The sequence below is a fragment of the Enterobacter cloacae complex sp. IR5441 genome (assembly GCF_049238215.1).
Lineage (GTDB): Bacteria > Pseudomonadota > Gammaproteobacteria > Enterobacterales > Enterobacteriaceae > Enterobacter > Enterobacter hormaechei_C.
Genome location: NZ_JBMKIA010000023.1, coordinates 1 through 56771 on the forward strand (window position 1 = coordinate 1; position 56771 = coordinate 56771).

The window sequence follows — 56771 nt, forward strand, 5'->3', positions numbered from 1 at the left end:
CTGTCAACGCTTCGCCCCATACCTCGCGGTATGCAACGCATGACTCGGGGACCTTGTGGATTGCTGGTCCTTCAATGGTCGGGGACTTTCACCCCTTGATCTCTACCGGTCTCCCGGCGCACACTGTTTATACATACAGTACAAGAATTCGAGTGTAGCTATGTCTGTTATCCTTGAGCACATTAGCAACAAGCCTTACGAAATGGCACCTTTTTTCAGTGATTTACTAAGCTGTGGAGTGATGAGTCCGTGCGCCGGGCATGAAGATAATGAATTAAATTTGCATGAATATGTAGTCCGCAACCGCCCCTCAACCTTCTTTGTCAGGGCGGCGGGCCTCAGTATGATCAATGCCGGTATCAATGATGGAGCAATACTGGTTGTGGATCGGTCTTTAACAGCACGACACGGCTCTATCGTCGTTGCGCTGGTGGATGGAGAGTTTACGGTAAAGATCTTACACACGTATCCTGAGCTGCTTTTGATGCCTTCTAATCCAGCCTATAAGCCGATACGTGTAAATCCTGAATCCCTTGAGATATGGGGCGTCGTCACCTTTGCACTGAATCAGTTCAGCCATGTACATGCACGTTGATATTAACGGAGCCTATGCGGCATTTGAGTGTGCGATGGATCCCAAGCTGTCAAAAAAGCCGCTCATCATAGCCAGCAATAACGATTCGTCCGTCATTGCAATGAATAAACTGGCTAAAAGCGTTGGTATTAAGCGTGGGACCCCAATTTTTAAGTGCAGGGATTTGATTCAGCAACACCGGATCGAAGTCCGGAGCTCTAACTTTACTTTGTATGAAGACTACTCAAATCGCTTCCATGAAACGCTGGAAAGCTTCGCGCCTCAATCGAGTCGATATAGCATAGATGAAAATTTCATGTTATTGAAAAACATGAACAAGATAATAGATTATGAAGATTACGGCCGGTTGATCAGAAGTACACTTCTTCATAATCTGTCCCTTACCTGTGGTGTGGGTTGTTCAAGCACCAAAACCCTCGCTAAATTATGCACCTATGCGAGCAAACGATGGGCAGCTACAGGCGGGGTTGTAGTTTTGACTGATCAGGCCAGGATCAGGAAGCTCCTGAGCCTGATCAGTACCAGAGAAATATGGGGTATTGGTCGAAAGATTAGTGAACGCCTGTCGGCTTTCGGGATCATCACTGCCGGTGATTTTTATAATAGCGACGTTCGCTTTTTACGTAAAAGCTTTGGCGTTGAAATCGAGCGTACCTGGCGGGAACTGCATGGCGAACCATGTTTCCGGCTGCACGAGTCTCCTCCTGTCAGGCAACAGATTATCGTTTCCAGAAGTTTTGGTCAGCGCCTTAATGAGATAGGCAAGCTACATGAGGCAGTTTCATTTTTTACCGCCCGGGCGGCAGAGCAGCTGCGCAAGGATGGCTCGTGGACCCGTCAAATCACAGTCTTCATTCAGAGTAGCAATTATGCGCAAGGTGAAAACCGCTACAGCAATTGTGGTATCGAGCCGCTTACCGCTACACAGGACACCCGCGATCTGGTTGATGCAGCCATGACCATCCTGAACCGCATTTACAGACCCGGGATAGCGTATGCGAAAGCAGGGGTAATGCTCTCCGCTATGACTGACGGCACAGAGCAACTCAGCCTGTTTGATACTCGCCCGGCCAGGCCTGGCAGTCAGGCACTGATGAAAGTTATGGACCGGTTCAATAAAGAAAAGCGCGGAGCTCTGTTTTTACTGGGGGAAGGCATTCAACAGGATTTTCGTATGAAGCAGGCCATGCTATCACCGAGATATACGACCCGCTGGGATGAATTACTCGTTGTAAAAGCGTAGCGGCCATGACCGGCATGGCCGTACTCATCAAATGTGAAAGTAACTTTAGGCCCCGCGAGCTTTTTCGATTGCGCCCTGCAAAGTTGCTGCGTCCATAGCCCCGGGGATAAATGTGGTAGTCGCCGCATTCGGCTTTTTCATATTCATAATGATGAAACCGGGTGTGCCGGTGATCCCGAGCGCTTCGCCCAGCTGCATATTGCCGGAGATCACGTTTTCATACCGGTTTTTTTCCCTGTCAGAAAACGTGCTGTTAAACCCTGACTTTTCCACCACAGTATTAAAGTCAGTGAGTTCGAATTTGCGTTGAGAGGTCATGAAGGTATGAGCCACAGCCATCAGGTTGTTGTGGTACTTACGATAGGCTTCAGCACCGAAATTCTGATAGACGTGCAGACCCGTAGCGGCCCCCATGGCAGATACAGGTTTTGAACCGGCAAAAATCGGGAATTCTTTAAAGAAGAATTTTACATCTTTGCTCTGATTCATTACCGATTCAACAACAGGTGTAACCCGCATGCAGTAAATACACTGATAGTCGAAGAACTCGATTACCGCGACGTCGGCGTCATCAGGGCCGATGTTTGGCGTCTCCTTGGTATCCAGCAGAGCTGGCGCATATGGAATTATTCGTTCCACTGAGGCACTCACGTTCTGATTTTCCAGCGCCTTACCTGCTTCCACTAAATAATGGGGATTTTTTACCAGGTAAGTAGCGGCAATTTTGCCAATTTCTTCCTCACTGAGCACCTTCGGTTTAAAATAAGTTGCCGTGATTAACGCCGAGGCAGCGGTAGCAATAACCGCAGAAATTAAAATCGTGGCCATCGGTTTTAAATAAAATTCTTTAGACATAGCTACCTTTATGCTTTTCAGCCTGTTAGTTATTAACCTGCGATGGATTATACTGGCCCGGTAAATCGGAATTATTCGTGAAACAATGCTTTTTGGAGATTAAAGGATGATTAGGCAGGGCTTTATACTCACAACCGCAATGCTTTTGAGTGGATGCGGATATCATTTCGCAAACCAGGTAGATGCGTACGATCTAATGCCTCGTCCTGTTACAAATAAAAGGTTTCAGATAGTCCCTCCGGACGAAAGTATTCAGTCCAGAATGTTTTCAGGCCGTTTTGCTGATGGATTAGCAAAAAAAGGAGTCATTATTTCCACTCACCAGCCAGATTATGTGCTCAGGTTCCGAATCAGCAGCTCACAGGAGAACATGCAGTATAGCGAGCAGCTTCTTACTGGGGTGACAGGCTACGTTGTAGATAAAAAGACAACGAGAACTGACAAGCATGGCGAATTGCATACTGACTATGACTACAAGCCAGTCGATGGGGTAATAGGCACTGAGACGATGTCGCAGATGCACTATATGCGACAGCTGGATGTCGAGGTATACCCGTCAGCGAAAGGAGCAAAGCAGGTTCTGAAAGTGAGTATGCAAAGCAATGCACCTGTGCCGTCAGACAGCATTGCTTATTCAGCAATGATCGACGCCTTTACTGATAAATTTGATGCGCCGCTGCGTTCCGGAAATTATGTTGCAGTGATCCCCTGGAACTGAAAGCAGACGGCGGGAAGAGAATGTTCAAAAGTGACTTTTGGACACGCACATTAACGTGGCTATCGCCCTCCCCCATTAAAATCATAAAGTCGGTAAAGATCGCCCATCGTGATGGAATTGGGCTTATTAATGAACAGATACTGTAACTGTTCTTTATGTTGAGTACTGGCAGCTGCATTCATAAGCACTTCCAGGTAGAACTTGTAGCCTATGCTTCGCTCTGAATACATATACTGGAACTGCATCAGTAAAATGCCTGACATAACATACAACAGCAGCAGACTGAGTAATACAGTGCTATCAGGCTGTTCCAGTGCCATACTGACATACCCTGAACCCAGAATGCACAGAAGCCACCCCGTCATTAGAGCAGGCACCCTACGACTCAGACGTTTATAACAACGTTTTATTACGGGATCCCGGAGATACTTTTTGTCAGGTATCCCCGTTGCTCTGATGACGAAGCTACTGAGTATCGACATCTTTTTTCCTTCTGGACGCTCTCAGTCAATAAATCAGGCCAGGCGCTCATTGAAAGCTACCACGAGCTGCGAATCGGGATTTTTTACCAGTTCGGGCCGGATAACTTTTAGTTGCCTCGTTGGGGCGAGCTCATCTGTAGGCCTGATGGTGGTATTACCCGGCCCCTTGCGGGTACTGTCGGTGTTTACCTTGAGCTTTTTATTTCCCAGGTAGCTTTCCATCTTTTTAGAGATGGTGTCACCTGTGGTCGCAACACCAGAGAGTTCCTTTAGATGTTCACCTTTATCCATTTGTACCGATGACATCAGAAATCCGATTCCGGGATCGTTTTCCGTTCCACAGGCTCCGTACTGACATTGTGCAGCGAAAACGGGCTGTACACCTACAGCAACCAGCATTAACGTACTCAGTAAAGTAGATTTCATACACACCTCTTACAGTCGGAAAAGTTACTTTTGCGCAGCGCCCATTTGGGTCACCAGGTTTTCCGGGCTCAGCCACCCCGTAAATAACTGCGGTTTGCCGCTTAGTGTCACCATGGTAGGAGTACCTTGCAGCGGGATTGTTGAGGCCACCTGGAAATGCGATTTGATAATGTTTAAGCAAGCCTCATCAGGACGTCCTTCCGGGATAGTTGAAACCGGATTCATCGCTGCATCCAGAGCTTCGTTTGGCTTTGCTGAACACCAGATTTTGGCCATGTTCCCGGCTACTACCGAGTTCAGTCCTGCACGTGGGAATGCAAGAAACTTAATCGAAATACCGGCATCAAGATAAGACTTCAGATCATGATGCAGTTTTTGGCAGTATCCACAGGTTATATCGGTAAAGATAGCAAGCCGGTATTTTTCGTTTGGTGATTTGTAGTCGATGGATTTTGTTTTGGATGCGAATTCCCGGACGCCCATTAAAATGGCCTGCTCAGTGGTGTTTACCACATCTTTACCTTTCACGTGGAATAAGCTTCCGGTAAAAATGTAATCTCCGTCTTTGCTCACGTAACTTACCCCCTCCCTGGAAATCACCGTAAAAATATCTTTTACTGGCGAGGGTTCGACGTGCTCGATTGAAAGCCCAATGGCTTTGAGCTTATCCCGGGCTGCATCTGGCAGTACCATTGTATTAACCGGCTCGGCATTCATCGTGAAGGCGGTACTTAATGAAAGAAGTAATACCGATGCCTTAATAATTTTTTTCATTTCCGCTCCTTAAATCGAGCACTAATATTATCACGCCCCAAAATTCCAGAATTTTGCTTAAACGCTTAAATCAACGGGTAAAGCCGAAAGAAAGTCGATAGATATATGGGAGAATAGATAAAACGTAGATTCAGTGGAGAAATCGTTGTGTTTACACCACCAGCAGATGATGTGAAACCTATTCCCGTTCCTGATGAGATTTACACTCAGTGCATTACGGATGCCGCCCGCTACTTCGGAATTGATGCTGAACTGGTTTTTACGTTGTTTGACAATGAAGGCGGTAAGGTTGGTACTTTCAGCAGGAATACTAACGGCACTTATGATATTGGCCCAATGCAGATCAACTCATCCAATCTACCTGAAATAAAAAAGCATTTCCCGACGGTAACGTGGCGGGTTCTGGCTTACGATGCTTGCGCAAGTTTCTGGGTTGGAACATGGTGGCTCTATAGAAAAATTGTTGATCGCAAGGGCAATGTGTTTGAAGGGATTGCAGATTACAACAGCAAAACCCCAAAGGTACGTGCAAAGTACATATTTAACTTCATGGTAAAGTACAATCGCCGGATCCAGCAGCGTAACGGGATGGGTGAGCTTTATCAATGGACCCAGCAACCTCCTCGATACAATGGCCATATAGCTAAAAATGTCCCGGAGCAAAACCCGACTCCTGTTGTTAAATAAATACAACCCGATATTACAGAAGATCATCGAGTGGCTTGGGTAAACCACCACAAATATTTCACACTGACTCAGGAGTAATATATTGTCTTCTTCTGCAAGAAATTTATTTAAGATTCTCTCTTCTTTCTTGATCCAGAAAAACCCTCATCATGAAGAAGTATGTGTTCATGAAGAAACAACAGCTGGTTTATGGGCCCCTCTCCCTGATTCGCATGTCGTGCTTTTCTTAGATTTCGATGGGGTTTGCCACAGGTGTAAAAATGAAACCTTTGAGCGAATGCCACTGTTAGAGAAATTGCTGGATAACTGCCCTGCCATGGTGATTGTTATCTCCAGCTCATGGCGTGAGTGCGCTAATACAAGTTATCTGAAATCTCTGTTCCGGGTGCCTTATAGAGACAAAATCATAGGTGCAACCGGTTCGGTATATTTAAAACACGGACAGACTGGTGTGCGGGCTGCCGAGTGTGAGGACTTTGTCTTTTCACATCGAGTTAAAGCATTTATCTGCCTTGATGACGACGAATCATTATTTCCGGCCGGTTATCCGCATTTGCACAAAACCGATTATTACACGGGCCTCACCGAATCTGACCTTGCAGCTCTTAACGCAAGGTACCATCAGCTCATGGGACGCTGATGAACAAAGTAACTTTCCTTTTACCCTGTCACTGCTGATCTCGTACGCCCATCCACTTTAGGATTGATTGTTTTATACCATACGCAATAATGTCTCATATGAATTCGACAAGAAAGGGACATTATGCTGCATCACTGTCAGGCTAAGTCACTGGATGACATATACCTTGAGGATATTCCCCACATCATACATCCGGCCACGGCGGTACATGACCTCGAAGATACCGCCCTGCCAAACCGGATTATTCAGGAATGGAATTTACCGCAGGGATATACACAGTTTGTCAGCCGGTATCACCAGTTCCACCATCAACGCCCCTGGCTCGCTTACCGCGATACGCTTGACGACATCAGATACGGTAAGATCGTTCTGCTTAGAAAAGACATAACCGGCAATGCCGGGCCGGGGGTTATATCAAATGGCAACCTACGCAATGACCTGCCCCTGTCCCTCTTTACCCGTCTGCGCGATATCATCTCTCGTCAGTTGAAACGCCCGGGGTATTACGTTCGATCAACGACACCAGCACAGCACGCCCAATCAACAAAAACCATTAATTCCAAAGCGGCTGGTCGTCTTCTCGCAGCTGGCGGGCTTTATAATGGAAATGTGGAGGGATTTCGACATACGGCTGAACAACTTGGCGGCGAAGCTGTTGAAGGCTATGACCAGGTATTGAACGAAACAACTTCAGGTATGCTGGTTGCAGCGGCTTCACTTCTGGTTATCCGAAATCCAAGGTCTGCGGATGAATTGACAAGTTATCTCGGCAAGTACAAAAAAGCACACGTTTTGCTCGATGATATGAATGTTAGCGAATTGAACTACATGCGCCGAGACAGAGCTGAATATTTAGCTCTCCGTGGACAATTCAACAATACTGTACGCCCTAACTTCCTTAAATCACTTTCAGACCACCCAGATGCCCTGGCTACGTTTGAACCTAACGATTTGATGAAACTTGCAACAGGCAAGGTCCCCTCTGGGTGGCAGGTTCACCACAAGATCCCTCTTGATGATGGTGGCACAAACGCTATAGACAACCTGGTACTTATTCAGAATTCACCATACCATTCAGCACTGTCGAAAGCACAATCCATCATTACGAAGGATCTACCGTATAATTCAAGCACCAAAGTTCTATGGCCATCGCCGAACGGTGTTATCTACCCGGTAGGAAAGTAAGAGGCGCTCATGAAAGATTTAACTCAACTACTCAGCAGCTTAAAGAGGTTGATGGTTGCAGATCACTACCCTTTAGCCAGCCCGGTAGCCCCGGAAGTCTTGAAAGACTTAATCTGCAATCCGCCTCCAGTGGAGTGGGCAGATCACAAAAAGAGCGCCTATATAGATATACAGAAACTCATTAAAACCAGGCTTGATTATGCCCAAGTGTTTAATGCTATGGATGGTTTTGAGTACAACGGACTTACGTTTTATAACCTTGTTCAGGCAGAGAACGAAAATCTATTGTGGTCAAATATTTACATACGCAACTTTGAAGCACGAGACAATGAAATCTACGTTGACCCAAATCTCACTGATAAGGTGTTAATCGGAGAAGATGGCATGTCACTTTTCGCTTATAGTTTTGCAGACGACTGCTTTCAGATAAGAGACAAAGCATCTACTGATTATGTTATTGAATCTCATACAGAGTTTGATAGATTTTTGTCTTCACTGATTCAAACCGTCAGTTGAATGTTCCGCAAGAGCGGTACTTCTGAAAAAAAGGCCGCAAACACATACTTTGCGGCCTTAATTGTTTAGCAGTAATTTACAATCTATTGATAGTCATTTCAGGAGGTTATATTCAACCTCCCTTATTTTTTATTTTCATTAAGCCACTGATCCGCTTTATCGACACGTGACTGGTAAGGCTCATTTGTGTTGCTCAGCTCTGACTTCATGTACTGAATGAATTCATCTGCTTTCTGAGGCCCAAAGCGTGGGTCATCCGTCAATTGCTGCCGGATAGCCCTTTCAGAGTTCTGCGCTGCATTCGCATAAGTCGAAACGCCGTCGCTGCTAATACTCTGATACCGGTCACTTACAGCTGCGACGCCATCAGACATCTGCATGTGATTAAGGACTTTACCCTGGAGAGAATCAGGCATATTTGCAGGGTTAGAGGCATCATTTGCTATCGATGTCTGGGTTTGAAGGATGCCCGCTCCCGTAAGCATCTCATTTACCGGTTTCGCCCCAACGCTGGTTAGCGTATCCGAAACAAATTGCTGGCCCCCGAGTAGCGCACCAGAAATCGCGCCCCGCTCAGTGTTGGCCTCTATCTTTTCCCCAACCAAGCGATCTGTGACGGTCTGAGTGCGGTTACCAACGAGACCACCGCCCGACCCACCTTCTCCCAGGTTTGCCCGTACGACTGACTCAAGTGAACCATCAGCTCTGTTATGAGTGTTGAAACTGCTATGGATGCTCTTAACGTCATTCATACTCCAGTTAACGTTATAGTTACCCAGTTCATTAAGGATCTTCTGGGTATCCGCTTTGAGCTGCTCTCTTTCGGCACCGGTAGCCATGGTGCTGGCACCATAGGTAAAGACAGCTTGCTGTGCCAATTCAGCTCGCTTATCGTCCCGGCTTAAGTTCGGGTTGTTGGCAACACGACTAAAGTAGTTATCAGTGTTATTAGATAAGCCACGAACTTGCCCGCTCTGATACATACTGTTCAAAGCAGTGGCTCGTTGATCCATTCCATCACCAACCACCCGACCTCCAACCTTTTCCAGATCGTTAAATGTGCCTTCTGCATTTCTGACATCCTGACCCGAATTGACGACTTTCTCTACACCCTGATTATTCAGTACAGGTCCATTCTTTTCGAGAGAATTAAGCACATTCCTTTCTTCATCAGAATAAGTGCGGCCCACGTTGTTGTTATGTATTCCCTGAATATCGCCTTTGCCCGCGTTATCAAGGTTATACGGAGTAAAGCCAGCTTCACTTTTTCCAGGGACATGCTGTGTCGCGTCCTGAGCGTTGGAGGAAAGACCGAGTTTAGCCTGCGAATCTACACTTCCACCCAGTTCCCCTACGCGTGACGCACTCATCACGCCAGACGTATTTACGCTGTCAGGAGTTCTATCCTGTGCCTGAGTGATAGTATTAATTCCTGACCCGTCACCTGAAATTCTGTCGAGCTGATTGGTGATAGGTAGCAGCTGCTGTGCATTACCACCGAAGTCGGAAACCAGACTTTTAAGCAGGCTGGAGGTTTCACGGAGATCCTGTTTATTACTTTCGGCCGTCTCTCCCCGGGCGGTATCAATCGCAATTTTTTGCTCACTGAAATCTCGGGTTGCAGCCACAAGCGCGTCAGTACGTTGAAGCTGCGATCCAAGCTGATTACTGGCCTTGAAGGTATCGTTATAGGAGTTGAATTTCTCCATAAACGCATTCTCATCCAGCCCATTCTTACGAGCAAAATTCCTTACATCATCATCACTGAAGTTTTTGTTGCGAATAGAATCGGAGAACCTGTCCAGGTTAATGCTTTGTTTAGAATCAAGGCTCATTCCACTATTGGAGCTTGCGTTAGTCGAAACCGATGTAGAAATATTTTGCGCCATCGTCTGTGTCGCCTGGTTCATTTTCGACGATGCTTCTTTAAACGCATTAGTATTGGATATCTGATCGCTGCTTACCTGAGACGCCGCTTTACTGAACTGGTCAGTTAACGCAGAATCCTGGCTAAGCTGATTCGTGATTGCTTTTGAAAGGTCATTTGAAAGCGAGTCACTGCCTGTATTGGTCTTAGATGCACCGCTACTCAATTGCCCTGCTACAGCCGCTTTCAGCCCGGCTCCATTGCCAGTTCCAACACCTCCATTAAGCCCAGCGTTGAGAATAACATTTGAAGCAATGCTGGCCATCTGAGACGCACTCACCCCATGTTTCGTTGCAATACCTTCTGCTACAGAGGCACCAATCTTATCCGAGATCTGCTTCATTGTTTGCAGGTTGGTTGAGAACTGCTGGCTCGACTGTCCTGACCTTCCAATTTCGCTCATCTGACTGTAACCAGCCTGGAATGAATTACTTGCCGCACTCATAACTGATGAGGTTACAGCTGATCCTTGTCCCTGGCTGTTAGCGATACTTGAACCAGCATTCCACATTCCAAGACGGAAATTACTTGAATCAACTGCGCCGCCATCGCTGTATCCCTGACCGGTACTGGTTAAGGCGGTTCGTGTCACGTCACCAAATGAAGATTTACCGCTGTTAGGGCCATCCCATACTTTGGGCGTTACATGACCAGTATCCACCGGCGCATCGGGGGTCACTCCCTTAACCGCATTCATCATCGGGTGAATCGACTGTGTCATCAGGAATAATGTGAGTACCGGAATCAGAGCATAGAGGGCGGAAGCAACAGACAGGTATGAACTGTATGTTTCCGCAAGCCCTGGGAGTCCCATCCACGTGACGGCATTATTCTGGCTGTTGAGGGTGCTCCAGGTATCCAAGTCGGCCGTCGCGACTTTCTTCACATACGCGTTGACCATTACTGCCGTAAGCGGCCACATATTCACGAAGAGGATAAGTTGCAAATATTTCGCCGCAGCGGCAACACCATTACCACCTAACGCCAGCAGCATAAGCAAAGCAAATGGAGCAACCATATAAGCAAACATTTCAAGGAATGCGATTGCTGCTCCCGACAGTTGTAACCACAACTGGCCCTGTGAAGCCATTGTGTTGGTTCGCTTCAGAGAAGCCTCAAACAACTGCATATCGGAAGCCAGACCGAGTGGGGTCTTATATTTGCTTGCGCCATTTCTGAGCTCATTCATAATGAACAGGTTCAGGGTGGCGTCATACGAACCAATAGCCTTACCGTACATACCATTTGCTGACGCCATAACATCAGTAAAGCTTGCGCCGGTAGGTGCACCATTTGCTTCGTCTGGAGTAAGGATGCCGTTTGTCTGTCCTATAAGGGAAATAGTCTGGCGAGCTTCAGCTGTACTGGTAACCTGTTTCACAGTTGACCAGACCTCATCACACGTACCAGATTTTGAACCGTTAGCGCCAACAATACTGGCAGAGGCATTCTTCAGTGCGCCTTTCATCGCCTGATTAATCCGGTCCATGCTATCTGCCAGATTAGCTGAGAAAATATCGTTAAAAATAGTTTCTTTACCGGCAATATTTGCGCTTGAGTTTTGGGTAGCCTTCAGGCAGTTGTATGCAAGAGACTGAACGGTAGCACATACGTTCATTGGCCCTAGCCCGCTGGCCGGTTCAGGAAATGCGGAACAGTAGCCCTGGCTATCGCCGCCCCATTGCAAAAACTTCACGAATCGGATCATCGGACCGAGGGTGATGTCATCGTCCAGAGTTGTTGCAGACAGGTCCACCGGAGAAAGCGGATCAAACGCTGTTTTATAATCCTTCAGCAAACCCTGGCTTAAGTTAGTGGTGACGGTTGCCATCGCAGCAATAAAAATTGGAATTCCGTCGACGTTTCTGACCTCTCCCGACTTTACAGATTCAATAGTTACATCCACTCGAACCATTGCCATCATGAAAAGGATCAACCCCAAAAACCAGGAGAAAAACGGTAATTCATTTTTGGTCGGAGCCTGAAGCCATAGCCACGTTTTATAGAATAGGCTCACACCTGCTACAACGGCGGCCGTGGTCAGGAACTCTTTTACACCAGTATATTGAGAAAAGATCAGGGCAATACCGGTAAAAGCCGACCAGACAAAATCAATATCACCCAGGGTATATATGTTGTAATCCATGTCAGACCTCAGTTACGTGTGCCACGAATACTTTCAGTGAAAGCCTTCCGTTGCAGGCGACGGTTATCCCAGGTTGAAATGACGTCCGAGCTGGTACCGACCTGGCTGTGCGATAGCTCATAGGCGGCTTTAACCTGTTTTGAGAGATTGTCTGTTAATCGGTTGAGATCATCCCTTTTACCCGACAGCGACTCACTCGGTATGCTCATGGTTGAAATTTTGGCCTCAACCTGGCGCAACATGTTGATTACGAGGCTCGTCGCAGCAATAGTGCTGATGTCCTGAATGTATGCGTACCCTTCCGGTGCTTCGAATGTTTGCAAAGAGTCGATAATGGTCGGGATGCCGATATAGGAGATAATGCGTAATTCATCATCTGAAACACGAACGTCGTTGATGATTTTTTTCTGTACGTTTAAAAGAAGATCAGAAATGGTATCCTTCAATCCCTTAAAACCACCGTCATTAACTTCTGACATGACAAGGCACTGAGCCTTTCGTGGGGATGATGGATCTGGTGCCGGAGAACACTTGAGCATTTTAATTGATCCGCCAGCTGGTGGCCCCATGATGTAATCCGTGACAGTCATGGTAGACGGGCGGACTTCCATTCCCGCTTTTTCGCCTTTGCTATCCCAGTTGATAATGACAGTACCTACGAGAGACATAAGTTGTTCTGCCAGTTTATAACCGGATAACTCCGTTACCCCTCCGATGTTCATCGTTCCCTTATCAATATCCATGAACGACATATAGAAGAGGTTACCACTGAATTTTTCAGCGAACTCTTCGGGATCCTTTGCTTTAACCTGAGAAGTGACAGCTTCAGGTGACTTTGTCATCGATGAGCCAAAATCAGGAATAAGACCATTAATCGATCCCAGAATTGAGGCTGGTCCAGAGCTAACTGAGTTAGCGAACTGGCTTGGCGTACCCACGTTTTCAGAAAGGAAAGAGTAAGTTGCATTGCATGAATCTTTCGCAAATTTATTTAGCGCTTGCAGTTTGTTTTGGATGTCATTAATCGTTGCAGCACAGTCAGCACAAATAGCTGAAACAGCAACGTTAAAAGCATAGATAGCCGCACCCTGGGCAATACCACGGGCCACCTGCACAAGCTGGTCCCCGTTGATCATGCTGAAGGACCCAAGAAAAACGTCAATACCGTTACAACCGACAGAAGCTTTTGGAAACGACATGGAAACAAGGTTGGTATTAACGTTTGTTGTTCGGTAAGACATTGACCCGCCAACTATGCCTGTACGGGTTGCTGTGGAAAAGGTGGCCGGGCTGGTAGACGTCATCATGCCATTGAAAATGTTACGCATTGCGTTGTCTGCATTTGCAGTCGGGGCTAAAATTGCAGCACAAACAGAAAGAGACAAAAGTAACTTTTTGAAGTTGAAAACGGCATTACTGCGCATAAGTGCCTCCAAAACTGCCGCCAGCATTGAGATAATTGACCGGATCGGCCGTAGGCATGTCATAGCCTTCGAGTTTTTGGTCCATTATTTTTTGAAGTAGGAATGGGTCTGATTCCATTTCGGATTTATTAACGGTAATAACGCCATCATCGCCGATGGTATATTGCCTTTTAATATCTAGAGTTGACTGGAACGAAGCGTCATCGATCAGATTCATGCCCTTCGCGGCAAGTATAATAGTGTTCTTTAATTCATCAGCGGAGATCATGCCTTCACTAATGCGCTGAGCTGATGTCCCATCCTTTGAAACCAGGAAAATTGTAGGTACCTCTCGAATTTTAAATTGATCAATAATTTGTGCGTTGGGGATGTTAAAATCCTGAAAAAGGCCATTATGCAATGGCCTTCCATCCATACTGATTGGAAGAATATCTACCGAATAATAGTTCTGCATAAATTGAAGTATTTGGCTTTCTTCGTGGCAAAACTGGCAAGTACTCTGGAAAAAGAAAAATAAACCTGACTTAGTAAAGATATCTTTCATTACCGTTTGCTGATTTTTTTCAACAACAGTGCGGTGAGCATCCAGTGCCACCTTTTCCACTGGTTGCCTGCGTTTTTCAGACATCATCGGGTTTTTAAGAAAATAATCTTTTGATTTGTCAGAAAAACGCGTACTGATATCCAGCATTAACCTTTGCGCCGTGTAATAACGTGATAGATTTTCTGCGGTAGGGTTATCCATTGCCTGCGTTAACAGTCGAGGCATATTCTCTTTTAGCCATTTTGAATTTAAATCTACCATTTCCTCTTTTGAAGGCGAGCTAGCAGCACCGGTTGGTGGCAAAACCTCTTCTTCTTCAGCTTCGCTTTTTTTAGCAGGATCGTCATACCAGAAGAAACCCTTCTTATAAGCCTGGCCAGATACAAAGGGCGTATCTTTTATTAGGGGTTGCTCAGGGCTGGCGTGGGCACCAGTAATTACCAAAGACATAAGCAAAACCATCTTTGAAGGCGCTAATGCAATACGAGTCATAGACCGTTCTCCTTTTCTGATGCGGTTATGATGGCATACAAAAAAAAGGTTAGAGCTCGTATAGCATGGTCGTTTTTATGTTGAAAAGGACGGAAAAGGAGTGCTGACTAAGAAGATAGTCTCGGTGATGGAAAGATCATCCATCTTGCACGTTGTCAAAAATCCGGTGTAACAAAAACATGGTTTTATCGAATATCTAAAAGCAAATATTGCTTTGAAAACAGGTGTATTTAGAGCTGAAAAAAATCATCACAAGTAATGCTGTTTCTATATTTCAAAAAAGGAATAGCTAAGGATCAAAGAAGCGAACTTAGACAAGAATATAAAATATATTAATTGAAAGCGATTAAGAAGTCGTCATGCATAGAAGGTTTTGAGAACCTAAGTAGTTTTACGTTTTCAACAGAAAAAAAGGTGCACATTTTTGGAACGAAGAAAAACTGAATAAAGAAAAATCAAATTATATCTTTACTTGTCAAGAGTTGATATTTAAGTTGTAACTAATATTTGATTGTAAAGCAAACAACAGAATTTGACTTAAGTCAATATTTAGATTCAGACAAGGCAAGTTTCGCGATATCTTTTTTAAATTTAATCTAATTCTTCTTGAGAATACCTCTCTATGGCTGAAGCAGTTGAAGATAATCTGCAACGTGGACAATGAGCATCATTTGTCACTGGCACAATGTATGGGCGTTTACATTTTTCGCAGGCACCTAGTTCTTCAATTTCTTTCATAGAAGTAAGGATTTCTATTATTTTATTAACTTCCGGTGCGCATACAAAGTATCCCAGATTATGAAGGACACTCATTATTCGGTTGAAGTCAATTTGCCGAAAACTCGCTTCCGGATTTATTGGATCAAAACCAAAATAGTTAACTGCGACATCAATAACAGCAGAAAAGGCTCGGCGGTTATCTGTGCGTTTGCTCCAGCCCCGGATACCTTTTTTGAGTTTTGTTTTTGCACCAGGCTCAAAATCGATATTTTCAGCAACATGATTACCGTACAAAATTCGTATTGTATTTTTATTTGCCCCAAGCGACATAGTTCTTGCTGCTCGCAATAGAGCATTAGCTTTTGTTTGATCGACCTTTGCCATATCAATAATCCTTTAACATAACTTTATTTGTTAAAGTGTTGAACACATCCTGACAGTGACTGGTGAACATAGTGTCATAACGTAATAGTTCCATCAAATCATCACTAACTTTTCCTAACCGGATGTCAGCAGACAATTCATAAGCCCAGGCAAAAACTTTCGTTTTAAGTGAAACACTCTCTTCAATATGCCCTTGTGAGAAAGCAATTGTACGTGGGAAAAGAACGACATCGTTAATTGTTTTTAACGATGAATAACCAATGTCTTTAATAGCATCAGCTGTAGTTGGTTTTAAACCAAAGAAAATACTTACAAACTCTGGTGCGAGCATTGAGATAAAGAACACCTGCATAAAGTAGTCATTCTGTATATCAACACATTTAGAACGCAACTCATGAATCTTCTTGGGATTATAGATATCCACTGTACCATTCAGAAAAGTCACTTTTTCACCGGCATCGTAAATACCATAGTCAATATCATTTGTATCATATTCACGAATTACATTGGAATCACCGTCCAAGACCGCAGAAAAAAACCTCTCCCATGTAATTTCCTTTCCGAGTGTACGCGGAACCAAAAAACTACCTGGACGTGTTTCCACTTCAAAAGCTAAATCAGCGGCTGTACTAAATCCTTTCCCAAATAGGCGACGCTGGAGAAGAGGAGTCCCAGTTTGATATGCAGAAGATCCATGCACAGGCAATAACATTAAAAATGCACGGTAACTACGAATAAGCGAAATCTCAGTGCGGAAAAGTTTACCGAGTAAGCTACGAGTTAAATTATCAGATTCTGACATGTGCTGATTGTCCTTGCGCCATTACAATTGTTCAAATCTTCAACATGGATTTTTTGTTAGGTGTTCGGTAGGGTGAAAAGTAACTTTTAGTATTTTCTTAAGGCTTGAATAAGCCTTAAATCTATCCCTTCAACCACACCGCTTACTTGTAACACTTTTTAACCAAACTAACCAGAATTTTATCAAAAATTCCTGCGCATGCTAACGAAATGTGAAGCGATTAAAAAAAAACCTAAATCCAGCCCCTCCCAACGTTGGATTAGAATAACGACGTCTTTCACTGACCGTCATAAACTGACATTTTTACTTTTCATCAACCTCATGCTTACATAGGATCACTAAACAAAGAAAAGTGACCCTATGAATGCCTCACATAGGGTCACTTATGTTTGAAAAGTGACCCTATGTAATGTCGTCATAGGGTCACTTTTTATAAAAGTGTCACTATGGACAAAGTTCCATAGGGTCATTTTTTTTGGAAAAGTGGCACTAGATATATGTATAACTTTAATAGAGCAATGCACATTATCAAAAGCAATAATCCACAATGGTCATTCTGTCAAAAGTAACTTTAGGGGGTAGCGATGGAAGTGAGGCTAAACTCGCTGTTACTGTTTCTGAAGGCCCCTCCCGAATGGGGGAAACAGCGAGTGCATTACATCTGTTCAATTCCCTCATCAAAGAGCATTCAAAAATCTTCTGTTCGTGAAAAAAAACGGAAATTTCCTCCGGTATAGTAATTTCACATCAGGAGGCGTCATGAGTAATTCAAATCTTATAAGTTCTATAGAGCTAACACGTAAAAATTTACGTGCTCAGATTGAAGGTTTGCGTGTTGAGGCTGAAGATCTCATTACAAAATACTGGATCAAGTGGAAGGAACGAAACCACCAAGAGATTAACCTTACCCGACATAGCAAAGTTCCAAAGAGGGAGTACCTGGGTTCTTACGCACCAAAAGTTGAGCTAATTGGTAATGCCAGAAAAGTAACGATCACTTGGCATCAGTTCAGCCCTTATAAAACAAGAGCGCCTAGCCACATGTCAAAACGGGTGCAACCAATGAAAAGTGGAAAATATTCTAAGAACTGTTTTGTAAACCATGCCAGCTGGGAATACGAAATGATTTCTGAAACGGAAGCATTGCTGGAGCCTTACAGAGAAATGCTTGAGCTCTATCATTCAGCATATATCGAACTTGGACGAAAAATCCGTCAATACTCAAAAACTAAGGTGGCACAATGAACGACGCAATTATCACGGACAATGAGCGTATTAACATTGAACCAAAAGATGTAATGGTAAAAGGTTCAAATAAAAAGCAAGGCGTAAACGCTCAAACTTCTACTCAACGTAGACCAGAGCACCAGGGTATGGCCAAAGTTATTATTAACCCCGGCACCCCAGACTTTAACCGGTTTTTAACTGCCAGAAATGGAGCAGTCATCAGAGGTTTTGATGATGTGAGTATCGCTATTTCCTCTCTCTTTAAAACGGTTGATGCAGTTAAACATCCTGACCTTGTTCAGGCTATTCAGGATTGGTTCAACGAGCTGCATGAAGAAAACAATAAGATGAAAGAAAATCTTGTTGCTTATATTAAGTCAATTGAGTTCGACAAGAATGACTCATTCATGTCATCAACTCAGTTTGTACCTTTCAGTTTTGAACCAGTACAACTCAACTTCAATAACCACAACACCATGAGGTTTTACAAGTACATCTTCGAGATGAACCAGCTCATGAACACAATGTATGAGTACAACTCATTGGGTTTACTGGCTGTAAGCGACTATCCGGTTATGTCTCACAACATTATAAAGAGTATTAATTTATATGTTGAGAATGTGAAAAAGACTCTGAATGTTTCTCGCCGTAAGGATGGGCCATACAGTCCAGCAGAGTTCATCACCAAAGTAATGCAATATAAAAGTGTGCAGGCATACATTGCAGCCGAACTGTCAGGCAAACGTCGATAAGGTATGATGATGAATTTCAGGGCGCTGTATTTATGTATTAAACGGATTTTGGGGATATTCTCATCTCAGGAGAATGATGCAACCTCTGTAATGATTGAGGATATATCAAGCCTCTCTCCTTTTGCGCAGATTCTAGGAGATCAGAAGTACACTGTTCCTGATCATCCAAATCCAGAAGTCCTGAAATTCATCGAGTATCCAACTCGTCCGACGGGCATACAGACATTTAATGAACAGTCAATCCTGTCTCTGTATCGGGAAAAGCTGCACTCAATTTCAATGATGTTAGCTATCAGCGATAGCGACATCAGGGACGATGCATATACATTTACTAATTTAGTTTTAAAGCCCTTGGTTGAATATGTTCGCTGGATACATCTTTTGCCAGCTTCCGAAAATCATCATCATAATGGTATTGGTGGGTTACTTTCTCACAGCCTGGAAGTGGCCATACTCTCTTTAAAAAATGCGCATCACTCAGAACTGAGACCAATCGGATATCAAGATGAAGAAGTAGTCCGTAGAAAAGTATATCTCTATGCTGCGTTTATCTGTGGTTTAGTCCATGATGCCGGAAAGGTTTACGATCTCGACATTGTAAGCCTGAATTTAGCTAGTCCGATCATTTGGACGCCAAGCTCACAAAGTCTTCTTGACTGGGCACGTGAAAATGACGTGGTTGAATACGAAATCCACTGGCGAAAGCGTATTCATAATCAACATAATATCTGGTCCAGCGTTTTCCTTGAGCGAATCCTAAACCCGGTATGTCTTGCATTTTTGGATCGGGTAAATAAAGAACGTGTTTATTCAAAAATGATCACCGCCCTAAACGTTTATACTGATGGGAATGACTTTTTGTCTAAATGCGTGAGGACCGCTGATTTCTATTCTACTGGTACAGACCTTAATGTTTTACGTGACCCTATCATGGGTCTGCGTTCTAATGATGCAGCAGCAAGGGCCATTAGTACCATCAAGCACAACTTTACCAGTATCAATATCAACAATTACAATGCTAAGCCTATGCACATCATTATCGTAAATGGTGAGGTATACCTTAACGAGAACGCATTCCTTGATTTTGTTCTCAATGATTTCGAATTACATAAATATAACTTCCCTCAGGGAGAGGCTGGTAAGACCGTATTGGTAGAATCCCTAGTTCAACGTGGTTACGTCGAGCCCTATGATGATGAGCGTGTCGTTCACTACTTCATTCCGGGTATCTATTCGGAAAACGAAATATCAAACATCTTTAGAAATGGGATAGGGAAACTAGAATTCTATAACCTTCTTAAGCTAAGGTGGATTGGTTTAATCTTTGATTCCTATAAAATCCCTGACTCAGTGCCGGGTCTTTTTAGCGTTAATGCCAATAAAGACTTTATTTACATTGACGAGCAAAAAACAGTTACTGAATACAGAAGACCAGTGCCCGGTCGGGACGTTATAACTAAAATTACTGATACTGTTGAGACGGCTGTTCTTAAGGTTAATGATTTAGGCCGCTCCTCTGCCTCTATTGATGTTGATATACATTCTAAGAAAAATGAAGGCTCATCCGACGATTTTGAGAAGAAAGCCGAAAGTGATAATGAAATTGATAATGACACGCAGATAGTTAAATCTGAGGGTGAGGAAGCAGCTGATCCTGTCATTCCTGATATAGAAGAAAGTGAAGATGAATCGGCAAAGGACACGGAATCCCATGTCCTGGTCAACCAACTTCATGAACTCCTTTTAAGCGCTCCACTTTCCAATGACTATATAGTGTGTGTTGATGCTGTCCCCTACCTCAACATAGATACCACTATGGCATTGCTGCCGGGATTAGATGAAAAAGCATTCAGTGAAGAGCCCTATTTCCAACTGACATTCAGAGAAGGCTCTCTCGATGGAATGTGGATAGTAAGGGACATTGACGATCTGCGTTTAGTCCAGCTCGGCGATAACTGCGCCGGGTTCCAGCTCACCTATCATGAGCCAAGAAGGCCAACAACTTTAAAGTCACTTTTCAATACTTCTATGTATCAGGCATTAGTGATTAATGATGAGTCTTCTGTTGAAAACTCTGCCCCACGTCCAAAGCAAACGCTTGAGCTGCCTCCCCCACGTGTAAATGCAGTCGAAGAACATTCTGGCGACGTGGAATATCATGGAACCGATAGTGCATCCGCGACTGGTCCGCTGAAAACTGAGGCTGTGGAATATGAACATTATCAACATCTTTTTGAGAAAGAAGATGAAGAGCATGAGATCATTGATTATACCGATTTCTCACAGCTTAGTGTTTCTCGGCCAGAAGTCGGTAGTTGTGCAACAAGCTCTTCGGTCCATAATGAAAAGCTTCTCTCCGAGCCGTCAGAATTACCAGAACTTAACCGAGAACAGAACGCTGATCCCCAGGGTACGAATGAACGCTCTATGGATGTTTCTGTAGGACAAGAAAACTCAGAACCAGATACTGAGGGTAACTGCCCACCACCAGCTGAAGTTGTGTATTCCCAGACCGAAGCAGCCGCAACCAGTGTGATGGCAAGTGAAGAGCCCGCCTTACCTCCTGTACTTGAAGAATCAAATGGAGAGCATGCGCCCACAGACGCTAAGGGGCATCATCTTTCGCCAGCACTGGCCAGACTGTTCGCCCCAACAGCACCGGTAGAAAAACAAAATCCCAAGCGCAACCGGAATAAATCATCGGACAAAGCAGAAGTACAAAAACCAGCATCACCTGTTTCTGGTCACAATCTGAACAGTAAAGTCTTTGCATCTACTGAATCAGACCAAAATGGTGAATTCTCGCTTATAAGCGAAGGTGACGTTACAGAGCTTGAATTTGTAGAAATTGCGTTAGTACTGCATCAAATTCTGTCCAAAATGGAGGTGGCGTTTAAAAGAAAGCGCAAAAACAGATTTATGGTAAGTACTCCTAATACTCTCTATCTGACCCAATCTTGCGTGGAAAAATTTGGGTCGCAGTTAGAGGCTCAAGATCTTTTCAATAAGCTTCCTCAGTACCTCGTTAATTCTGGTGCTGTGATCAATACAAAATGCCATGCATTTAACATGCCTACTTTGCTGGCCGCATCAGACCGGGCGAAAGTGGACATTGAACGAATTATCAATAACCTGAAAGAGGCTGGGAACCTATAATGTCAGATTCGAAGAGGACTAACCTCCATGCACAAGAGAATTTTTATCGGCCTATTCTTGAGTATCGTAGTGCCTCAATACTTTTGATTTGTTCGGTTTCTATGCTTTATATGGGACTTTCTTCAGACGGACTGGACATCGCCCCAATAGTTCTGTTCACCTCAATATTGCTTTTTTTGCTGTGCCTTTATCGTTGCAAAACAGCAGCGCCATTTTTGATGGCTCATTGGCGTGTATTCAAGCGACATTTCATGTTCGTTAGTCTTGATTCACTGCGTGTAATTAACAAAAGTAACTTTTTCTCCAATGAGCGAAAGTATCGTCAACTGGTTCAGGATTATCAAAATAAAAATAAGGATATACCCGAGCGAAAGTCCTATTTTTGTGATGGGTTTGAGTGGGGTCCGGAACATGCGGATCGGGCATATCAAATAGCTAACCTCTCCAGTGATAAACGTGAGATCGAGTTGCCATTCGTCTTCAACCCAATTAAGAGACATTTTGACGCAATGGCTCGTAAGATGGGCGGCAGCAATGCAATTTTTGCTGTGGAACGTAGGGAACCCATATTTGTAACTGAAGACAATTGGTTTGGTCATACTCTGATAACCGGAAACGTGGGTACCGGGAAAACGGTGCTACAGCGTTTACTAAGCATTAGCATGCTTCATCTTGGTCATGTTGTTGTTGTCATAGATCCAAAGAACGATGCAGAGTGGCGAGAATCTCTAATGGAAGAGGCTAAGACCCTCGGTCTTCCTTTCTATAAATTTCATCCTGGCCAGCCAGCATCTTCGGTCTGTATTGATGTCTGCAACACCTATACTAATGTTTCTGACCTAACATCTCGTCTTTTGAGCTTGGTGACAGTTCCCGGTGAGGTTAACCCATTCGTTCAGTATGCCAAGGCTCTCGTTTCCAATGTGATTTCCGGGCTTTCTTACATAGAGAAAAAGCCTTCTATTTATCTGATTCACAAGAACATGAAAAGCCACATGTCTATTGTGAATCTTACAGTCAAGGTAATGGAGTCATGTTACGCGAGATATTATGGTTACGATGTCTGGACCGAAAAAGTTAAGTACGTCGCTAACGATACCTTGCCGGTACGTTTCAAGCGTCTCGCTGAATGGTTTACGGCTCATTTCATGAATTACGAGGGGTCCGAACAAATAGACTGGTTAGATACTGTTTCCCAGCTTATTGATTACTCAATGTCCGACCCAGAGCATATGGCTAAAATGACCGCAGGTATTATGCCTGTTTTCGATATGCTCATTGAAAAACCTTTAAATGAGCTTTTATCTCCTAACCCGAACTCAGTATCATCAAGAGAAATTGTAACAAGCGAAGGGATGTTCAGCACTGGCGGGGTGCTATACATTTCGCTTGATGGCCTTTCAAACCCCGATACAGCAGCTGCTATTTCTCAATTAATAATGTCAGATCTGACCTCCTGTGCCGGTAGTCGCTACAACGCTCAAGATGGTGATATGTCAGCTAATTCCAGGATAAGTATTTTTGTTGATGAGGCACACTCAGCCATTAACAACCCTATGATTAACCTTCTGGCGCAGGGTCGTGCAGCGAAAATTGCACTGTTTATTTGCACCCAAACCATCTCCGACTTTATTGCTGCGGCAAGTGTTGAAACTGCCAATCGAATTACGGGGCTCTGCAACAATTATATAAGCTTGCGAGTCAACGATACTCCTACTCAGACGCTTGTTGTAGAGAACTTTGGTAAGAGTGCGATAAGCACAAATATGGTCACTTATACGACCGGTTCAGAAACATCTTTGCCGCATAATAACTTCTCAGGTTCAATCTCAGAAAGAAAGCAGACAACTTTAGAAGAGAGTATTCCAAAGGATCTCTTGGGTCAGGTCCCTATGTTTCACATAGTTGCCAGGCTTCAAGATGGCAGGAAGGTTGTAGGCCAAATCCCTATTGCTGTTGCTGAGAAACAAATGAAGCCAAACACAACTCTGTCGGAAATGCTTTTCAAGAAGGCCGGAAAAGTTACTTTGCGTCAAAATCTCGATATCAAAAATCTTAATAAATTTCTAAGGAAGTTGCATTGATGGATGAAAAAATTGTCCTGACGCGCCAGCAAATTTTAAGCTCTGCACTAAAAGTCAGCAAATGTCGCTCGCTCGTAAAAAGGCGCTTTCAGTCTTTGGGTTTAAAGTACGCAGATTCTCAGGAAGTTCGAGATCGGCTAACTATGATAGAAAAAAACGCGTTTCATCATTTGGGAAAATTTTGTCAGAGCAACGATATCGATTCCCTATTCTCCATGGCAAATACCCTGTCTGAGCTTTTCCTTTTAAAGGGAGAGTTGATCACGACTGATCCCTTTGGGGACCGTGAAACCAGCTACTGGTCGGTACCACAAGGATCATGCCATGAATGGATTCAATCACTGACCACCAGCGAAGGTCCTGAACGTAAATTCGTTAGTTTCCGTATTTCTTTCGATAACAATGACGTACGGTGTGATCTTGTAAAAAAGAATGCCCGTATGCTTGGTTGTTATCTTTTGCCTTATTTCGTCGATTTAACACGCACGGTGGGCGCATTCATTAATTTGCCAGGTAGTGTCTCTTTTAAACAAGTACAGCGCATCAAACCCCAGATTCATCCAGAAACAACACATAGTCATATAGTTACTATTGAGGACTCTCCCTTTCTTTCTCGGTTAAAATTTAAAATCATTACTGCCATAGATCAGCTTCCTGACCCTAATGGCCTTTATACAAACACCTTTAACAGCATTATTGACCGTGCACTGCTGACTCATCTCAAAACCGAACAGGAAAAAATAGATAGTCCAAGAGTCTGCAAAAATGTGATTTCGGCTTTTGCCGACTCAACTCTTTCTCTGCCGGTGTTTAACATCGGCCTAAACGAGCAGTACAGATACTGGACGCCGTGGGGCATCAACTTTATAGAATTTTCCCGCCAGGCCGCAAAAGCAAGGACCGCTGTATTTGTTCCTGATGTGGGACAGATCGAGTGGAAAAGCGCAGAGCATAAAGAACTGGCGGAGTTAAGCCTCATCGACCAAATCATACCTAAACAGTACCACTGGCTCCTGGGTATCCCGACGATGTGGCGTAACAACTATTGCAATCACGATCAGAGGCTAGCTCTTTTTCGTGAATGGAGGGAAAGCAATGGCTGCGGATAATACAAGCAGGGCAGCAGTGCTCAGAACAATGCTTTTTTTTGGCATGGTCATTTATTTTGGTTACAGCTTGGCTTTCCAGAATACTGAGGAGCTCAAATATCAGATTACTCAGGAGGTTAATGCAAGCCGGTCCATCATATCAAATGACCGTTGGAAGTCTGTCATTGCAAATAGTGAAGCGACTTTAAATTGGTTGGTACATGACTATAAGTTAATTGACTATCTGAATACTATTCTGATCCCTGACACCAAAAAACCAGCCAGAGGTATTAACATTGTTGCTGAAAAATTTACCTCTATTAATTACACTATGGCCAAAAACATACCCCTCTTACTTTATCAGTCCATTTTCCGGTGGAACTTAATCCTGGGGTGGCTAATCGTTTTTCTGCCCTATCTATTTGCCATGCTAGCAGATGGAATGTACCAGTGGAAATTGAAGAGGTACGTATTTGGTAAGGTTACAGTTCAGTTTTATCGTATTTGGTTTCGAGCATTTTGGGTGATCAGTGCTTTAACGATGGTCTACCTGGTCATGCCAAATATGTCACTATTTAACAATATCGCTCAACTTTTCCCACCAGTCGCTTTATTGATACTGGGAATTGCATTGAATCGCTTGTGGTCTAACTTTCAAAAACTCATGTAAAGGTGGTCAGATGTTAAGCAGTAAAAAAAGGAAGTCCCCTACAAATATCAAAGAATCGCTCAATGATAACGCTGACCGTTTTTATAAGATGTTTCGCATTCATACCACGGCAAAAGTTGCTATGTCGCTAATTGCCATGACCGCTGTAGGGTTTTCTTTCTACAATCTTTACGAACAATGGCAGGACGCTGAAGGGAAGAAAGACCATATAGCTGTAATACGGATTTCTGGCGAGATGGGTACCGGCTCGGAAACGGGCGATGGAACAGTGATCGCAACAGCTCTTGCCAAAGCTTACAATAATCCCCATGCCAAAGCAGTTATTATCGAGGCAGAGTCAGGTGGTGGTGGTCCCTCTGACGCCATCATTATTTACCGCCAGATAAACGCGCTTAAAAACCACCAGCCACAGATTGAACGCGTATCAGATGCCGGTGGCTCTCTTTCATCTGTAGCCGCTGACAAGAGTAACAAAACCGGGAGCACAGAACGTGGCGATGAAGCACGGTCGAAGCAAAACTCCCTCGAAGTACTCTCCAGCGGTACCGGTCGTTTTTTCTCTGATATCGCAGACTCATATAAACCAATCATCGTTAGTGTGAAAGGCATATGCGCATCCGCATGCTATTACGCGGTATCGCCCGCTGATGCAATTTATGCCGACAGTAATGCCCTGATCGGTTCTATCGGTGTGCGTATGGACCACTGGAATCTGTCAGAGATCATGAGCACAGTAGGCGTCAAGAATGAGCCCCTTACGGCCGGTGAGTTCAAAGATGCTCTTGACCCCTTCCACCCATTGTCCGATTCAACGAGGGAGTTCATGCAGAAGGAGATCCTGAACACGATGCATGAAAAATTTATAACTGATGTTGAACTTGGACGGGGTAAAAAGCTTCTCTCGCGTCATGATGCCGATGCTGTTTCTCTCTATTCAGGCCGTGTATGGCCAACACCTCAGGCAGTTAAGTACGGCCTGGTGGATGGAGATCTTACGTCAGTAGAGATCCGTACACGTCTTTCAAAAATGTACTCCACTGACACGTTCAAAAACTACAATGAGCCTCATCGTAATCTCCGTTCTGCACTCGGCATGCTGATGAGCCTGTCTTCAAATATTGAGAGCCTTACCGGTACCACTACCCGCTTAGTAGAATCTGTTAATGCCACCAGCTACCCCTCTGTGAGGTAACATGGATGCTTTCAATCTGCTGTGGAGCATTACGGGGGTAGCTTTCATTATCCTTATTTTCGTCGTGTTGCTGTGTCTGTTGGGATTTATGACCTCTGCCATAGCGGAACGGCGGACTGCAAAGGCAATTGAATCTGGGCTTCCTGAAGAAGCTCAGGGGCTACTTAGTGATCTCACCTTTCAGTTGTCGGCTCATAGCACTACGCAGGTTGATCACATTCTCGTAGCCCCACATGGTATATACGTCATAGAGCAGAAAAACTACGTAGGCAAGCTCTACGGTACTCTGGAGGAAAGCCACTGGCGGAAATGGACTCAGTCCCGAACCCTCAAGTTGCAGAACCCGTTTAAGCAAAACCAGGGGCACATCAGGGCTATTCAGTCTGCTCTTAAGGCTAGAGAACTGGAATGTATCAATGTCGTCATCATAAACGGACGTTGTAAGTTTGATGGCATCAAGCCGGAATGGTTATGTATGGGGATGGACGATTTTATCCATAAAGTCAAACAACGACGAGGGCTACGGTTGTTCACACCGGAGTCTGTTCAGCACATCTGTTCGGTGTTGAAGTCAACAAGGAAGTCGCCAGGGCTCTATACGGACCTTACTCATATTCATAACATAACGACAAAGTACAAAGCCCCGATGAAATTCGAGCAACGAGTAACATACATTCTGCTCAACTTTATCCATTATCTGTGGGCAAGTCTGTTCACTAAGCAGAAGCCTTAGCGCTCTATCATTGGTAAGGCTGTAAAATGTCTGCAAAAGGCCCCATCGGTAAATTGTTGGGGCTTTTTCTTTGCGTAGTTCTGATACGGTTTATCCTGTGGAGCATTATGGCCACCAGCCAGCTGGTGACTGGCCAACGCTTTGTATGACGTAGCCTACTCAGGGCAGGCTATTTTAGAGGGACCGATTTTTATCCGGGCTAATTTAGAAAGAGATAATTTGAACTTAGGCGGGCTGACCACCAGCAGAGAGGTAAATCACTAGCCGGTGATATTGACAGAAGTCGTCAGGGGTTTAACGCCGGAATATTTTGCCAGGCCTCCTGCAAGGTCTGCAAGACTTCTACAAGTGATAGTGACGGCCACAGGACTGTTTCCGTCATTATCACTCCAGGTGGCTCGCACTCTACTGGTACCAGAATTAAAACAACACGAGTTCCTTTTACCTGGTAGGCAAGGTTTACTGCCGGTTGGCGGTAGGAGGCCAGTACACCCTCACCATATTGAGCAGGGTTACTTGCCCAGTTCCGCACCATTGCATACACCTGAGGCATATACCGACTATCCAGATCCCCTTTGGGCCGTCTGAACGGCACGATTTCTTCTGAGCGGTAGGTGGTCGTTGTTGTATTGGTTGTCATCTTTGTCACCTCCCCTGTTCGTCCATTTAGAGTTTTAAGCTGCTTTACACATCACACTCAACTGATTATTTAAGCTGGTCATCGTCTCTGGCCAGCATAGCCCAACCATTCGCCTGGTTTTCGCGGGAGTAAGGATTCATTTCAAAATAACTATCTACCGCGTCGCTGTCCGCAACAGAACTGTTGTTAGCTCTCTTTGAACCCTGAACCACTACAGCATCAACCTCTGCGGCTTTCCCGTTGCGCTGTACCAGGATTTTAACCGTATTGGGCTTACGTCTTGCGAGCAGTTTGTTGGCGATAAAAAGCACAACAATCCAGGCCAAAAGCACGTATAAAAATGTATTCATAATGCCCTCCTTTGTATGTGATTATTATACCTGCTTCCATTGCAGGCCAAACAGGTTCGGTGCATGAAAAATAGACTTCTCTCCGGCGTATAGCAATCTACTTACTGATCTGTTTTCGTATCAAACTGTATGGCATAACCGAGGGGCGTACGTGGTGAGTCAGAAAGTTACTTTTCCGTAATAGTTAATTTCAGATCCTTCTTCCAGTTACGCTTCAGTATAAAACCGATACCCTCTAATTCAGCATCCTTCACGTTTAATACGCTTCACTTTAAGGCAGGGCTTTTCGGTTGAAATGAATTCTTTTTCCGGTTGCTGGACATAGGTTTCATCCTGATAGTTAAAGTTGCAGGCTATCAGTCACCACCACCACCTCCGTCACCTCCTCCACCGCCACCATCACAACCACCAGCTATGCTATTTTCACCATTACAATCACCTCCGAGGGGGTTCAAATGGCTGCTCCCCTGTAGATGGTGTCCTTGCCAGATCGAACCCGAACCAGCGCCTCCTGAGCGTCTTTGCTTGCCCTGAGGCAATTGTGCAGGCTCACCAGCACCGGCGGTACCAAAAATGTCCCGGGCAATTTTATAAAGAAGGTAAAAAGGTACGCCCAGCATCATAAAAAAGATTACTGAAAATATTACACGTTCCATTGATGATCTCCTGTCTTGTGAGAGACCAGTTATATCAGGGTGATTCAGTATTTCCGTTTAGAAAAGAGTACTAATTTGGCCCTGTTCGCTCTTAATTTGCCATCCGGGAAAAAGTCATAGGGATAGGCCTGCCAGAGTCAATAACTTCCAGTGATCTGGAGGAGACCCCGGCTCTCTGAGCCCTCATGGATGGTACGGCTTTACCCCTTGTAAACAGATTCACGTTCCGCAGGACAAACATCGACTACTGACGTCTCATATTTGCTGACGCTAATCCGACGTCTCATTGCCGTCTGCTTGTTTTCTTTAAAGGGTGTATTAGACGAATATCAAATCGGAATGGTAGGGGATGTGTGGGCACCATGCCCGGCCCTCTTTGAGCATCTGAGAGATTGGAGACCTAGCCGGGTAAGATAGCTACTTTCTTACGGGTTACCCTTCAAATCCAAAGACGAAACGGACGCTGCCGTTCTCCACGTGGAGACGCTTTACTTCTTCGACAAATTCCTGGATCACCTCTCCGGCGTTATCGGGTGGTATGGCTGACAAAATTTCTTCCGAAGTCAGCCATGAGTATGAATGTTCACCGAATAAATCATCATCTTCGGACGGTATATCATCAGGTAATCCGCGTAATGCGTGGATAAAAACTGCTGATGTGCTCGCCCTTTCACGATCTACATCAAATCCGAGCCAGGCAAAGTGGAGATATGATCGGTCCCCTTTATAATTGCTTGATAAATTAATCCATTTACCAGGCTTTTCTTCCCTTTGAAATCGCCAGCAGATATCAACGCCCATTAAGAAACTCCATTACTATCGTTCGTATGAGATAACTATCATTTCAGAATACTATGACTTCTTCCCGTATAGAACTAATCGCTCACGCCATTTAGCTACTTACTTTTTTTACGTACGCTTGCAGCGCAGTACCTTGAGAGAAGTAAGTAAGACTGGGCGAAGCCAACCGGTTCCGCCACCTCGCTCACCGGCTTTTAGGCGTAAGCACTGAAGTCAGCCTCCATGCTAACTGGCGAGCCTGCGAAAGTCAGACTCGTTGTTATAAAGCGGCATATCGTAAGCAGTGTCTGAAATGAACATTCGGATCTGCTCAAGCGTCATGCCACAATGAAAACGGGTTACGCTCACATTGGCCCGGGGGAAGTCAGCACAAAATGCATTCAAAACATTCTCATGGACAATACCAATGTTGATTAACGCAGCTGGCCCGTTGTCACGGAAAGATACGACACGGAATCCCCCATACCAGCCTGACTGGGAGAAAAATGAAAATGCACTCGTTGCCAGACCATTAGACAGGTCATAGCGCAATTTCCCGCTCAGAGACTGGCTGTCTCTGCTGTACACGCGATTAATGAAAATGCCGGGACCAACTTCTACCGGCTGCTTGTTGCTTGCTAAACACGGAAAGCCCACCAGCGAAACCTCCCTTTCTCCTAACCAGTTTACCTGATACCCGGCAGTGAGAAAGTCAGTCAGTTCTACGCCAGAAAGAGCATTAATGGCCGCAATATCGGTATCCAAAATATTTACGTTTTTCATATTCATCTCATCTATATTCTAAAGTGCGTTTTTTGTCTATCAGCCCGAGGATTGAAAATTTGAATATTTAATGTGACAGAAAAATACCTGTCACCTTTTCAAAAACTGCCTGCAATTGAATATCGAGAGAGTCCATTTTAAAATCCACCAGCTCAGCTTTATTATCGCAAACCGAATAAAAATAGGAGTCAAATGCGTCTGTATCTTCATCTTTAAAAATACGGAAGGAATTAATTTTATTATGCCCTTCAAATTCGGCATGAATACCATAGCGAACCGAGCCGTCATCGAACTGAACAACCCGTCGTACAGAATTAATCCGGACGTACTGTTTTAAGGCCCTCGCGAAATCGGCATTTAACGCCAACGCTCGTAAGATTGAATCAGCGGTTTCATTCTGCTTTTTACGATCATATTCAAACATCCCACAGCCGGTGTTACGAAAGACCGGCTGAAGAGCATTAACCAGGTTGAAGGAATCCACGTTTCTGTCGTTTCTGTACATGAGATATCTCCTGCCCCTCCGCTATACGAAGGGGCTTGATAGGGTTACTGCCAGGCTGCGATCACTTCTTCGCACTGGAAATGAGATAAGCACTGCTGGAGTAAAAGGGCCAGCACCGCTGTGTTAGGGACGCGATTGTTACACCACGCGTTGAATAGCAGCTGCCATGGACCGGCATAATACCCGGCCAGTTTCTTTTTTTGTTTATCTGTGCAGCAGCTGGAAATGGCCTGCTGATAAAGGCTTTCATTCTCGGCACCAGAGCGTTGTTGCAGTGCCTGATAAATATAGGAGTAGACAGAATCGGAGCAATTAGATGCATAGGCCAGATTGGTTTTCATAATACCTCCTGTGTTTTTGGGTATTATATAAAACTCCGACCTACTGGCTAATAACCCACACTGTAATTTCTTTTAAAAACACAATAAATTTTCAAAATTGGACCAGTGTGGATTTAAGCGAGCAGTTTAAATCTTTATGAACTAGCTTTCAAAGAGGTTGGTTTTTCGGGAAGTTTTTTGCCAGACCAGCATGTTGGTTTTTTTTCTGTAGTGCAGATTAGCTGGTACCTGCCCCTTCTTACCTCTTTGAGCAATGACTGTTTGAAATATGGTAAGCCCAGTTCAAAAACCCAGTAACGACCGTCTGCAAAAACGACTGAATTTTCAACGCCATCCGAAGCCACCAAGGATGCATCATTAAGTAGACGTTCTTCATAATGAAATGGTAATGAAAATGTCAGATATAACGCACAAAGTACAAAGATTCCTGTGAGACTAACTGCCAGTGAACCACAATAACCAGAATAAACATTTAAATTTCTTTTGATAAATTTCTCATGCAAGATTACAAGCAGACAGAATACACAAGCTACCAGCCCAAATCCTACATGCAGATAAAACTGTCTTATTTCATCATTCCAGACGATGTTGTCCCATTTCGTGCTTAAGATTGAACCCAACAAGGAGATAATAAAAGCGGCAATTTGAGAACTGATAAAGTAGGAGAAAGCTGACTTTGAAGTTATTTTTTTCATAGAAACAGGAACCTCTTTACCTCGTTCCTGATCAGAGAAAAGACACAAAACGCACCATGCGCAAAAAACTGCAAGTCCAGATGCAATAATCTCGCGTAAAAACATATTAAACGTTTCCGATAATGAATAAGTAATTACCATATCCTCTCCGTAAGTCTACATATAATTCAGACGTGACAAATAATTAAAGGCATTGCTATTCTATCATTATGCATTGCGTTTAAAATCATTTCTAATTCAGCAGAGTAGCGATACAGGCATTTCGCTATCCTAAAATCTGGTAGCTTTCCATTTCCTTGCTGAGATAAATCAAAATAATTCTATTTATTGCCTATTCGGATGCTGCAAAACCTTATAAATCCGGATGTATATCACTTAACAGTGAACCATTCGGTGACTTGCTCTCCGTGAGGTCCACCGGGTTTATCCAGTAGGGAACATTCTGCTTTTACCGTTTACTGCATACGCGAGCAGGAATTCTGTTGCAGTTCTGCATTTGCCTGCTTTTCCAGTGCTGTCATAACCCGGCGGAGCATCGCCAGAGCCTGAACAGGCGAGCTCCCAAACTGCACTTTCACTTCATCCGTATCATGATCCTGAATCAGGTCGAGGATGTTCACTTCGATCCCTGCCCCGTTTTCATCTTTTGCCGTGCACTGAATACTTACCCGGGTCACCGAATCCGTCAGGACTGGCAGTGGGTTAGTCTTGTCTACGTTGATAAAAGCCTTCTTCATTGCCCTGTTTCCCCTTGTCCTGAAAAAGTTACCGACCCGTCCGGATGGAGGGGTCGGTCAGAAAATCATGCCTGTCCCTTATTCATCTTCTCAGCATGCTTACGCAGGTACTCTTTCAGGTCAGCATGAGCATTGATGATATCGTTCATTTCATCATTGGTCAGAACAAGCGTGTAAGTATCAGTGCTGACAGATTCACCTTCTTTAAGCTTGGCTTCTTCAGCAATACGTTCAAAAATCGGGATCGCGGTGTCGGCAATGACGGTCACGGTCTTTTTGTTCAGAACGCTGGACATGGATGGTGCTTTACCTGCCGGGTTCTGTTTAGGAGCGCTGTCCTTTGGAGCCGGAGCTGGTTCCTGTACCGGTGGCGTAACCAGCGTCTCTGTATTGCTTTCATCATTCAGTTGATCCGGTACCGGGGTGTTAACGGTAGCATTACCTGCCGGTTGCTCATCACCGGAGTTTTCCGGAGTCTGCGGATCTGCCATGCGCTCTTCTACCTTGGCAGCTTTGACGAATTTCAGCGTGTTTTTCGTCGCTTTACCATAGATGGAGATCGCCTTGTTGATGTTATCTACCGCATCCTCACCGCTGTACATATACTCGTCCAGCGCAACGTACATGCTCACCTGATCGCTCACAAGCATGGTCTGTAGTTCAGAAGGCAGGTCCAGTACGCGAACCATCTGGCGAAGATGCTGCTCTGATTTACCACGTTTTTTTGCCAGTTCCGCAAAGGTCTTAGGCTCTTCTTTATCTTCAACAAGACGCTTAATTGAAAGCGCTTCAGCTACGACAGACAGCGCCAGGTTGGAGTTGCCGGTCAGGGTGAAGAGTTCTGCTTTTGAAGCGCTACCGCGAAACTCTTCGCAGCGAATACGAGTAATGCGTTCACGCCCTTCTGCTTCCAGCTGGCGGTTTGCAATAGCGATGGAACGGATACGGCAAGCCCCCTGACGCAGTACAGGTACGCCATTAACCATCTGAACAACGATAGGCGTCACGCTGAACGGGTCTTCCATGTAGGCATCGGCCAGGCTGTTCAGGTGTTCCACAACGTGAGGCATTGAATAGTAGAGCTCGCCCATACCGGCCGTGCGGGTGTTAAAGCCTTCCTGCTCTACAACAACCGAAGGGTCAATGATAAGGCCGTTACCTTTACGGGCACCGTTACCAGTGCGTTCCAGGTAACCACGAAGGCTGATTTCGTTGCTGTTGTTTTTTACTTCAGTTTCGATTGCGGACATTTTTGTTCTCTCTTTTGGTTGGTTGTTTAACTGCGCTACAACACAACAATACCAGGTTCGACATTTTTTCTAATAGGTTGCACAGAAGAAAAAGTAACTTTTCTTAAAAAAAATTCCTGAGACAATACTACTCGATCCGTCCGTTTTAAATCTTCACAACAGTGGGCCGTTTTTACGTTTAAGCAAAATAGCTGGTTCAGAAGGTGAGTCGGAGAGAAAAGTTACTTTTCCGGTTGTCTGGGCCAGTGATGAGAGAGTGGCAGGACAGGAATGGCTAAACCGGTGCGGGTCTCTTGTAAGTCGCAGGGGATTGAGGAGATATAGAGGTAAACCGGTACGTTCAGTTTTTGGATTGAGCCGGGCTTTTGGCCCGGGCTTAAGGAAGCGGAAATTTGAACGAACTGGCAGGTAATGATTTATGCCGCCGACAGCTGGCCGTCAGTGCTTTGCTGTTCTGGTTTGACAGTTGGGGGATAACCGGCAGTTAGCCGCTGGCATTCCGCATCACAGAAAGCCCTGAGGTTGCTGAAGACGGACTCCATGAAATCAGCATGAGCATACGAGTCTACAGGACGTGTCTTGTTATCTTTCATCTTGTTCTCCTCAATCATTATTAAAACCAGCGGATTTAGTTCCTGGCGCTCCATCTGCTGACCGGCTTTCCCAGAGAGCAGCGATGTGTCGGGTTCTGTTTCTCATTTTATCGTTTTCATCGGGCCCATCCGGCCGTATAAGAGACCGATTTGGCATGTTTAAGAAACGTACTGGCGACATTAAAAGCTGAGGTTGGCTTTGGAATAAAAGGATACTTTTCCCGTTTGTCAGGTCTTTCGCTACCGCTGCACGATGATTCTGTCAGGCATTCTGCGCCCTCCTTGGCTGTACATCTTGAAACAAGCGGTGGGATGTTCCCTTCCCCCTGCTCACCGCAGAATAATTGGCAAGTCCCGACGGTCGTTCCGTACGAGCCGGGTCCAAATAATGAATAAATACAACGCCACTTCAATTGTATTGACAATAGAAGTTAGGAGGATCATAGTGTCATTCATGGTGCGGCTTTCGCACCACCGCCCCGGCGGTACCGGGCAGAACTGGAGTACCTCATGAAACTTTCCCGTCAGACGACTTCTGATACTTCTGTTGATGGCCGTTCACGCGCATATGCCTGGGGCCGTGTCCATTATTTCATTATCGAACATGCACCAATGGCTGAGCTGGTCGCTATTGACGAGCTGCTGGAAAAAGCTGGCTGGAGCAATGACGGCTGTCCGAACTATGAGAAAGATGACGAGTTTGGTAATGCTGGTTACAGCTGTGGTTACTGGATCGATATTGACAGCGTGGGAAGCTTCAAGGCTGACTACAAACGTCTTAAGGGTGAGATTAGTGCGCATATCGCCTCAAAGGCGGCAGAGGTGGAGATCCGCGTACTGGACTCGATGTCCGACAAAGAATGTAAAGATGTTGCCTCGGTGGCATGTACTGTTCGCCGTGACTTACGTACGCAGTCCGAATCGCTTCATTCACTGCGTACTATCGTAACGGTTGATCATTACAATCCCTATGTGATCACCAGCCGCCCGCTGAGCATTTCCGCCTGGACACTTATCCACGACTGTCTGAAAACCGGCACCATCAATGACGTCTGTTCACGGTTGAGTTCATTAATCCTGCACTCTGAAGCCGCGATTGCCCGTTGTAAGGGAAGCTCCGACTACTCTTCGGAACACGCTCAGCTATCGTTTTTTGCTGGTAACGACTATGTCACCAGACGCACCCTTGTTGATGCAGCTCACGAAGAGGCTCTGCGAATGAACCGCCGCTTTGATGAACGTATTGCAATGAACGCGGATTCTGATGCCAGAAGGCTCCAGTGCGAATTCAACCTGAGCAACCATGTCGTACAGCGTCGGACCGTTGAATCTGCTCATATCCAGGCAATCAACGAAGACGTCACCCGTTCACAGGCGGAACCACGCTGCCCTGGAAAGCTTCTTCTGAAAATGACCAGTCATGAGGAAGTGCGGGACTCACTGAGCACCTGTTAGTCCAGCGACACCCCCTGCGGCTCTACTACCGGGCCGCAGTCTGCTCCGGCCAGATGGTGCCAGTGGCGTAATGAATTTGTTTAATAAGGCTGAGTATGATGAATAAAGAACAACTAATCGACAAACTGGAACGCGTGGTATGTGGTCAGTACTCCTACGAAATGCAGGAGCTTGCGTATTCGGCCCTCTGCTGCATTAAAGGCACCCCGGACGACTGCGCTAAGTTCCCTGTTACGCGTCCGCTGCCTGACACCTTAGTGGACGTATGGGACGAGATCGGGCAATACCTTGGCACAGGCAAAGCCATTGAAACTCGCAGTTGCGGCGTTTCGCTTCTGCTTCATGGACACTGCTACGATTCAAATCATGTGCTGTACTGGCGCAATGCTGGCGCACTTCCAGCAGCTTGCGATACGCCACTGGCTGGTGGGTCTCGCAAACTGTTCACCTGCTCAGCCTGTGGAGTGGACGGTCTGGATGAACCACCTGAAACCAGTTGCCACTGCTGCACAGAGGGGGCCCACTGGATTGAGAGCAGGCTCTTCACCTCCGGGCAGGCAGACCCTGAAGAATTTAGACCCGTGGCGGTCGTGAAAGAGTGTGCAGGCTCAACGCCGGATGATCGGCTCATCTGGAGCGTGATTGAACAGCTCAACGGCGAACTGGCGGAAGGCGATAAACTATTTAAGCGACGCTGACAGATCACGTCAGCATTTATATCAGACGAACTCCAGAATAATTTAAAGCAACCATGAACATGAAAAAGCCCAAAGCTGCATTACAGAATGCCATGAAAGAAGATGTGCCAGCTGTGACACAGATTCAGATGCGATCTACGGTTTCCAGAAAGGTTCGCTATGTAAAACAGGCAAATCGAGAGGGTCTGAAATTATCTGAGTGGATGTCGCGGCATCTCGACGCTGTCTGTGATACCGCAGATGAGATTCATAAAGGCAAACGCTCAACTCCGGTTGCGCCTGGGAAGATTCCCCCTGAGGTATACCAGGTGATATACGATCAGTGCGGCGGGTTCGTGGAGTGTGATGCTAATGCCCAGGTAATCTGGGAAGCCTGCCGTGATGCCATTCTTAACGGAGACAAAGGGTAAACGGCAGGTATCGCCTGTCATTTTTACCCTTGTGAGGAAAATCCTGATGAACCATGAGAGCCGAACTGTATACCTGAACACGGCCATTGAGGCCCTGTTGAAAGCTGAGGCGGCTCTGAACGAGCTGGCATTAGCCTATGTACTCAAACCAGGTGAAAAGGCAAGCGCATGCCATCCCCGAACCGGTACGCTTTCCACAGCTTCCCAGGTAAGAAAACTTCGCCGTGTTCTAGAAAAAAACAAGTTATGACGGCCCTTATACGCTGGCATAATGTACCGTGCTTCGCTCATCCCAGCAGTATGGGTTTTAAACTCTTCCATTTTTAAGAGTACGGGAAGAGCCTTATTATTGTCGCATACCCTACGGATGCATTGCAGTTCAAACCGCTGTTCGGTGCAATTATTGCTGTATCCGGCGGATTTGAAAATGACAGAAATAGTGATGTAAAGCTCCGCCATTAAAGAAATGCCCCGTAGTTTGGCGAATCAACTTTCTGAATTATCTCGATGAACACCATTTAAGGAAATCGAATGTGTGATTTTTGCAGGGCTGACGAAAATTACTTTCATATGGCAGAATGCGTGTATGACCAACTGGTTAAAGAGTATCCCGTAATGTGGCTGCGGGATTCAACCCGGATCGGGGCCTGCTACCTCTGTCGAGAACTGCTGTCGCCGGAGGGGATGGTCCTGGCGATGCAGAGCGCTTTCCCTGCGAAGGGATGGCGGCTGCGTATTTGGTACAATGAAACCATTGACGAAGAGATAGAACCGCAGCGTGGAGACTGTATTGAGCTGTCCTCCAGGGCGGACGCTCTGCTGTCCTTCATGTCGTTCCAGGAAAAGGTTTAGCGCTGCGGCCCCCCTCACAAAAAGGCGCTTTCCGCGACAAATCTGGTACGACCGGACAACGTTGAGTCAATTCTTGCTTCCCCGCAGAAGAATCCCTATGAAGTAAAGTAGAGGTAGGCATTACGCCCACCAGCAAACCTGATAACTGTTCTTTGCGTAACATCCTCAAACTTCTGGTGCCTTCGTAGACTGCGATGCGAATGCCCATGAGCTGAATTCACCGTATCATTTGACCGGATGCAGCGAGAACAGAAATGACAATGTTTGAACGATTTGCCAGACGGCCATAAAACTCTACTGGGTACAGAATAAGGACTGACCGCAATGGCTACGTTCTATGAGCTACCGACCAGTGAGAAGTCCATTGTTTCCGGTACGTGCCCGGACGAGCACCGGTGAAATTTTTCCCGACTGGATTACGCTAAGGCTTTTGAACGGTTTGCGTGAAGTGGGACTCTTTGGGTCTGGTTCTTGATTTATACAAAAGGCTATATGCCACAAGACGGGAGGAAAAAAGGGTTTCCCCGACTGGAGAAACCCTTTCAAAAGGTGCCGATGGCATACTAATCCACACCCCGAAAAGAGGGGGTTGCCCCCCTCTTTGTCAGCTACTTACCGGATTCGTAGGCCAGGATAGCAGATACCTCCCTTGTTCCGTCTTTCATCCGCAACTCGCAAAGCGAGTTTCGTGTGAGCCAGGTGAATATCAACAGCGTTAAACAAACTATTAATATGCACAAAACAATGGGTTGGTTCGGCATTTTCATGGCCTTCTTCTCCTTGCATTTAAGCAGGCAAGAGGCTACTCTGAATGTGACTAGCATACAGGGGCCTCGGGTTAATTGAAAAATTACTCGGGGCTTTCTGCTTTTACCACAGTCAAACAGTGTTACCGCTGGCTGGGGCAAAAGCCTCCAGCACCAGCGTTATTATACCACCCTGCCCTGATCAGCCAAACACCCCGCCTACATAAATTACTGATTTTTCATTTATTTGACATGATTCACTTCCGGTTGTCGGCGAAAGTCATTTTATACTAAAGAAAAGGGTAACGGGCAGCTGCTGGGTCGGAACATACAGTGCAGTTCCTGCCCGTTTAATTTCCGGATGCAATGGTAGGATCAGGAGGCACTGCTTCCGTTGATTAGGGAAATCTTATGTGCCTGAATACGGCTGTATTCGAGATGGGATGCAATATTACAGATGCGCTCCAGTCGATCATGCAGCCTCGTGTAGGTCAGTCGATGAATACCGGACATTTCATCAAGTAGCCAGCGCTTGATGTAAGGGTTACAGGAAAGCCGGGCAAGATCGTCGTCATCCACTTCGTCAAAGAACCAGTACTGCTCCATCGGGACTACCTGAAATATCCACGGCCGGGGATAGTCCCCTGTGACAACCAAAAACCATGCAAGAAAGCATAGACACAGCTCAACGACCATAAGCATCGAAAATTGCGAATAACTTAGACCGGGCACATAGGGTGAACTATCCGCAACATACCCCCTGAGCAATTCCGCCACAAGGTAGCCCAATAGCGTCAAGGCCAGCATCAGGGTCAGGATTAATCCCCCATTAAACGCTACCGAAGCCTTTTGAACCCGATCAGGTGCTGTCCGGCTGCGATAGTTGGTCACTACTCTTTCTACAAGTGCCCTTATGGCAGCCTGTTCTTTACTGACATCAGCTCCGGAAAAACCGGACGGGCTTTTATTTAATTCAGTCATACCCCACTCCTGTTATGTGCTCTACTTAACAAACACGTAGATCATACAGAGCTCACGGACGCACTCCTGCCAGATAAAGGAGGGAATTTGGCTGTAAGACGGTTAGCCAACAGTTCAGGTTATGCGTGGGATCCGCCCAGTCAGAAAGGATTCCGTTAATAACAGGCAAGGTTAAAGGCAGATGGACGGTGAAATTGTGGGTGCTAAAAGGGGGTATTACTCTTTTTCCTGCATAGCGGTTTTTTCAGCCCGGGTGGCCAGACGAACATTTCCGAAAGGCTCACGGACAAGCAGTGGCTTCTCCTTCTTCCAGCCCCTGATAGCCGTTTCTCCAAACCGACGTGGTGCATTGCCGTTCCAGCGAGCAATCACATGGTTATCATGAATTTCAATAATGACAACGGGGTGGACAATGACCGTTGAAATGGTGGTATTTCCCATTTTGGTACGGGTTACAGACCAAACCTGCATCCCGGATTCCAGCTGGCTGATTTTCATATTATATCCTTAAGCCATCACGAACTGCGCCACAAACAATTAATGTGGCGCAATTTACCATAAACAATAAACATCAGATACCCGTGAAAAGATTTCCCTTTATTTTAAAATTCTTCTGGAGAAAAAATGATATTTCCAGAAGAGGTCAGCGAAATTCAGAAACGGCCATCACAATGGTGCTGCGCTGACGCTGGCGTTCTGCCTTGCGCTGCCTGCGGCGATAGATCTGTTTTGCGCTGACGTAAGGGCAGTCCTCACGGGTATACCAGCAGCAGCCGCAAGGTTCGGGCCGGGGTTTTCCGGCAAGTCCAAATGGTTTCATCAAGTCACCTTTTTAATGTTTTTAATGGAAAGATACTTACCTAACCCATTGTTTTATAGGAAATAACGTTGTTGCATAAACAGATACAGATAACCCTCAGGAGAAAACATGCAAAGGTTATCAGTGATAACCGCGTCCAGATACCGAGTGTCAGTCTGTAAACGTTTTATCACCAGAAAATGTGCTGCCGCAGCCTTAATGCCAGAACTACCGTTTACAACATTATGTATACCCGCTTTGAATAACGAACGAGCATGAATTACCTTTTCCCGGGCCGCTTCGATCTCAGCATTAATAACGCATTGCCGCGCCTGGATGACTGCCTCTCCGGTTAAATCGCGGAAATTCATTAGAGATGTGATCATGATTGACTCTCCAGATTATGTGGAATCATTATAACAACTGGCACCACGCCACAAATAACCTGAGATAAATTCTTTGAAATATTCCTATATATAAGGAATTACAGTCGGAAAAGAAACAATGAAATAGCGCCGACCGCTTAAAATCGATAAATTAAAATGGACGGCACTGGAATGAAAAACTGAAAGTAGTAAGACCGTAATTATCCTTCACGGATGTAAGCTTTAAAAGAGGAGTACTGGCAAAGCTTTGCCAAGTACTTCGGCGGTTGTGTCTACGATTTTACGGATGTCATCGATCTGCGAAGGCTTATTCAACACCACCGTAAAAAGCTCTCCTTCGTTATCAGCCTGCTCGCAGTTTCCGTATCGGCTCCCGTCGTACAGCTGCACAATACGTGACATAGAAGACTTTGTTTGTTTCATGGCTTTGCACCTGCTTTTAGGCAGTTTGGTTACTGGTTATCAGAAGCTGGTTTCATGCGCTTCCGGCTGGGACACGAACTGGTATTTGACGCCGCCAGGCACACCTACTGCTTCGGCAATAGAGTCGCAAAGCCGCGATAAATCATTTAGTGTCATCGGATATTCAATATCTACTGAATATAAAGCACCTGCATTTTCAGCATCTTCGATGTTTTTATACTGGGCACTAAATATAGCAATGGTCTGAATTTCGTGGTTATGCATGAACCGGTCCTTATTAAATTATAAAAGCCACCCGAGAGTGGCCTGAGTGGAAACTTAAATCTGTGAAGTATATTTGAGAGATTTTTTGCGATCCAGATGCCGGGCAACAATGGTTCCGATAACAAGTAGCGTGATGACCGCACTGAAGAAGGTGCTGTCAGGGACGCCCTGGAAAAAATCACTGAAACTGTAAACAATAAAAATCAATGCGCAAAAATAGAAAACGATACGAACATAAGGGGTAAAAAACATTTTCATCGGTTGCCTTCCATTCAGGGAGAATTCTCAGTAATTACATCACACCTGAAGAGAAACTATTTTCGTATAAATGAGCATTTTCGACATATCAGAGGGGGGTTTTACTCATAAATGAGGTAGTAAGGGTCACACTTGAGATGAAAGTTACTTTCCTGGCTGCGAACGAACTATCTCAAATGTTAGAGGTGTGCGTTCGCCTTAAGAGCTTCATGCCCTGAGGAGCTCAACTTGAGCCGATAGTATAAACCTGGCTCCAGATGCCTTACTGGCTGGCATAACTCCACGAGGCCCAGCCGGAACAGGACCGGAGAGCTCCTGCACGTCACATCATCAGGATTCCCCATAAACGTACGCCGTTCTCTGGCCCGTCTGAAATTGCCAGAGATATCATAGATCGTGCCGGATGCCATCCGTCTTAACACGTAAATCTGCGCCCTTGTAAGCTTCTGGGCGGAACTGCTTAAACCTGACATACCTTCCCGGCCTTATATAAAACAATCCGCCAGCAGCTCGACTGGCGGACAATGTTTGACTGGATACAGCAAGGACATACTATTTGCTGACAAGTTTGATATTGGTTTCACTCATTCGAAGTCGAAACTCCTGAAAACCCTGCTCTACCGCTAACTCCAGCCACTCAACGGGAATGGTATAGCTACAATCAGACCCACCCAAAGCGGCATCACAAGCGTAATCCCAGTCCTCATCCAGTTTTGGATTCATCCCCTGGGCGTAAGCCACAGTATCGCGGGATGCGGGAGAGCCCTCAAGCTCAGCATTAGTGATCAGGTATACACCATGACTGTGCGCGAGAAGCACTTTTGGCACCAGATGTGTGCTGGCAATTTTTGAGGATGAGGGAAAGAAAACCCTACCAGCTTTACGCGCCTCTTCTTCAGTCTGTCCCTCAGCGTTAAGGAGGGCTCCCCCCGGATAGCATGCCGGGTCATAGATCTGATCTGGGGTGACCGAAAACGTTTTTGCGGTGCGAATTTCTTCGATCAGTTTATTGATATCTGCCATTTCAAATACGAGAGTGGTCACAGGCTTACTCTCCCTCTTCAGTGGACAACATCAGATACTTTGTTGCCAGCAGAAGCTCTCCCACATCCTTGAGGGACAATTCAGCTTTGCCTTCTACGGCAAGCTGCAAGCGCTGTCGAATTGCATGAACAGAATCTGAAGATAAAGATGCCATTTTGCGCAAAACGGCATTAGCCTTTTCTACAGCAGGATACAGAATTTCTGAGTTGGTATTATCTTCGTCATTATCAAAGATAATTTCAGAATCCATATTGATGTTATCTTCAAGCCAGCTTGAAAGCACTTCAAGTAATGACATCACCTTTTCAATTTGCATATCGCCTCCTCTGTTAACATGAAACAAATATAACAAAGTGGCTTACCCGGCTAATAACCTGAGCAGAAAGTTTTCGAACTTAGTTTGAAAACAAGTTTTCTGCTCAGGTTAATGTTAAAGTCGCTGGGTAAAAGATAAAAGGCACTGAAGATGATTTAAGCATCAAACAGACTAAATAGGATTCCGTCTTTTATAACGCTTTTAAAATAGAATGAATGAAATATAAATTTTGCGTTTAAGAATGAACGCTGTAGAGGATGATTTATCCAGTGATATGCAGTTTGTGGCCTTTAAAAAGGCTTTATTATGGACTTGAATTGCAAAGAGAGCACCGACATTTTTCTGGGGGCTCCCGCAGAGAAAAAGCTGTGAGGTTATGAAGACGTATAGGAGGTATTCGGCGAAATACTGTATGGCCACAGGAGAGCTTCAGCACCCATATCCTGCCGCCTCGCTCGCCTGTGGTGATTTCAATATGTTCTACGTCATACCACGTAGTTGTATTTCTCACTTTGTTTATGCTTCCTGACACCGCGTGAACGCAATCTTCGTCTGGATGCGTTCATAGATGGAAAACTGCCTTTCAATGGAATCGGCATTAGACAGTAATTCATGAAGCTCAGCAGAATCTGTATCAGGAACGATAGCGACAGAAACTCCATATTTACGCCCAGTTCTGATCAGGTGCGCAAGTTTTTCCTTCTCTGATTCTGTGAGCATTGCCAGATCCCTTCCGGATACCTGCTCGATAAATGGACCAAGGTTTTTCGGAAAAAAGGGTTCGGCATCAGAATTATGTACCGGGAGCGTTTGCGGCTTATCGAAGCTATTGGACATGAAAAGAACCTTTATAGTTAGAGAGGTGGAGACTGAATGCGTAGCCCATTAAAATTAGTAGTGCCACACTCGAATGCTAATCATACTTTATGATGGCTATGGTAGGAATGGCCGTCAACTTAAACCGCCAGAAGCGAGCCATTCACCGTTAAAGTAACTTTCCCGTATGATGTTCTTTTTATGGAATGAGTTGTTCACACTCCTCTTTAAGAGCCGCCCTGGAACGAGATCGACAGACTTTGCTTAATGAAGAGCGTAATTGATGTTCATCAACCCCATCAGCGACAAACTGACCAATTTTCTTTTCAAGACGCTGCATTGCCTCATAAAGCTTGGCATCAGTATTATTTTTAAGAAACCTCAGTATATAATCAGCAATAATTTGAACAGGAGTAAAGTTACACATCATGTATCCTTAATAAGTTGTGTAAAAATAAAACCATAAAAAACATAATCAGAAGTAGATTATTATACTTGAGTAAGCTTTTCAGCTAACAAGCTGGAGAAGCAGATTCCGGTAAATTACTACATATTTGATAAAAGTTACTGAATAAAAAAGCCCAGCGTACCGGGCTTTCATTCAATTTGATTCTAAGAATCTGACTCGCCGCCTGATTTTTATACCAAGAAGAGCGAACAAAACGCCAACGAATGCGACGGGACTACCTACTTTAAGACAATTAACCGACGCTTTTGAAAAGGTATGTGATTTAGACATACGTTTTTGCTCATAACGAATCGCAAGTGGTGAGACGGATTTATCTAAAGCTGTCTTTTCCAATGCATAACGAACTTTCACGGGAATATTTGACTGTAATACACCAGACATATACGCCCTAACAACATTCTGTGTTAACTTCACATCTGGCTTGCCGAGTTTTATATGTAGTTGCGCCTTTAAATAGTTTACAGATACCTCTTCGCCTGAGGGCCAATTACTATCATTTAAATATGCGACAAGTTTATCGTATTTTTCATGTTTTACATATTTCTTGATAACCTTTACAGTCGAAGCTGAAGTGGCATCAGTCTCTTCCGAACCTAAAGCAGATGTAAAAACTGACAAGCCGATAAGAAAAGCGCCAGCAATTAGAAGCATCGGGAATATCTCACCTATTTCCTCCCCCTTTAAAATTTTAAAGGCAGTTGAAGAAACTACTAATAGCCCCATAATCCCTAATAGCAACTTAGAATATGTAGTTAGGAAGCCTCCAAATGCATCGCCAAAATCCGAAACCACTAACTTATCTTCACCTTCAGATGAATTGAAGAATGACAAGGGCACATCAATATCAAAGTCCAGAACTGAAGGTGAGAGGTGTAATGACAGCAACCACAAGCAAAGACCAAAAATCATTATCAGCAGGCCCGCACCAAATATCGCGAAACCTGAATTTCTAATCTTTATAGACCGGTGAAAAAGAAATGACAGTTCACGGGAAAAATCGTCACTACTCTTAAGGTTACGCACCATGATCTACCCCTTTTTGTGTCAGTCGGGTGCGCAAATTCTCACGCATGGCAAGAACCTGTTTTTCTGTTTCCCTGAGCTTAATAGCCCCTTCTCTCTGGATTTTAACAACATCGCCAACCGTCTGGATAAGCGTATCCTGCACCTCTTTAAGGGTGCTTATATCAATAACCAGCCGTTGGTTTGCTTTCATAGTTTCTACTGCATTGCGATGCAGTAATTTTGCATTACTACGGAGTAACTCATTGTTGGCATTATCGATATCATTGGCAAGATTTACAGCGTTACGCTGTCCATTTAGAGAAATGGCTAACAGAAACTGACGCTTGAAATTAGGGACAGTAACCTCTTTGACGCTATGAAACTTGTCGATAAGACTTTGGTTATTTGCCTGTATAATCCGTACCATTGGCAATACTTGCATAGCAGACTGCTGAGAAACAACTAAATCGCCAATACGTTTTTCTAAATTAGCAATTAGCGTATCCAGATCAGATACTTCCTGGAACTTAGCAGGATTGTTACCAACATTAGCTCTGAGATTTTCTGCTTTTAATTGTAATTCTCCCAGCCTTAATTTACCGGCAGCAATATGTACACCTGTTAAGTGGTGTTCTTTAACGACTTCATCAAACATTTGCTGGAGCGAAATATTATTAGAACCGAGGCTATTCTGTGTAACTGAAACCTCTGAAACCAGAGCATCGATTTGTTCACGAGTTGATTCAAACTGTGCGGCGAAATTCTTCCCACGGGTGCGGATTTTATCCAACAAAGGGCCAATAACTGGCAGATTTGAACGACTTTCAGTTAAGTTCGAGATGTTTACATTTCTTGCAAGGTTGATAATTTCAGTTAATTTGCTCCCGGCTTCGTCTAAATCTTTATTGCGAATTTGCTCAAGCAGGCTATCCGCATAATTAGCAGTGTTTTCCCCCATTGCCCGGCCAAAACGATAAACTGTTCCTGGATCATCGGCATTAATGCATTCCGCGACGGCTTTAATCTCTTGTTCATCTTGCTCATTCAGCCCGAACTTTTCCAGTTCAGCGGAAGTCAAAGTAAAAGCAACAACCTCAGTTTTGGTGGTCAAATTATTAATCATTTTTGGAATCCCTCTAAATTTTGTCGCAGGCTTTTTAGAAGAGCCTCGTGGGCCTGATTAGCTTTTCTAACAATCGTAGGGTCAGTGTTATTTACTGATAACAGCGAAAGTGTGTGTTGCCGCCATACTGGAACCAGGACTTTTATAGTTTCGTTAAAGCGGTCAGCAATATCTATACAAGTCCCGCGAGTGATTTCCATCTGCATGGCGGCCATTTCATGAGACGCAAGCAGTGTTGCCAGGTTAGCTAAACGTCTGGCAAATCTTTCCCTCGGTTTATCGAAGACAAGGCTTAGATCGTCACTATTTTTTTCTTCGGTAGAATCCCTAAGGAACTCATGGCCTGCCTGGATAAAAATTTTAAGGCGTTTGATTTCTGACACATATGTTTCAAGCAGCTCTTCTAAAGCCAGTAGCGTCTCATTCACATGTGTCAGATATCCGTTCCCCTCATTAATAAGATTTTCCACCTTCTCACGTGCGTGTTGGTAACGAACGCGCTTTTCAAGGTGTTTGCCCGTAAAGCGGGAAAACCAGGATGGATTGCTACTGATAGAACGTGGATCTGCCTCCGCTAAGGCACTTACGATACGGTTCAAGGCTCCTGATAAAGCGGTAACTGCGTCTTTCTCCAGAAGATTTGAATACTTATCCATAGCCTTCGAAGATAAAGCCGAGTCGCCGTAATGGCTTATTGCCCCAGCATTAAGCAGAAGACCGGGTATAAATTCTTCTTTGAGTTCTGCTATCGATATGTTGCTGCTGTCAGTTGAAACGTTCATTTTTGCCTCAAAATGGTTATCCATGACAGCCTATCATTTACCGTTCTGCTGATTTTTCGGTTAAAGCGCCAAAACCTGGGTTTATCCGTTTTCGAGGCAAAAAAATAGAATCTGATCCTCACGTAACCCTTTGCCATTCTGATTAAAGGAGAAGTCCCCTACTGTCTGTGCACTGAATTCAGCACTGGATGAAGTTAGGACATGAAGTGCACATAGATCCCCTGCTTGACCTACCAATCACCGCCTTCAATGTTTAGATCTGGTGACCTTACAGCGACCATTTCTCTAACCGGATGGTCATTGTTGTCGTGGCTGCTCCCCAACAGCAGGCTTACCGTTCCGCTGGCAGAGTAATACATCGCGTCAGGAAAGTGCTCCCTGACCTCCTAAAGCAATTTGTTCATGCTGTTAGTTAAACGATAAAAGCGTCGGGCTGCGTTCGGCATAGCTTCTTCCAGGAGGTCAGAAGCATCAATCTCACGGCCGTTTATAACGCGGAGAATATCTTGCTCATCCATAGGTTACTCCCAGGCAATAAATCAAAGTGGCCAGGCAAAAGGAGACTCGCCTGGCATCAAAAAGAATAAAAGGTCGTTACGAACTGATAATGATGGCCTGGTCAGTTTGAGGAAGTCGGTTTCCTCTGATGAATGCTGGATGGCTTAAACGAGCAGATGACATGGTCATCGCCAGAAATGTCTCTTCACGCGAACGCAGCAATTCCCCCCATGAATAGGTTTCCCATACGTCGTGGGAAAGATCGGATTCCTTTATGTACCTTGACTGCATTGTTGGTTCAAAATCGACGGGAGCTAGACTGTCATAGGATGGATGTACACGGTACCCCAATTCTTCCTCCCTCTGATGGTATGCATGTGCCAAAAGGACATCATGGGAGACCAAGTCATAGTCTTTGTCCTGAACGAGCGTTTTTACGGTATGACTAATTTTTCCAAAGCCTTCAATTTCCCAGATTGTTATCATTGTGAACTCAGTTAAAGTCCGTGGGCTTTTTACCAGAAAGCCATTTAATGCACGTCGCCCCTTCAACATGACAACGTGGTAGGACTTGTTGGGATAAGGTTTCATTGCCACCAGCGAATCAGCTTTAAGCTCAAGTGACAATTCAGGTACAGAAACTGACACGAGAGTACACTTGTTTTTCATATGGTGAAGAATACGGGGCACAAGATGCAGATACATCATTTTCTCCTTTGAAGGATATACCAGGCAGCTCCTCAGCAGCATCAAAATATTTAAATCACTCTTTAATTAGTAAACCACTGCTGATTAACTTCTTTTATGTTTCACAGAAATTATTCGTTTTGTTTCTGTTCGTTATACTGCTCAAACCAGAAGACGACCGGTTTTTCTACAATATGAAGCAACCCAAAACGTTCTGCGGTACGGAAATTCACGCTATATGCGCGAGCCCGTTCAACCTGTTTGGTAATTTCTTTTCTCATTCCTTCAACACTAAAAGCTCCTTTAAAAAGGTTGCAGGGGGCGCATGATGGAAATAAGTTTTCTATAGCATGCAGTTCAGGGTGCATAACCTTACCCGTACTTCGGGCAACATGAGTTACGCCGCTGCCGACAGGGGCTCTCACCAGTTCAAAGTCGCGTCGAACAGGCTCAACATGATCGGCATGCCACCCTTTTTCAGGAAGCTTGCAACCACAATAGGCACAACGCCCCCCAAATTTCATTCGCAGCTCAGCTCGCTGTATTTTAGAGATCTTATTTTTAGGTTTTGAGAACCTACCATCAGGTGATTCAGCTTTGGATAACTTTGCTGAGGGCTCAGGTAATTCAACTAAATTCCCGTTGATATTTATCACCTTGACCATATCATTTTCCGCCTTTACTAAGCTCACGGGCACAGGAACTGGCTTAAGTAACCGCTAAAGATAACAGCCACTGACTGCATCTACCCAGACCTTCTGTTTATACTCAATAGGCCACCCCTCTTTATCTGCCCGGATGACGCAATCATTTACCGTGGTGCGTGACCGGATACGAACATCAAGCGGAAGCGAATCGTTATCCACACGAGCCTGTGCCTCATTTAAAATGCGTAAAAACATCTCTTTGGTCATTCAGATACCCCCTCAACTTTGCGAATTTTGATCAGATGAGGGCGACTCAGTTTACAAAGTTGTTCTGTCGCTTCATCAATCGAATTGAACCGATGAGCCTCTTCGATATTTAAAGTCCAGTATTTCGCTTTCCCTTCTCCCAGATCGGACTCAAAATAATTTCGCTTTACATCCATTTTTTTAGGCCTGCCATTTATCTTGACGACATTATGTCTGTCATCAAAAAGAAATTCGTCCCCCTCAAAAGTGATTAATACAAATGGCCCCTCAGGCTTGGAAGTCCGGGAACTTTCCATTTTCAAAGTCATACTTCAGCCTCTCGATAGAACTCATGAAACGTCAAATTAAAATGGACTCACACCACACTGATTCAGTATTCCTCCTGAACCCCATTAGGCTCTGTTGTGATTTCATATTTAATTCCGCCAGGTGCTCCCACAGCGTCCGCGACCGACTCACACAGCAGCGAGAGATCGTTGAGGGTCATTGGGTGTTCAATGTCCAGCGTGAAGAGTTTCCCGGCTTGCTTGGCGGCTGTCTTGTCAGCATGTTCGGCATTAAAAAGGTATACGGTGTGTTTTTCCTGAGCGGGTGTATTTTGATTTTGCATTGATGATCCTTTTGTTTAGTTCCCCGATTCCGGGGGTGAGTGAATTAATTTAAATTTATATTCGTCTGGTTTAATTAGAACGTTTCCACGCTATGCGTAAACAGGTAATGCAAGGGCTGTATCAACAGGATTAAAGTTACTTTTCTGGATGCAGCAACGCTTGGACATGATGTCCACATTACATCACGATCAAAGCTAAGTTTTTTTTGTATAACCCCTCCATTTTCGTGTGTTTCGCGTTTCAGACGCTTATACGACCTGCTTGACCATCCTCATCAGAAGGCGGTTTAACAGTCCTTTCGCTGTCGGGCGATTGCTATCGACATAGTAAAAACCTGTTTTGGTCGTACCGTGAGCACTGCTCAGCACCCTCAGTTCCCAGATAACGTCACGGATAACGCCGCCATTTTCTGGCTTAAGGCATTCAGATAAATGGCGCATGAAACGAGCTCTTACGGCACGGTAATAGCGGAACTCCTCTGGCTGGTTAGTATTTTCTTTCACCCGGAGTCGCTGGTTACACAGAGTTAGAACTGCATCCATCATTCCCGCCTTCAGCTTCGCCTGGATCGCACCTTGTTGCTGTTCCCTCTCACCTTCGAGTAACGTTAAAATTCTTTCTCCGAGTGCCGTCTTGTTGTGTACGTGCAACTGAACACAGGCAGCTACGCATGCCCAGAATCTGAACTTTTTTATCTGTCCACGCAATTTCCGGGCTACAACCTGACGGTATGCAGAATCACTGAGTATTTTAAAACGCCGACTGGCAACCAGCTCTGGAAGCGACACTCTGTCGCCTATCCCCAGGCGGGAAAAGGTTTGTCCCCGTTGTGCGAGACGATGATAGACAGCGCCCTTGCCTTTTGAAATTCGGACCGCGCCATAACGAAGAAGATACTGAGCAGCAGTCGTTGGAGTAAACTCACCGTCAGCGATGCGCTGGCGTAACCCGTCGTATTCATGCCAGATAATCCAGGACGCCGTATCTTCTTCAACAGTCAGCTCATCCTCTTCCTCGAATGCCACGACGACAGAACTGCTCTCTCCGGTCTTTAGGCTACGTGAAGCCCTGGGGTCAGCCTGCCCGTCAAAATAGGTCATCAGCGGCAACGTATCAGTCAGTCCATCATAAGCTGTACCGAACCGGCCTCCGGGCAGTTTCATCCAGAGTGGAGCTGGCATTGGTGTACGGGGCACAGGCTGCATGTCAGGCTCATCCTCAAGAAGGTCCAGATCGGCCTCTTCCCAGACCCTGCGATAGATCTCAATTGCCCGAAACGGGCGAGGGTTGAAACAGTGCAACGACCAGAGGAAATCAACGTGGATCACGTTTGCTTCCTGTACAAGCCGAAATTGTGGCTCAGCCATACGACGGTTATAAGCCGTATCGTCAACCTCGCCGGAAAGTAGCTTTCTGCGATGCTCTGCCGCACGTCTTGCTTCAACATAATCAAGGCTGCAACAGGCATGAAAAAGACGTTCAGTCAGGGACGAAGAAAAGATATTGGGTTGAAGACGCACATATCCGCCTTCGAACACTTTACGACCGATATAATCCCGCAGGCTCCAGTCGTACTGGATCTTAGAAAGAAATCGCTGAAGACGACTCAGGCCAGCCTGATAACCGTATTTCTCCGGGTCAGTTCGAAGGAGCGTTTCCATTGAATGGTCAACCCCTACTGCTGTGCAAAACGAACACCCTATAATTCTGATCATTTAGAAATTTTTTTGCGTTTAAAATCAATGAATTGAAAGATTTCATTTTTCTAAGTCTGATAAAACAGATGAAAACCCAACTGACTATACTCATAAAACTCAATCTTTGCGCTGCTGTACGATACCAGTAATTACAGGTGCCGAGTTTAACATCATGAAAAGTAGCCCAATAATGAATGACGCAACGCCAGCTGCGGTGCCTAACTTCTGACTGAACACCATTGAAACAAAGTACATATTTGGGATAAAAACGGACATAGCAATCACGAAAAGTAACTTATTCAGATAATTATTTATTCGGGTCTTAACCTCAACTCTATCATAAAAAGCCATCGAAACGTAAGCAGTTATCAGTGAATAAAAAGACCATGTCATATAGTTAACCGATTCATTAAATGCCTCTCGCAAAAGCAAAGCACTTTCTGTCATTCCCTACCTCATTAAATCAATAGAAAATAAATCTGAATAATTTATTTTTAAAAGAAAAGAACACAACATAACTTCAGTAGTTATGATTAATCCCTGAATGATTATTTCTTAGCAAGATATAACATGCTTAATGTATATCAGGCAATAAAAAAACTCCCAAAGACCACCGCTGTGGTCTTCAGGTATAGGATTTAAAGAACGAACTCAGTCCGGAAACGTATCACTATCTTCTGTAACGTCCGCTTTCTCTGGTAACATTCTGTTTTTAATATACTGTGAATTCCTGCAGATGAGAGGAAAAATCTCCGAGTTATTCATTATACAACTCGTTGCCGTACGGGCGTCCTCCGGAGACCATGATGAAAATGAAAACGTCTGACGGTCAAGCCATTGAGACAATAATACATTATCAACAGAAGCGCTAAACAGCGCCGCAATAGCCCTGCGTTCAACGGCCTTCTCAGGTTCAATAAACGACAACTCATTATGAAAACGGGTAATAATCGCAATACGGCTGTCAATACGAATATGTCTTTCAAGTAAGACATCGTGCAACTCATCAAGTACAGTCTCTCTCTGGGTATCGTCGAGGCAAGACCACAGAAAATGAATGTTCTCGGCATTTGTGACAACGTCTGGCTCTGCATCACGGAACCATGATGCAAAGATACCCACACTACCTTCCATCCGGATATGCTGCCCCTGAAGTTGCATTTGTTCAAGGATAAAGCGCATGTTCACAGGAAGAACCGTAAAACACTCAATAAGCCTTTCAGAAGAACTAAATACTCCACATGCCAGGGCGTTCAGCTTTTTCTTCAAAATATCAAACTGCTCACCTGACTGATATACGTCATGGAGAAATACTGGACCCATAGCATTCACATCAGACTCAATTATTTTCTCTGACAGTGCTTTTTGACGCTCTCGCACAAATATTAAAAGAGAGGTTGCATTTGTAGCTTCTTTGATGACGTCATACTGACCTTTAACAAAGCTCAGGACAGGTATATTCACCAGAAGACCTAAATCAACAATCCTGCCAACAGCATTTTTGATGTACGGCAGAACATTTTTATCCTTAAGTGCTATAAAGATACTCTCGGCAGTACGTAGATAACGAAGATATGCAGCCAAAGCCAGGTCAAACCGTTCCTCACCAATATGTTCACTGTACGACTCGATACCGGCATAGTTACCATGGAGCACCATGTGAGCAACAGCCTGTGCAGCAAATTCCGCAGGGAAGAGATTCCTCGTCGCCGTATTATTAAGATAATATTGATTTAAAACATTATTATTCCAGTCCGGGCTCAGAACAATTTTTCTGAAATGGATAACGTCCTCAACAACCTGACGATTTTTAAGCGTCATTATTGCAGAGCTAACCTGAGCCCCACCTGTACCATCATTCTTTCCAATTACGTTCTGTACCGCCTTCGATGCAATATTGATATGCCGGATAATTCCCGGATTAAAAAGGTCTATCTGAGGTTGCTCAGCTCCATAGCGTAACATCTCCTCCCGACCGTGATTTCCGATATCTAGTGTGCCAATTTTCAGGTTTGACAAGGTCTCTTCATTATTGACAAGGTATTCCACATAAAATACGCCATCTACAAAATTCTCCATTTTATTCAGTAGTGATTCACCGGCCAGAACAGAGTATGAATCAGCTTCCTGCAGCAACGTCTTCGTGGATTCAGCCTCCAATTTTTCTGAATCCTGAATTTCATCAAGTTTACTCACAATAAACGATATTTGCCTTTCGACGAAAGGCTCTAGGCTTATCCGCCCGTCAGCCATCAGTTTCTGCAGACTCAATACGAAACCTTCATCATTCTTTTCTCTGAGTGAAACAGCATAACTCTGATTCAGCATTTGCACTGCGACTTTGAGTTGCGGTTCGGCGAGAGCCTGACACTTCTCATCCATCCGGCTATAAGAAACCAGCCAGTCTCGCATCTGAATATGTGGTGCCACTCGCTGCCATGCTTCAGCGAAACCCCACAAGGCCGTCAGTTCTTCAAGCCGTGGGATATTTATAGCACCAATCGCGTCTTTAAGAGGCGTATCAAGCAACTCGCTCCTGGCAAGCTCCACCGTGGACTGATAGTGGATGCTCATCAGAAATTCGCTCCATCTTTCTGTATCGTTATTAAAAATTCGGGATATTTGTTGATAAGTTAGCGAGAGCATCTCGTCAAAATCATCCGGAGCAATACCGGGTTCGGTCTGACTAGCTTTGGGATCGCGAAGTAATACTTTAATATCTCGCTCCCCGTATCTGACCACCAGTAAGTAGAGAGCAATAAGAATATGGCGATGATCTTCTGTTGCAGGAACGGTAAGGTTCAGAATATGAATATCATTAACAAACTTCTTCATTAATCGCGGTGTGATACGAGGATACTCAGAGGGTTTCCAGCGCTCAAGCAACACCGTTGCTTCCCGGCACGCTATCCCTGCATCCTCATTTACTGTTTCTTTCCAGTACTGCCTTAACGCTTCCTGCCATCCTGCCGAAATAAGAGGAGGAACCTGAAAACTTACAGGAATCCGCTTTGCAATAAACTCACGCCCGCTGAAACCCGCCACAGAAAGTGAGGCTGAAACCTGTCTTGCCGAATAGGGCACCACTATCCTGAAGTGTTCATGAGTGGCTCCGGCAATAAGCTCCATATCACTCCAGAGCTCTTTCACTTTGTCTGCACTGATTCGGTCCAGATTATCAATGATAAGGATGAAGCGATCTCCATGGGAAATGACCTCTTTGGAGGTAAATCCCTGCAGAGCTTCAGCCAGCTCAATAGCTCCGACCTCCTTATTAACTAGCCAAGTCTCTTCAATCCTGTCAGTACTGTTGCGTTTGAACAAATCACCAATACTCGAATACCCTTTCTTTCTGTACCATTCCATGTTCTGCAGGCATGCCAGTCCTGCGACCATAATGGCAGGAGAAAGAAACGCGGCCACCTCAACATAAAAAAGCCACCCTAATAATGACTCCTTGTTAGTAAAATATTGATTAAGGTCTGTTAGCACATAACGAAGCATCTGCACGGAAAGCAATGACAGTAAAATAAAAACGACGGTCAACCAGCTTAGCCTGCTGCTGACCCTCTTGTCGTATTCAACGATGTTACCCAGAGCCAGATTTTTATACTTATCCAACACATCCCGGGAGCCCGGACATTGTAGGCTGACCCCGTGGTGGATGACATCGATAAGCGCTTTTTTAGTTGAGCCATGATGGTAACGTTCTGCATCAAAGTTAATGAACGTAAAATCATCTTTAAGCTTTTTCTGCAGGAACTTCAATATTGTTGACTTACCTGAACCCAGCTCACCTTCCAGACCAATAATATTGACATCAGGTGTCCTGATGATCTGAGCCACATTCTCTGCAACTTTTTCATGACTGCTGCCTCTAAACATATCCTGGTCAGCGGGTGATTCCGTCTGCAATCGTAGAGTCATTCAGCAATTTCCTTCGTTATAACGTAAGATTCTTTCACTATTAGACACAGTACAGAGCCCACAGCAACCAAATGACTGCAGCCGGGGCAGTTTAGTTTTAAGCATGCATAAGCCGATTTCGATGGAATCCCTTTCACACAATAATATTGAATTGAAGCAATGAAAACATTAATGTGTTTGTTGTGACTAGCTGCAGGGGCCTGGAAGAAATTCCAAAGCCTGACAAACCGGAACAGGGCTTGCTCTGCTCCGGTTTTATCCAGTTCATCTTGAAGCCCTTGTTTTTGTTACATATCCCTGCTCACTCTTTCAGCCATTGTTAAGCTTCTTGTGTGTAATCTGCGAATAATACGGATGCAAAATTGATGCAATGGATTATACATACCTACAGCGCACGTTACGCTGAGCTGAATCGAATTTCAGAGAACGTTCTTCGCTATTACCCTGCCCAGCCAGTTGAACACATTTTATCATCCGGCCCCGAGAGTGACATGTTCTCTGCCTGGTACAGCCTTCATCAGAGTCAAACTAGACGTTATTTACAGGCAAAAGAAGACAGCTACAGAGCTTAAGTCTGACATTATTCGTGGCTGTGTCTGCCTTCGGAGTTTTCAGCTTATCCCGATAACAGCGGTTTTGAAAAATTGACGTTTTTTACACCGGTACATTGCCCGAACGCAATCTCCCCCGTAGCGAAATACCGCCCCGCAGAAAATCGTCCATGCTCGGCATGCCCCTGGAACATCAGCATCTTTTCAATAAAGGTTTTACAGCCTATAGTCTGTATAACACAAAATACACCTTACCTGCTGTATTAC

At 44.9% G+C, this 56771-nt stretch carries 63 protein-coding genes and 1 pseudogene; 20 read left to right on the forward strand and 44 right to left on the reverse strand.

The features are described 5' to 3' along the window. Positions 1-160: 160 nt before the first annotated feature. Together umuD and umuC are read left to right on the forward strand one after the other, a co-directional pair. A complete protein-coding gene (umuD, locus tag ACOTX5_RS19475) occupies positions 161-595 on the forward strand; it encodes a translesion error-prone DNA polymerase V autoproteolytic subunit (protein ID WP_000111290.1) in 435 nt (144 codons plus the stop codon). Beyond that, on the forward strand, positions 585-1838 hold the full coding sequence (umuC, locus tag ACOTX5_RS19480; protein WP_001371894.1) for a translesion error-prone DNA polymerase V subunit UmuC: 1254 nt from the start codon (positions 585-587) through the stop codon (positions 1836-1838). Before umuD ends, umuC begins: the two co-directional genes overlap by 11 nt. Positions 1839-1883: 45 nt before the next feature. Here umuC and ACOTX5_RS19485 read toward each other — a convergent pair whose 3' ends face one another. Beyond that, a complete protein-coding gene (locus ACOTX5_RS19485; RefSeq protein ID WP_000031378.1) occupies positions 1884-2693 on the reverse strand; it encodes a DsbA family protein in 810 nt (269 codons plus the stop codon). Between the two features lie 370 nt (positions 2694-3063). Between ACOTX5_RS19485 and ACOTX5_RS19490 the strand changes: the two genes are divergently transcribed. Further along, complete coding sequence (locus ACOTX5_RS19490; protein ID WP_121343843.1) at positions 3064-3411, forward strand: hypothetical protein; 348 nt, start codon at positions 3064-3066, stop codon at positions 3409-3411. A 59-nt stretch (positions 3412-3470) separates the two neighbouring features. Here the strand turns inward: ACOTX5_RS19490 and ACOTX5_RS19495 are convergent, their stop codons facing one another. The 3 genes from ACOTX5_RS19495 to ACOTX5_RS19505 form a co-directional block, all read right to left on the reverse strand. Next, positions 3471-3731: a hypothetical protein gene (locus tag ACOTX5_RS19495; protein ID WP_001439466.1), complete on the reverse strand. Its 261-nt coding sequence runs from the start codon at positions 3729-3731 to the stop codon at positions 3471-3473. A 195-nt stretch (positions 3732-3926) separates the two neighbouring features. Continuing rightward, a complete protein-coding gene (locus ACOTX5_RS19500) occupies positions 3927-4319 on the reverse strand; it encodes a hypothetical protein (protein ID WP_000843243.1) in 393 nt (130 codons plus the stop codon). Positions 4320-4343: 24 nt separating this feature from the next. Further along, entirely contained in the window at positions 4344-5093 is a 750-nt protein-coding gene (locus tag ACOTX5_RS19505; protein ID WP_000720274.1) for a thioredoxin fold domain-containing protein, read from the reverse strand. 147 nt (positions 5094-5240) lie between these two features. On the opposite strand from ACOTX5_RS19505, the gene ACOTX5_RS19510 reads away from it, so the two are divergent. The 4 genes from ACOTX5_RS19510 (at position 5241) to ACOTX5_RS19525 (ending at position 8121) form a co-directional block, all read left to right on the forward strand. Further along, on the forward strand, positions 5241-5780 hold the full coding sequence (locus ACOTX5_RS19510; protein ID WP_000494968.1) for a lytic transglycosylase domain-containing protein: 540 nt from the start codon (positions 5241-5243) through the stop codon (positions 5778-5780). 82 nt (positions 5781-5862) lie between these two features. Further along, positions 5863-6420, forward strand: a complete 558-nt coding sequence (locus ACOTX5_RS19515; RefSeq protein WP_001371950.1) for an HAD domain-containing protein — start codon at positions 5863-5865, stop codon at positions 6418-6420. Positions 6421-6543: 123 nt separating this feature from the next. After that, positions 6544-7605 (forward strand): HNH endonuclease signature motif containing protein, encoded by a 1062-nt coding sequence (locus ACOTX5_RS19520; protein ID WP_000902297.1) that lies wholly within the window; start codon positions 6544-6546, stop codon positions 7603-7605. Positions 7606-7614: 9 nt separating this feature from the next. Then, positions 7615-8121, forward strand: a complete 507-nt coding sequence (locus ACOTX5_RS19525; protein ID WP_000654195.1) for a YrhA family protein — start codon at positions 7615-7617, stop codon at positions 8119-8121. A 122-nt stretch (positions 8122-8243) separates the two neighbouring features. On the opposite strand, the gene ACOTX5_RS19530 is transcribed toward ACOTX5_RS19525, so the two are convergent. The 5 genes from ACOTX5_RS19530 to ACOTX5_RS19550 all read right to left on the reverse strand — a co-directional run bounded on the left by ACOTX5_RS19530 (position 8244) and on the right by ACOTX5_RS19550 (position 16560). Then, positions 8244-12194, reverse strand: a complete 3951-nt coding sequence (locus ACOTX5_RS19530) for a conjugal transfer protein TraG N-terminal domain-containing protein (RefSeq protein ID WP_000386160.1) — start codon at positions 12192-12194, stop codon at positions 8244-8246. A gap of 8 nt (positions 12195-12202) precedes the next feature. Further along, the gene (gene trhH, locus ACOTX5_RS19535; protein ID WP_001257292.1) at positions 12203-13618 is read right to left on the reverse strand and encodes an IncHI-type conjugal transfer protein TrhH; all 1416 of its coding nucleotides are present in this window, start codon (positions 13616-13618) and stop codon (positions 12203-12205) included. Next, positions 13608-14654, reverse strand: a complete 1047-nt coding sequence (locus ACOTX5_RS19540; RefSeq protein WP_000196727.1) for a thioredoxin family protein — start codon at positions 14652-14654, stop codon at positions 13608-13610. Before ACOTX5_RS19540 ends, trhH begins: the two co-directional genes overlap by 11 nt. Positions 14655-15245: 591 nt before the next feature. Further along, positions 15246-15758 (reverse strand): hypothetical protein, encoded by a 513-nt coding sequence (locus tag ACOTX5_RS19545; RefSeq protein WP_001140952.1) that lies wholly within the window; start codon positions 15756-15758, stop codon positions 15246-15248. 1 nt (position 15759) lies between these two features. Then, positions 15760-16560 carry a trhR gene (locus ACOTX5_RS19550; RefSeq protein ID WP_234101249.1) on the reverse strand — a complete coding sequence of 267 codons (801 nt, stop codon included), beginning with the start codon at positions 16558-16560 and terminating at the stop codon, positions 15760-15762. Positions 16561-17319: 759 nt separating this feature from the next. Between ACOTX5_RS19550 and mobI the strand changes: the two genes are divergently transcribed. From mobI to ACOTX5_RS19590, 8 genes are read left to right on the forward strand one after another with little or no spacing between them, the layout of a single operon-like run. Then, positions 17320-17805: a conjugative transfer protein MobI(A/C) gene (gene mobI / locus ACOTX5_RS19555; RefSeq protein ID WP_000071885.1), complete on the forward strand. Its 486-nt coding sequence runs from the start codon at positions 17320-17322 to the stop codon at positions 17803-17805. Continuing rightward, entirely contained in the window at positions 17802-18539 is a 738-nt protein-coding gene (locus ACOTX5_RS19560; RefSeq protein WP_000995978.1) for a hypothetical protein, read from the forward strand. The genes mobI and ACOTX5_RS19560 overlap by 4 nt, the downstream gene beginning before the upstream one ends. A gap of 9 nt (positions 18540-18548) precedes the next feature. Beyond that, complete coding sequence (mobH, locus tag ACOTX5_RS19565; RefSeq protein WP_001011152.1) at positions 18549-21695, forward strand: MobH family relaxase; 3147 nt, start codon at positions 18549-18551, stop codon at positions 21693-21695. Continuing rightward, complete coding sequence (gene traD / locus ACOTX5_RS19570; RefSeq protein WP_001284073.1) at positions 21695-23779, forward strand: conjugative transfer system coupling protein TraD; 2085 nt, start codon at positions 21695-21697, stop codon at positions 23777-23779. The genes mobH and traD overlap by 1 nt, the downstream gene beginning before the upstream one ends. Next, positions 23779-24888 carry a hypothetical protein gene (locus ACOTX5_RS19575; protein ID WP_000343600.1) on the forward strand — a complete coding sequence of 370 codons (1110 nt, stop codon included), beginning with the start codon at positions 23779-23781 and terminating at the stop codon, positions 24886-24888. The genes traD and ACOTX5_RS19575 overlap by 1 nt, the downstream gene beginning before the upstream one ends. After that, positions 24875-25537, forward strand: coding sequence for a DUF4400 domain-containing protein (locus ACOTX5_RS19580; protein WP_000718549.1), 663 nt, complete (start codon positions 24875-24877; stop codon positions 25535-25537). Before ACOTX5_RS19575 ends, ACOTX5_RS19580 begins: the two co-directional genes overlap by 14 nt. Before the next feature lie 10 nt (positions 25538-25547). After that, positions 25548-26729, forward strand: coding sequence for a S49 family peptidase (locus ACOTX5_RS19585; RefSeq protein ID WP_000952985.1), 1182 nt, complete (start codon positions 25548-25550; stop codon positions 26727-26729). 1 nt (position 26730) lies between these two features. Beyond that, the gene (locus ACOTX5_RS19590) at positions 26731-27462 is read left to right on the forward strand and encodes a nuclease-related domain-containing protein (protein WP_000338612.1); all 732 of its coding nucleotides are present in this window, start codon (positions 26731-26733) and stop codon (positions 27460-27462) included. A gap of 286 nt (positions 27463-27748) precedes the next feature. On the opposite strand, the gene ACOTX5_RS19595 is transcribed toward ACOTX5_RS19590, so the two are convergent. From ACOTX5_RS19595 to ACOTX5_RS19645, 11 genes are all read right to left on the reverse strand, one after another. Continuing rightward, complete coding sequence (locus tag ACOTX5_RS19595; protein ID WP_000210769.1) at positions 27749-28102, reverse strand: hypothetical protein; 354 nt, start codon at positions 28100-28102, stop codon at positions 27749-27751. A 65-nt stretch (positions 28103-28167) separates the two neighbouring features. Then, positions 28168-28452 carry a hypothetical protein gene (locus ACOTX5_RS19600; protein WP_001091367.1) on the reverse strand — a complete coding sequence of 95 codons (285 nt, stop codon included), beginning with the start codon at positions 28450-28452 and terminating at the stop codon, positions 28168-28170. Positions 28453-28808: 356 nt separating this feature from the next. Beyond that, the gene (locus ACOTX5_RS19605; protein WP_000442693.1) at positions 28809-29108 is read right to left on the reverse strand and encodes a hypothetical protein; all 300 of its coding nucleotides are present in this window, start codon (positions 29106-29108) and stop codon (positions 28809-28811) included. Between the two features lie 432 nt (positions 29109-29540). Further along, the gene (locus tag ACOTX5_RS19610; protein ID WP_000537761.1) at positions 29541-29909 is read right to left on the reverse strand and encodes a hypothetical protein; all 369 of its coding nucleotides are present in this window, start codon (positions 29907-29909) and stop codon (positions 29541-29543) included. 225 nt (positions 29910-30134) lie between these two features. Continuing rightward, positions 30135-30671: a hypothetical protein gene (locus tag ACOTX5_RS19615; protein ID WP_000800251.1), complete on the reverse strand. Its 537-nt coding sequence runs from the start codon at positions 30669-30671 to the stop codon at positions 30135-30137. 67 nt (positions 30672-30738) lie between these two features. Beyond that, positions 30739-31176 carry a hypothetical protein gene (locus ACOTX5_RS19620; RefSeq protein ID WP_000286108.1) on the reverse strand — a complete coding sequence of 146 codons (438 nt, stop codon included), beginning with the start codon at positions 31174-31176 and terminating at the stop codon, positions 30739-30741. A 44-nt stretch (positions 31177-31220) separates the two neighbouring features. Continuing rightward, the gene (locus ACOTX5_RS19625) at positions 31221-31517 is read right to left on the reverse strand and encodes a hypothetical protein (protein ID WP_000856246.1); all 297 of its coding nucleotides are present in this window, start codon (positions 31515-31517) and stop codon (positions 31221-31223) included. 134 nt (positions 31518-31651) lie between these two features. Next, on the reverse strand, positions 31652-32353 hold the full coding sequence (locus ACOTX5_RS19630; RefSeq protein WP_000237191.1) for a hypothetical protein: 702 nt from the start codon (positions 32351-32353) through the stop codon (positions 31652-31654). A gap of 314 nt (positions 32354-32667) precedes the next feature. Continuing rightward, positions 32668-32949: a hypothetical protein gene (locus tag ACOTX5_RS19635; protein ID WP_000708863.1), complete on the reverse strand. Its 282-nt coding sequence runs from the start codon at positions 32947-32949 to the stop codon at positions 32668-32670. Between the two features lie 65 nt (positions 32950-33014). Then, positions 33015-34199 (reverse strand): hypothetical protein, encoded by a 1185-nt coding sequence (locus ACOTX5_RS19640; RefSeq protein ID WP_001272971.1) that lies wholly within the window; start codon positions 34197-34199, stop codon positions 33015-33017. A gap of 416 nt (positions 34200-34615) precedes the next feature. Further along, positions 34616-34792, reverse strand: coding sequence for a hypothetical protein (locus ACOTX5_RS19645; protein ID WP_001371930.1), 177 nt, complete (start codon positions 34790-34792; stop codon positions 34616-34618). A gap of 510 nt (positions 34793-35302) precedes the next feature. Here ACOTX5_RS19645 and ACOTX5_RS19650 point away from each other — a divergent pair. The 5 genes from ACOTX5_RS19650 to ACOTX5_RS19670 all read left to right on the forward strand — a co-directional run bounded on the left by ACOTX5_RS19650 (position 35303) and on the right by ACOTX5_RS19670 (position 38207). Continuing rightward, the gene (locus ACOTX5_RS19650; protein WP_000778029.1) at positions 35303-36247 is read left to right on the forward strand and encodes a DUF5417 domain-containing protein; all 945 of its coding nucleotides are present in this window, start codon (positions 35303-35305) and stop codon (positions 36245-36247) included. A 95-nt stretch (positions 36248-36342) separates the two neighbouring features. Then, positions 36343-36945, forward strand: coding sequence for a hypothetical protein (locus tag ACOTX5_RS19655; protein ID WP_001371889.1), 603 nt, complete (start codon positions 36343-36345; stop codon positions 36943-36945). A 59-nt stretch (positions 36946-37004) separates the two neighbouring features. Then, positions 37005-37355, forward strand: coding sequence for a hypothetical protein (locus ACOTX5_RS19660; RefSeq protein ID WP_000743059.1), 351 nt, complete (start codon positions 37005-37007; stop codon positions 37353-37355). Between the two features lie 46 nt (positions 37356-37401). Beyond that, complete coding sequence (locus tag ACOTX5_RS19665; protein ID WP_001015183.1) at positions 37402-37605, forward strand: hypothetical protein; 204 nt, start codon at positions 37402-37404, stop codon at positions 37603-37605. A gap of 281 nt (positions 37606-37886) precedes the next feature. Further along, entirely contained in the window at positions 37887-38207 is a 321-nt protein-coding gene (locus ACOTX5_RS19670) for a hypothetical protein (RefSeq protein WP_000332796.1), read from the forward strand. Positions 38208-38815: 608 nt separating this feature from the next. Here ACOTX5_RS19670 and ACOTX5_RS19675 read toward each other — a convergent pair. From ACOTX5_RS19675 to ACOTX5_RS19790, 24 genes and pseudogenes are all read right to left on the reverse strand, one after another. Further along, entirely contained in the window at positions 38816-38935 is a 120-nt protein-coding gene (locus ACOTX5_RS19675; RefSeq protein ID WP_223152483.1) for a type I toxin-antitoxin system Hok family toxin, read from the reverse strand. Further along, positions 38883-38993, reverse strand: a pseudogene (locus ACOTX5_RS19680) (DUF5431 family protein); the annotation flags it as partial. The gene ACOTX5_RS19675 and the pseudogene ACOTX5_RS19680, both read right to left, overlap by 53 nt. A gap of 335 nt (positions 38994-39328) precedes the next feature. Further along, positions 39329-39934 (reverse strand): hypothetical protein, encoded by a 606-nt coding sequence (locus ACOTX5_RS19685; RefSeq protein ID WP_000137794.1) that lies wholly within the window; start codon positions 39932-39934, stop codon positions 39329-39331. Positions 39935-40150: 216 nt separating this feature from the next. After that, positions 40151-40432 carry a hypothetical protein gene (locus ACOTX5_RS19690; protein WP_000703842.1) on the reverse strand — a complete coding sequence of 94 codons (282 nt, stop codon included), beginning with the start codon at positions 40430-40432 and terminating at the stop codon, positions 40151-40153. A gap of 145 nt (positions 40433-40577) precedes the next feature. Then, a complete protein-coding gene (locus ACOTX5_RS19695; RefSeq protein ID WP_000802040.1) occupies positions 40578-40754 on the reverse strand; it encodes a hypothetical protein in 177 nt (58 codons plus the stop codon). Between the two features lie 53 nt (positions 40755-40807). After that, complete coding sequence (locus ACOTX5_RS19700; RefSeq protein WP_000633161.1) at positions 40808-41119, reverse strand: hypothetical protein; 312 nt, start codon at positions 41117-41119, stop codon at positions 40808-40810. A 222-nt stretch (positions 41120-41341) separates the two neighbouring features. Next, positions 41342-41542 (reverse strand): hypothetical protein, encoded by a 201-nt coding sequence (locus ACOTX5_RS19705; protein WP_000814953.1) that lies wholly within the window; start codon positions 41540-41542, stop codon positions 41342-41344. 39 nt (positions 41543-41581) lie between these two features. Further along, positions 41582-41806, reverse strand: a complete 225-nt coding sequence (locus tag ACOTX5_RS19710) for a hypothetical protein (protein ID WP_000551490.1) — start codon at positions 41804-41806, stop codon at positions 41582-41584. Positions 41807-41860: 54 nt separating this feature from the next. Further along, positions 41861-42064: a hypothetical protein gene (locus ACOTX5_RS19715; protein ID WP_000781547.1), complete on the reverse strand. Its 204-nt coding sequence runs from the start codon at positions 42062-42064 to the stop codon at positions 41861-41863. 552 nt (positions 42065-42616) lie between these two features. After that, positions 42617-43108, reverse strand: coding sequence for a DUF3085 domain-containing protein (locus ACOTX5_RS19720; RefSeq protein ID WP_001371932.1), 492 nt, complete (start codon positions 43106-43108; stop codon positions 42617-42619). 4 nt (positions 43109-43112) lie between these two features. Further along, positions 43113-43424, reverse strand: coding sequence for a DUF957 domain-containing protein (locus ACOTX5_RS19725; protein ID WP_001165367.1), 312 nt, complete (start codon positions 43422-43424; stop codon positions 43113-43115). A 516-nt stretch (positions 43425-43940) separates the two neighbouring features. After that, positions 43941-44261, reverse strand: a complete 321-nt coding sequence (locus ACOTX5_RS19730; RefSeq protein ID WP_000071366.1) for a hypothetical protein — start codon at positions 44259-44261, stop codon at positions 43941-43943. Between the two features lie 178 nt (positions 44262-44439). Further along, a complete protein-coding gene (locus ACOTX5_RS19735) occupies positions 44440-44667 on the reverse strand; it encodes a hypothetical protein (RefSeq protein WP_000336109.1) in 228 nt (75 codons plus the stop codon). 174 nt (positions 44668-44841) lie between these two features. Beyond that, positions 44842-45735 (reverse strand): hypothetical protein, encoded by an 894-nt coding sequence (locus tag ACOTX5_RS19740; RefSeq protein WP_000252081.1) that lies wholly within the window; start codon positions 45733-45735, stop codon positions 44842-44844. Further along, a complete protein-coding gene (locus ACOTX5_RS19745; protein ID WP_000609386.1) occupies positions 45725-46837 on the reverse strand; it encodes a toxic anion resistance protein in 1113 nt (370 codons plus the stop codon). The genes ACOTX5_RS19740 and ACOTX5_RS19745 overlap by 11 nt, the downstream gene beginning before the upstream one ends. Then, positions 46834-47643, reverse strand: coding sequence for a toxic anion resistance protein (locus tag ACOTX5_RS19750; protein WP_000368643.1), 810 nt, complete (start codon positions 47641-47643; stop codon positions 46834-46836). Before ACOTX5_RS19750 ends, ACOTX5_RS19745 begins: the two co-directional genes overlap by 4 nt. Positions 47644-48213: 570 nt before the next feature. Then, on the reverse strand, positions 48214-48825 hold the full coding sequence (locus ACOTX5_RS19755; protein WP_001371923.1) for a DUF6012 family protein: 612 nt from the start codon (positions 48823-48825) through the stop codon (positions 48214-48216). 110 nt (positions 48826-48935) lie between these two features. After that, a complete protein-coding gene (locus ACOTX5_RS19760; RefSeq protein ID WP_000241452.1) occupies positions 48936-49469 on the reverse strand; it encodes an HNH endonuclease in 534 nt (177 codons plus the stop codon). A gap of 54 nt (positions 49470-49523) precedes the next feature. Further along, a complete protein-coding gene (locus tag ACOTX5_RS19765; RefSeq protein WP_000159617.1) occupies positions 49524-49718 on the reverse strand; it encodes a hypothetical protein in 195 nt (64 codons plus the stop codon). Further along, entirely contained in the window at positions 49715-50026 is a 312-nt protein-coding gene (locus tag ACOTX5_RS19770) for a hypothetical protein (RefSeq protein WP_000172888.1), read from the reverse strand. The genes ACOTX5_RS19765 and ACOTX5_RS19770 overlap by 4 nt, the downstream gene beginning before the upstream one ends. A gap of 62 nt (positions 50027-50088) precedes the next feature. Next, positions 50089-50328: a hypothetical protein gene (locus tag ACOTX5_RS19775; RefSeq protein WP_001180999.1), complete on the reverse strand. Its 240-nt coding sequence runs from the start codon at positions 50326-50328 to the stop codon at positions 50089-50091. A gap of 249 nt (positions 50329-50577) precedes the next feature. Beyond that, positions 50578-51990, reverse strand: coding sequence for a hypothetical protein (locus ACOTX5_RS19780; protein WP_022646499.1), 1413 nt, complete (start codon positions 51988-51990; stop codon positions 50578-50580). 153 nt (positions 51991-52143) lie between these two features. Next, positions 52144-52473: a hypothetical protein gene (locus tag ACOTX5_RS19785; RefSeq protein WP_000140246.1), complete on the reverse strand. Its 330-nt coding sequence runs from the start codon at positions 52471-52473 to the stop codon at positions 52144-52146. Positions 52474-52677: 204 nt separating this feature from the next. Further along, positions 52678-55953 carry a P-loop NTPase fold protein gene (locus ACOTX5_RS19790; protein WP_021242119.1) on the reverse strand — a complete coding sequence of 1092 codons (3276 nt, stop codon included), beginning with the start codon at positions 55951-55953 and terminating at the stop codon, positions 52678-52680. Between the last annotated feature and the right edge of the window lie 818 nt (positions 55954-56771).

Bases quoted from the DNA above. Each gene is read 5' to 3' on its own strand.
- ACOTX5_RS19625 (WP_000856246.1), bottom strand. From the start codon at position 31,517: ATGAAAACCAATCTGGCCTATGCATCTAATTGCTCCGATTCTGTCTAC.
- ACOTX5_RS19740 (WP_000252081.1), bottom strand. From the start codon at position 45,735: ATGGTGCGTAACCTTAAGAGTAGTGACGATTTTTCCCGTGAACTGTCA.
- ACOTX5_RS19780 (WP_022646499.1), bottom strand. From the start codon at position 51,990: ATGGAAACGCTCCTTCGAACTGACCCGGAGAAATACGGTTATCAGGCT.
- ACOTX5_RS19595 (WP_000210769.1), bottom strand. From the start codon at position 28,102: ATGACAACCAATACAACAACGACCACCTACCGCTCAGAAGAAATCGTG.
- mobI (WP_000071885.1), top strand. From the start codon at position 17,320: ATGAGTAATTCAAATCTTATAAGTTCTATAGAGCTAACACGTAAAAAT.
- ACOTX5_RS19490 (WP_121343843.1), top strand. From the start codon at position 3,064: ATGCAGTATAGCGAGCAGCTTCTTACTGGGGTGACAGGCTACGTTGTA.
- ACOTX5_RS19745 (WP_000609386.1), bottom strand. From the start codon at position 46,837: ATGATTAATAATTTGACCACCAAAACTGAGGTTGTTGCTTTTACTTTG.
- ACOTX5_RS19495 (WP_001439466.1), bottom strand. From the start codon at position 3,731: ATGGCACTGGAACAGCCTGATAGCACTGTATTACTCAGTCTGCTGCTG.
- ACOTX5_RS19715 (WP_000781547.1), bottom strand. From the start codon at position 42,064: ATGAAAATGTTTTTTACCCCTTATGTTCGTATCGTTTTCTATTTTTGC.
- ACOTX5_RS19660 (WP_000743059.1), top strand. From the start codon at position 37,005: ATGAAAAAGCCCAAAGCTGCATTACAGAATGCCATGAAAGAAGATGTG.
- ACOTX5_RS19650 (WP_000778029.1), top strand. From the start codon at position 35,303: ATGAAACTTTCCCGTCAGACGACTTCTGATACTTCTGTTGATGGCCGT.
- umuD (WP_000111290.1), top strand. From the start codon at position 161: ATGTCTGTTATCCTTGAGCACATTAGCAACAAGCCTTACGAAATGGCA.
- trhH (WP_001257292.1), bottom strand. From the start codon at position 13,618: ATGCGCAGTAATGCCGTTTTCAACTTCAAAAAGTTACTTTTGTCTCTT.
- ACOTX5_RS19765 (WP_000159617.1), bottom strand. From the start codon at position 49,718: ATGACCAAAGAGATGTTTTTACGCATTTTAAATGAGGCACAGGCTCGT.
- ACOTX5_RS19560 (WP_000995978.1), top strand. From the start codon at position 17,802: ATGAACGACGCAATTATCACGGACAATGAGCGTATTAACATTGAACCA.
- ACOTX5_RS19685 (WP_000137794.1), bottom strand. From the start codon at position 39,934: ATGACTGAATTAAATAAAAGCCCGTCCGGTTTTTCCGGAGCTGATGTC.
- ACOTX5_RS19670 (WP_000332796.1), top strand. From the start codon at position 37,887: ATGTGTGATTTTTGCAGGGCTGACGAAAATTACTTTCATATGGCAGAA.
- ACOTX5_RS19760 (WP_000241452.1), bottom strand. From the start codon at position 49,469: ATGGTCAAGGTGATAAATATCAACGGGAATTTAGTTGAATTACCTGAG.
- ACOTX5_RS19530 (WP_000386160.1), bottom strand. From the start codon at position 12,194: ATGGATTACAACATATATACCCTGGGTGATATTGATTTTGTCTGGTCG.
- ACOTX5_RS19785 (WP_000140246.1), bottom strand. From the start codon at position 52,473: ATGACAGAAAGTGCTTTGCTTTTGCGAGAGGCATTTAATGAATCGGTT.
- ACOTX5_RS19635 (WP_000708863.1), bottom strand. From the start codon at position 32,949: ATGAAGAAGGCTTTTATCAACGTAGACAAGACTAACCCACTGCCAGTC.
- ACOTX5_RS19575 (WP_000343600.1), top strand. From the start codon at position 23,779: ATGGATGAAAAAATTGTCCTGACGCGCCAGCAAATTTTAAGCTCTGCA.
- ACOTX5_RS19585 (WP_000952985.1), top strand. From the start codon at position 25,548: ATGTTAAGCAGTAAAAAAAGGAAGTCCCCTACAAATATCAAAGAATCG.
- ACOTX5_RS19790 (WP_021242119.1), bottom strand. From the start codon at position 55,953: ATGACTCTACGATTGCAGACGGAATCACCCGCTGACCAGGATATGTTT.
- ACOTX5_RS19725 (WP_001165367.1), bottom strand. From the start codon at position 43,424: ATGCAAATTGAAAAGGTGATGTCATTACTTGAAGTGCTTTCAAGCTGG.
- ACOTX5_RS19600 (WP_001091367.1), bottom strand. From the start codon at position 28,452: ATGAATACATTTTTATACGTGCTTTTGGCCTGGATTGTTGTGCTTTTT.
- ACOTX5_RS19500 (WP_000843243.1), bottom strand. From the start codon at position 4,319: ATGAAATCTACTTTACTGAGTACGTTAATGCTGGTTGCTGTAGGTGTA.
- ACOTX5_RS19630 (WP_000237191.1), bottom strand. From the start codon at position 32,353: ATGGTAATTACTTATTCATTATCGGAAACGTTTAATATGTTTTTACGC.
- ACOTX5_RS19695 (WP_000802040.1), bottom strand. From the start codon at position 40,754: ATGAAACCATTTGGACTTGCCGGAAAACCCCGGCCCGAACCTTGCGGC.
- ACOTX5_RS19750 (WP_000368643.1), bottom strand. From the start codon at position 47,643: ATGGATAACCATTTTGAGGCAAAAATGAACGTTTCAACTGACAGCAGC.
- ACOTX5_RS19645 (WP_001371930.1), bottom strand. From the start codon at position 34,792: ATGAAAGATAACAAGACACGTCCTGTAGACTCGTATGCTCATGCTGAT.
- ACOTX5_RS19730 (WP_000071366.1), bottom strand. From the start codon at position 44,261: ATGTCCAATAGCTTCGATAAGCCGCAAACGCTCCCGGTACATAATTCT.
- ACOTX5_RS19665 (WP_001015183.1), top strand. From the start codon at position 37,402: ATGAACCATGAGAGCCGAACTGTATACCTGAACACGGCCATTGAGGCC.
- ACOTX5_RS19620 (WP_000286108.1), bottom strand. From the start codon at position 31,176: ATGTACAGAAACGACAGAAACGTGGATTCCTTCAACCTGGTTAATGCT.
- ACOTX5_RS19580 (WP_000718549.1), top strand. From the start codon at position 24,875: ATGGCTGCGGATAATACAAGCAGGGCAGCAGTGCTCAGAACAATGCTT.
- traD (WP_001284073.1), top strand. From the start codon at position 21,695: ATGTCAGATTCGAAGAGGACTAACCTCCATGCACAAGAGAATTTTTAT.
- ACOTX5_RS19550 (WP_234101249.1), bottom strand. From the start codon at position 16,560: ATGTCAGAATCTGATAATTTAACTCGTAGCTTACTCGGTAAACTTTTC.
- ACOTX5_RS19640 (WP_001272971.1), bottom strand. From the start codon at position 34,199: ATGTCCGCAATCGAAACTGAAGTAAAAAACAACAGCAACGAAATCAGC.
- umuC (WP_001371894.1), top strand. From the start codon at position 585: ATGCACGTTGATATTAACGGAGCCTATGCGGCATTTGAGTGTGCGATG.
- ACOTX5_RS19700 (WP_000633161.1), bottom strand. From the start codon at position 41,119: ATGATCACATCTCTAATGAATTTCCGCGATTTAACCGGAGAGGCAGTC.
- ACOTX5_RS19690 (WP_000703842.1), bottom strand. From the start codon at position 40,432: ATGAAAATCAGCCAGCTGGAATCCGGGATGCAGGTTTGGTCTGTAACC.
- ACOTX5_RS19615 (WP_000800251.1), bottom strand. From the start codon at position 30,671: ATGAAAAACGTAAATATTTTGGATACCGATATTGCGGCCATTAATGCT.
- ACOTX5_RS19775 (WP_001180999.1), bottom strand. From the start codon at position 50,328: ATGCAAAATCAAAATACACCCGCTCAGGAAAAACACACCGTATACCTT.
- ACOTX5_RS19655 (WP_001371889.1), top strand. From the start codon at position 36,343: ATGATGAATAAAGAACAACTAATCGACAAACTGGAACGCGTGGTATGT.
- ACOTX5_RS19755 (WP_001371923.1), bottom strand. From the start codon at position 48,825: ATGATGTATCTGCATCTTGTGCCCCGTATTCTTCACCATATGAAAAAC.
- ACOTX5_RS19605 (WP_000442693.1), bottom strand. From the start codon at position 29,108: ATGGAACGTGTAATATTTTCAGTAATCTTTTTTATGATGCTGGGCGTA.
- ACOTX5_RS19590 (WP_000338612.1), top strand. From the start codon at position 26,731: ATGGATGCTTTCAATCTGCTGTGGAGCATTACGGGGGTAGCTTTCATT.
- ACOTX5_RS19735 (WP_000336109.1), bottom strand. From the start codon at position 44,667: ATGTGTAACTTTACTCCTGTTCAAATTATTGCTGATTATATACTGAGG.
- ACOTX5_RS19520 (WP_000902297.1), top strand. From the start codon at position 6,544: ATGCTGCATCACTGTCAGGCTAAGTCACTGGATGACATATACCTTGAG.
- ACOTX5_RS19525 (WP_000654195.1), top strand. From the start codon at position 7,615: ATGAAAGATTTAACTCAACTACTCAGCAGCTTAAAGAGGTTGATGGTT.
- ACOTX5_RS19770 (WP_000172888.1), bottom strand. From the start codon at position 50,026: ATGACTTTGAAAATGGAAAGTTCCCGGACTTCCAAGCCTGAGGGGCCA.
- ACOTX5_RS19545 (WP_001140952.1), bottom strand. From the start codon at position 15,758: ATGGCAAAGGTCGATCAAACAAAAGCTAATGCTCTATTGCGAGCAGCA.
- ACOTX5_RS19705 (WP_000814953.1), bottom strand. From the start codon at position 41,542: ATGAAACAAACAAAGTCTTCTATGTCACGTATTGTGCAGCTGTACGAC.
- ACOTX5_RS19610 (WP_000537761.1), bottom strand. From the start codon at position 29,909: ATGGGCGTTGATATCTGCTGGCGATTTCAAAGGGAAGAAAAGCCTGGT.
- ACOTX5_RS19540 (WP_000196727.1), bottom strand. From the start codon at position 14,654: ATGACTCGTATTGCATTAGCGCCTTCAAAGATGGTTTTGCTTATGTCT.
- ACOTX5_RS19485 (WP_000031378.1), bottom strand. From the start codon at position 2,693: ATGTCTAAAGAATTTTATTTAAAACCGATGGCCACGATTTTAATTTCT.
- ACOTX5_RS19505 (WP_000720274.1), bottom strand. From the start codon at position 5,093: ATGAAAAAAATTATTAAGGCATCGGTATTACTTCTTTCATTAAGTACC.
- mobH (WP_001011152.1), top strand. From the start codon at position 18,549: ATGAATTTCAGGGCGCTGTATTTATGTATTAAACGGATTTTGGGGATA.
- ACOTX5_RS19710 (WP_000551490.1), bottom strand. From the start codon at position 41,806: ATGCATAACCACGAAATTCAGACCATTGCTATATTTAGTGCCCAGTAT.